Source organism: Methylobacterium sp. 092160098-2, assembly GCF_028920805.1.
Taxonomy (GTDB): domain Bacteria; phylum Pseudomonadota; class Alphaproteobacteria; order Rhizobiales; family Beijerinckiaceae; genus Methylobacterium; species Methylobacterium fujisawaense.
Window position 1 is genome coordinate 4,371,889 of the sequence record NZ_JAQPZJ010000001.1, and the last position, 55,551, is coordinate 4,427,439.

Genomic DNA, 55,551 nt, shown 5'->3' on the forward strand with positions numbered 1-55,551 from the left:
GGCACGGCATCGAGGAGGCGCAGCGCCAGGGGCGCCCGGAACGGCGCATCGGCCGCGAGGGACGCGGCGATCACCCGGGACTGGATCATCCGCTGGAGCGCCTGGGTCGCCCGGACCGGGAACATCCGCCGGGCCTGGACCCGGGCGAGATCGGCCTCCGAGAGCCGACCGGCCCGCAGGGGCTCGACCAGGAGGTTGGCCGCCGCCACCGCATCCTGGATCGCCAGGTTGATCCCGACGCCGCCCACGGGCGACATCGCGTGCGCGGCATCGCCGATACAGAGCAGCCCGGGTCGGTACCAGCGGTCGAGCCGGTCGACGGTGACGGTCAGGAGCTTGACGTCGTCCCAATCGGCGATGGCCGCGGTGCGGTCGGCCAGGAACGGCGCGATCGCCGCCACCGCCGCCCGGAAGGCCGGCAGGCCCTTCGCGCGGAGCTCCGCGTCGCCGCCCTTCGGCACCACGTAGGCGCATTGCCATAGGTCGCCCCGGTCGAGGGTGATCAGGATCCGCCCCGGACCGAACCGTCCGGCCGCCGCCTCCGGGTCGCCTTCCCGGCGCGGCAGGCGGAACCACAGCACGTCGATCGGCGCCCCGAAGGCCCGGGGCGTAAAGCCCGCGCGCGCGCGCATACGCGAGTGACGGCCATCCGCACAGAGCACGAGATCGGACCGGATCTCCACCGGCCTATCCGGTCCCTCGGCCCGCACGCCCGCGATCCGACCATCCGCCTCGATGAGATCGCGGGCCTCGGTCCGGCGGAGCAGCCGGAACCCCGAATACTGGGCCGCCGCGCCGGCCAGAAAATCCAAAAAGTCCCATTGCGGCATGAAGGACAGGAAGCGGTTCCGGGTCGGCAGCCGGCTGAAATCGGCGACCCGGTAGCTGCGTCCGTCGACGACGCCCGAAAAGGTCTCGACGCGCCGCTGGGGGAGGGCGCGGAAGCGCTCCGTGAAGCCCAGCTCGTCCATCAGGTCGAGGGTCGAGGGGTGGATCGTGTCGCCGCGGAAGTCGCGCAGGAAATCCGCGTGCTTCTCCAGGACGGTCACGTCGATCCCGGCGCGGGCGAAGAGCAGTCCGGCCATCATCCCGGCCGGGCCGCCGCCGACGATGCAGAGGCGCGTCGTCACCCTGTCCATGGACGTCCCTCCCGGGTTGCGGTCAGCCGCGAATGGCCTCCTCCAGAAGGCCGAGGGCGTCGGCGACCGCAGCGCAGCGGATGCCCGCGCGTCCGAGATCGCCGTAGCGACGCTCCAGAAGGCGGATGCCGCCCTCCCTCTGGGCGAGGCCGAAATGCACGAGTCCGACCGGTTTCTCGGCGCTGCCGCCGCCGGGTCCGGCAATGCCGGTGATCGCCACCGCGACGGAGGCCCGCGATGCGGCGAGTGCGCCCGCGGCCATCGCTCCCGCCACCGGCGCGCTCACGGCACCGTGCTGGCGGATCAGATCCATCGGCACGCCGATGGCTTCGGCCTTGGCCTCGTTCGAGTAGGTCACGAACCCGCGCTCCACGACGGCCGAGGAGCCCGGTACCGCGGTCAGCAGGCCCGCCACGAGCCCGCCCGTGCAGGATTCGGCCGTGGCGATCGTGCGCCGGGCCGCCGTGTAGGCCGCCACCAGCGCCTCGGCCCGCGCGAGAAGCTCTGCGTCTTCGATCATCGCGAACGGGCTCCCATCAGGCGGCTGCGCCCTATCTCGTGTTGTGACCCAAGGCCGAGCCCGGCTCAAGGACCGGCGGCCGCCATCGGAGACACCCATCCATGATCTTCCCCGCGACCACGGCCGTCTTTGCCGGGCTGCTCGCCCTCGTGTACCTCGGCCTCTCGGGCTGGGTGATGGCGAGCCGCGTCTCCGGCAACGTGCTGTTCGGGGACGGGGGCGACGAGACGATGCTCAAGCGCGTCCGCTCGCACGCCAATTTCGCGGAATACGTGCCCCTGGCGCTCATCGTCATCGGCCTGCTGGAGGCGGGCGGCGGCGGCCACACTCTGGTCCAGGCCCTGCTGATCGCCCTGCTGGTCGGCCGGATCCTGCACCCGATCGGGATGTTCGCGCCCCCAAACTCCCCGCGCCAGTTCGCCTGCCGGGGCGGCGGCATCCTGCTGACGATGGCGGCTTTGGCCATCGCGGCGATCGCACTGCTGCTGCGGGTGGCCTAGGGCCGGCGGTCGCGCGGCTCGGCAGCCTCGGGGGCCGCTTTCGACACGGCGCAGTCGGGATGCGGCACGACTTGCTTTCCCGCGCGCCGGCCTTCCACTGCCTCGATGCGCATCAACCGGACCGAGCTCGCCGATCTCGGAACCTTCCTCGCCATCGCGCGCCATCGCAACTTTCGGCATGCGGGCCTGGAGCTTGGCGTCAGCGCCTCCGCGTTGAGCCACGCGCTCAAATCGATGGAGGCGCGCCTCGGCGTGCGGCTGGTCAACCGCACCAGCCGCAGCGTCACCCTTACCGCGGCAGGGGAAGATCTGCTCGCGTCCCTGGATGCGCCTTTCGCAGCGATCGGCTGCGCACTCGACCTGCTCAATCAGCACCGCGAGCCGGCCAAAGCCACAGGCCGGATCCGCCTCAATGTGCTCGAACATGCGAGCACGCTGCTGCTCGCCCCTGTGCTGCCCCTCTTCCACGAACGCCATCCGCGGGTCGAGATCGACGTCCGGGTGTCCAACGACCTGCTCGACGTGGTGGACGCCGGAGCCGATGCGGGCATTCGGTATGGCGGAACGGTTCCCCAGGACATGGTGGCACAGCGCCTGTCGGCCGATCTGCGCTGGGTCGTGGTCGGTCGGCCGTCCTACCTTGAGCGCCACGGGACGCCCGATCATCCCCGCGACCTCGCGGCTCACCGATGCCTGCGCATCCGCCTCGGCGACGACCGCCTCTACCGATGGGAGTTCGAGAGGGAGGGCGAGACGATCGCGCTCGACGTTCCAGGGGCGGTCACGCTCGACAACACGCAATTCGCCCTGACCCTGGCGGCGGCGGGCGGCGGGCTTGCCTATCTTCCGGAACCCTGCGTCGGACCGTCAGTCGCCCGCGGCGAGCTACGCATCGTGCTGGCAGACTGGGTCGTCGCGGGGGCCGGCTTCCACCTCTACTATCCCGGACGTCGCCAGTTGCCGACGGGATTGCGGCTCCTCGTCGACCTGATCCGTGAGGTGAGACCGCTTGGCCTGTAAGGCCAATGCCATTCGGCGGTGAACTCCGCTCATCGCCTCATTGAAGGGGACACGGCTGACCCGAACGCTGCGCGATGTCTACGTCAGGCCCCTCATCGAGGTCAGCGAGGACATCAGGACATGCGCCGTTTCATAGGAAAGGTCGCTTTCGTCACGGGCGCCGCCAGCGGCATCGGCCGGGCTACCGCCATCGCCTTCGCGAGGGAGGGGGCTCAGGTCGCGATCACGGACCGCGCCGAGGCGCCGCTGGAAAAACTCAGGGCCGAGATCGAAGCGGACGGCGGCGCGGTGCTGGCGATCCGCTGCGACGTGTCGGTCCCGGCGGACGTGGAAGCAGCGGTGGCCAGCACCGTCGCGCAGTTCGGCCGCCTCGACTGCGCCTTCAACAATGCAGGCATCGAGAACAAGGCCGCTCCGGTCCACGAGATCGCTCTGGATGAGTGGGACCGGATCCTCGACGTCAACCTGCGCGGCACATTCCTGTGCATGAAGCAGGAGATCGCTCAGATGCTGCGCCAGGGCAGCGGCGTGGTGGTGAACACCGCGTCCGGTGCGGCCATCAGGGGCGTGGCGGGAGGGGCGAGCTATGCCGCCTCCAAGCACGCGCTCATCGGCCTCACCAAGTCCGCCGCCCTCGACTATGCGAAGTCGAACATCCGGGTGAACGCCGTCCTGCCGGGGAACATCGAGACGCCGATGATGGACCGCTTCACCGGCGGCGACATCCAGAAAGCCATCGCTCTTGAGCCGGTCGGGCGACTGGGCAAGCCCGAGGAGATCGCGGACGCCGTCCTATGGATGTGTTCGGACCTCGGTTCGTTCGTGACCGGCGCGTCGATCTCGGTCGATGGAGGCTGGTCGCTCTAGGCGACGTCCGGAACGCAGGAGAATTAATCGGATGGACATCAAGCGCAGCGGAAGCCAGCCGTCGGGTCAGGGACCGTCCGCGTGGTTCACCGGCACGGTCCGGATCGACCCACTTCACAGCGCCCCCGATCCGGCCCGGGTCGCCATGGCGAGCGTGACCTTCGAGCCGGGTGCGCGCACGGCGTGGCACACACACCCGCTCGGCCAGACGCTGATCGTCACGTTCGGGCGCGGGTGGGTCCAACGTGAAGGCGGCCCCATCGAGGAGATCGCACCGGGCGACGTCGTCTGGTTCGAGCCGAACGAGCGACACTGGCACGGAGCGACCGCGTCCGCGGCGATGACACATATCGCCATCCAGGAGCGCCTGGACGGCGAGGCGGTGACGTGGATGGAACAGGTCACGGACGGGGCGTACGACGGTCCCTGAGCCCGTGATGCGAAGTCCGCCTTTGACGTTCGGCCGCCGACGGCAGACCGTCGCAACGCCACCCAGGGCAGCGCCTCCGAGGGTCGCGCCGCCGATCCACACCCGAGGCTTCGGGCTCGATGGGCCGCCGGCGCGCCGACGACGTCAGCCCTGCCGCATCGCGGTCTCGGCCTGCGCATCGAGGGCGGGACCGTCCTCCTCGGGCAGCCGCACGGTCGCGGCGGCCTGGGCGGCGAGGCCTTCGGCCCGGCCGACGAAGCCGAGCTTCTCGGTGGTCGTCGCCTTGATGGAGACCGCCGAGAGCGGCACGCCCGCGATGGCGGCGATGCGCGCGCGGATCTCTTCGCGGTGCTTCCCGATGCGCGGCGCCTCGGCCAGCACGGTGATGTCGAGGTGGTCGATGCGGCCGCCGCGGGCACGGACCAGCCCGCAGGCATGGGCCAGGAACTGGTCCGAGGACGCCCCGCGCCAGCGCTCGTCGGAGGGCGGGAAATGGGTGCCGATGTCGCCGTCCGCGATGGCGCCGAGCAGCGCATCGGTCAGGGCGTGCAGCGCCACGTCGCCGTCGGAATGGGCGAGGACGCCCCGATCCGCGGGGATCTTCACGCCGCCCAGCCAGACATGGTCGCCGGTGGTGAAGGCGTGCACGTCGAAGCCGGTGCCGAGGCGGGTCACATAGGTGGTCATGGCGCGGGCTCCCGGCGCTGGCAATTCGGTGGTCTCGGTCGCGAAGGCGCGGTCCGCCTCGATCAGGTCGGCGGGCTGGGTGATCTTGCGGTTGGCGACGTCGCCCGCAAAGACCACCACCGGCAGGCCGGCCCATTCGGCGAGCGCGCCGTCGTCGGTGAAGCCGTCGAGGCCCTGCGCGGCGGCGTCCCGGTGGGCGGCGAGCAGCGGACCGAAGGTGAAGGCCTGGGGCGTCTGCACCGCGCGGAGGTGCTCCCGGGGCGGCGTCTCGTGCACCCGGCCGATGCCGGGCGCGATATCGACGACGCGCTTGACCGTGTCGGTCACCGGGACGCCGGGTACGGCCGCGCCGTGATCCCGCCCCGCCGCGATCGCCCGGGCGATGAGCGCGGCGTCCACGTAGGGGCGCGCCGCGTCGTGGACCAGAACGATCTCGGGCGCCGACCCGACCGCCAGGGCTTCGAGCCCGGCGCGCACGGAGAGCTGGCGGGTCGCCCCGCCCGCCACCGGCGCCGTGATCTTCGCGCGGATTGCGGGTGGAAGTTCGTCCAGGCAGTTCCGGAAGAAGTCCGCCGCGTCGGCGGCGATCACCGGCTGGATGCGCGCGATCCCGTCATCCGCGGCGAGGGCCGCCAGGGTGCGGGTGAGGACCGCCTGTCCGCCGACCCGGCGGTACTGCTTGGGCGTGCCGCCGCCGATGCGGATACCGCGGCCCGCGGCCACCACCACCGCGGCGACGCCGGCTCCCGCGCTGGCGGGTCCGATGGCTGGCGTGCCGGTGGCGGACATGGGCGACGAACTCGTGAGGGCCTGAGGAGCGGAGGGGCGGCCGGCGCGCGGGCCAGCGCTGCCGCCGGAAGCCTGCCGCAGAGGGTGCCCGTCGTTTAAGCGGGGGAGGGCCCGAAATCAACGCGCGGTCCCGCTTGCCAGCGGGCCGGGCTTGCCTCATTGTTGTGCAGAATGACGACTGACCATTATTTGAGCGCGCTGCGCCGCGAAGGTGCGAAGGCCGGAGCGGCAGACGCCGCCCCGCTCTGCCTGCTTGCCCCGCTTTCGGGTGTCACCGACCTGCACATGCGCCGCATCGCCCGCCGCTGCGGCGCCGACGCGGTCATCTCCGAGATGGTGGCGGCGCGGGAATTCACCCGCGGCTCCTGCGAGGCCACCCTGCGCGCGGAAGGCTCCGGCGTCGACCTGCACGTGGTCCAGCTCGCGGGCTGCGAGGCCGCCCCGATGGCGGAGGCGGCCCGGCTGGCGGAGGCCGGGGGCGCCCACGTGATCGACGTGAACATGGGCTGCCCGGCCAAGATCGTCACGGGGATCGCGTCAGGCTCGGCGCTGATGCGCGACCTCGACCACGCCGAGCGCCTACTCGCGGCCGTGCGGGGCGCGGTGTCGGTCCCGGTGACCGTGAAGATGCGCCTCGGCTGGGACGACGCGAGCCGCAACGCCGCCGATCTCGCCGCCCGCGCCGAGCGGCTGGGCCTCAACGCCGTGACCGTCCACGGGCGGACCCGGCAGCAATTCTACAAGGGCCGCGCCGACTGGGCGGCGATCCGCTCGGTGGTCGCGGCGGTGTCGATCCCGGTGATCGCCAACGGCGACGTGACCGACCTCGCCAGCGCCCGGGCCTGCCTCGCGGCGTCCGGGGCGGCGGGGGTGATGATCGGCCGGGCGGCGACCGGCCGGCCCTGGCTGGTCGGGCACATCGCGTCGGCCCTGGCCGGGCGGCCGATGCCGGAACCGGCACGGGCCGATCAGGCCTCCCTGGCCGCCGAGCACTATGCGGGGCTCCTGTCGCTCTACGGCCGGGACATGGGCGTGCGGCACGCGCGCAAGCACCTCGCCGCCTATGCCGAGGCCGGAGGGGCGCTGGACCCGGCCGAGCGCGCGGCGCTGCTCACCACCACCGATCCGTCGATGGCCCAGGCCCTGCTGGCCCGCGCCTTTGCAGGCTCGGCGGATCCTGTCCAGGAGGCCGCGTGAGCGACGATTCTCTCCCGCAGGCGACCGGCAGCCGGCGCGACACCGCCGCCGAGGCCGTGCTCAACGCCCTGCCGCTGCCGGTCCTGACCATCGGCGGCGACGAGCAGATCCTCCACTGCAACCACGCCGCGGAGGCCTTCTTCGATTACTCGGCGCGGCTGATGCAGCGCCGGCGGCTCCGCGACATCATTCCCTTCGCCTCGCCGATCATCGCCCTGGTGGCCGAGGTCCGGCGCCGGCGCGCCAGCGTCAGCGAGTACCGGGTCGAGCTGACCCAGCCCCGCCTCGGCGTGGAGCGCAGCGTCGACGTGTTCGCAACGCCGCTCGGCGACGACGGCGACGCCGTGGTGATGATGCTCCAGGAGCGGACCATCGCCGACAAGATGAACCGCCAGCTCACCCATCGCGGGGCGGCGCGCTCGATGGTGGCGCTGGGCGCGATGCTGGCCCACGAGATCAAGAACCCGCTCGCCGGCATCCGCGGCGCGGCGCAGCTCCTGGAGAGCACCGGCGCCGAGGAGGACCGGCTGCTCACCCGCCTGATCTGCGACGAATCCGACCGGATCGTCCGCATTGTCGAGCGCATGGAGCTGTTCGGCGACGAGCGCCCCTCGGATCGCGGTGCCGTCAACGTTCACGGGGTGCTCGATCAGGTGAAGCGCTCGGCGCAGTCGGGCTTCGCGCGGCATATCCGCTTCATCGAGACCTACGACCCGTCGCTGCCGCCGGTTCTCGGCAACCGCGACCAGCTGATCCAGGTGATCCTGAACCTCGTGAAGAACGCCGCGGAGGCGATCGGCCCGGACGCGGTCGAGGGCGAGATCACCCTGTCGACCGCCTTCCGCACCGGCCTGCGCCTGCAGGTGCCGGGCTCCCGCGAGCGGGTCAGCCTGCCGATCGAGGTGGCCGTGCGCGACAACGGCCCGGGCATCTCGGCCGACCTGCTGCCGGACCTGTTCGATCCGTTCGTCACCACCAAGGCACAAGGCTCCGGCCTCGGTCTTGCATTGGTGGCCAAGATCGTCGGCGATCACGGTGGGATCGTCGAATGCGATCCTGCCCCGCGCCGCACGGCGTTCCGCATCCTTCTGCCGATGTCGAGTGCCCGGGACGGGCGCGAATCGGCGGTCGATCCGTGATGTCGATCCCCGAATCCGGCCCCCCGTCGGAGGTCTGAGTAGAGAGTCATGCCGAACGGCCACATCATCGTCGCCGACGACGACGCCGCAATCCGCACCGTGCTCAACCAAGCGCTGTCACGGGCGGGCTACGAGGTTCGCTCGACGGGCAATTGCGCCACCCTCTGGCGCTGGGTCGCGCAGGGGGAGGGCGACCTCGTCATCACCGACGTGGTGATGCCCGACGAGAACGTGTTCGACCTCCTGCCGCGCATCAAGCGCGTGCGGCCGGAACTGCCGATCATCGTCATGAGCGCGCAGAACACCTTCATGACGGCGATCCGCGCCTCGGAGCGGGGTGCCTACGAGTACCTGCCCAAGCCCTTCGACCTGAAGGAGCTGATCGCCATCGTGGGCCGGGCGCTCTCGCGTCCCCGCGGCGCGGCGCCGGCCGGGGCGCCCCCCGAGAACGAGGACATCCCGCTGGTCGGGCGCTCGCCCGCCATGCAGGAGATCTACCGGGCGCTGGCCCGGCTGATGCCGACCGACCTCACCGTGATGATCACCGGCGAGTCCGGCACCGGCAAGGAGCTGGTCGCCCGGGCGCTGCACGATTACGGCCGCCGCCGCACCGGCCCGTTCGTGCCGGTCAACATGGCGGCGATCCCGCGCGACCTGATCGAATCCGAGCTGTTCGGCCACGAGAAGGGCGCCTTCACGGGGGCCCTGCAGCGCTCCGCGGGCCGGTTCGAGCAGGCCGAGGGCGGGACGCTGTTCCTCGACGAGATCGGCGACATGCCCATGGAGGCGCAGACCCGGCTGCTGCGCGTCCTCCAGCAGGGCGAGTACACGACCGTGGGCGGGCGCGTCCCGATCCGCACCAACGTCCGGATCATCGCGGCCACCAACAAGGACCTGCGGGTCTCGATCCAGCAGGGCATCTTCCGCGAGGACCTGTTCTTCCGCCTCAACGTCGTGCCCCTGCGGCTGCCGGCCCTGCGTGAGCGCTCCGAGGACGTGCCGGATCTCGTCCGCCACTTCTTCGTGCTGGTCGAGCGCGAGGGCCTGACCCGGAAGACCCTCGACGGGGACGCCATGGAGCGTCTCAAGCGCTACCGCTGGCCGGGCAACGTCCGCGAGTTGGAGAACCTCGTCCGCCGGCTGGCCGCCCTCTACCCGCAGGAGACGATCACCGGCCCGGTGATCGAGGCCGAGCTCGACACCCTTCCGCTGGCGACGCCCGCGGCCCCGGCCGCCAACGGCGCGGCCCGCAAGGCCAACGGGGAATCCGAGAGCCTGTCCAGCGCGGTGGAGCGCCACCTCTCGGATTATTTCTCCGGCTATCGGGACACCCTGCCACCCCCCGGGCTGTATCACCGGATCCTGCGGGAGATCGAAGGCCCGCTGATCGGCGCGGCGCTCGCCGCCACCCGCGGCAACCAGATCCGCGCGGCGGAACTGCTCGGCGTCAACCGCAACACCCTGCGCAAGAAGGTCCGCGACCTCGACCTGCAGGTGTTCCGCACGGCGCGTTAGCGGCGGCCGGCCGCAAGGCTGCTTCGCGGCCGCCGCCGCGCTCCGGCGCCTCGGGATGCGATCCGGGGCGGGACAGGCGTGACGGTGCTCAGCGGCCCGGCAGGATCGGGTCGCCGCGCATCAGCGCGTGGAGCCGCTCGGTGTCGAACCCGTTCGGGATGCTGGGCACGGCCGGCTTCGGCGCGGGCGCGGCCTTGACCGGAGCCGGGATCGACCCCGTCGCCGACGGCTCGGCCTGGGCGGCGCGGACCACGGGCGCCGGCGCCAGATGGGCGAGCCGATCGGCGCTGACGAGGGCGACGGTCGCCGTCGAGACGAGGACGAGGACGGCGCCGAGGAGGGAACGCAGGATACGCACGCAACGACCCGGGACGCGACTTGAGACGGCAACAGATTTACGGCGCGGCCGTTAACGAAGCCCCACCCTCAAGTCTTCGGGAGGCGATATTGACCAACGTCCAGGCCACCGCGAGCGACAGCCCGTTCATCCAGGGCCGCAACGCGCGCCTCTACGGAAAACCCGTGAGCGAATGCCCCTATCCGGAAGGCTCCCAGGAGCGCGCCGCCTGGATGGAGGCCTACGAGGAGGCCGCCGTCTCCGATTCGCCCGAGACCCCGTGAGCGCGGCAAACACGGCGTCTCAGGGCTGCGGAACGCCGCGTCCGGCTTGACCTCGCCGGATGCGGCGCGCTTCGTGCGGTGCACCGCAACGCGATCACCGAGCCTCGATGTCCCTGAAGCCTTCGCCCGACGCCCAGCAGACCTTCGCGCCCGCGACGCGCCTCGTGCATGCGGGCCGCGATCCGGGCGAGCAGCACGGCTTCGTGAACACGCCGATCTATCGGGGCTCCACGGTCCTCTATCCGACCTACGACGCGATCAAGAACCGGCGCGGGCGCTACAATTACGGCACCTCGGCGACGCCCACCATGGACGCGCTGACGACCGCCTGGACGGAGCTCGCCGGCGCCGCCGGCACCGTCGTGACGCCCTCGGGCCTCGCGGCGCTCACCGTCGCGCTGATGGCCGCGGTCTCGGCGGGCGACCATCTCCTCGTCACCGATTCCGCCTACCGGCCGACCCGCCAGTTCTGCGACGGCGTGCTGGCGCGCTACGGCGTCGAGGTCACCTATTACGACCCGATCATCGGGGCCGGCATCGCGGACCTGATGCGCCCGAACACCCGGGCCGTACTGGTTGAGGCCCCCGGCTCGCAGAGCTTCGAGATGCAGGACGTTCCCGCGATCGCCGAGGTCGCGCACGCCCGCGACGCCTGCGTGATCATGGACAACACCTGGGCGACGCCGCTGCTGTTCCCGCCGCATGAGCGCGGGGTCGACATCGCCGTGGAGGCCGGCACCAAGTACCTGAGCGGCGGCTCGGACCTGCTGATCGGCCTGACCTCCGCCAACGCGCGCTACTACCCGGCCGTGCGCCGCACCTTCGACCATTTCGCCATGTGCGCCGGCGCCGAGGACATCTTCCTGGCGCTGCGCGGCCTGCGCACCATGAACCTGCGCCTGCGCGAGCACGGCCGCGCCGGGCTGGAGATGGCCCGATGGTTCCAGGCGCGGCCCGAGGTGCTGCGGGTGCTCCATCCCGGCCTGCCCGAGGATCCCGGCCACGCGATCTGGACGCGCGACTTCGCGGGCGCCTCGGGCCTGTTCGGCGTGATCCTCAAGCCGGTGCCCGAGGTGGCTTTGGCCGCCATGCTGGACGGGCTGCAGCTGTTCGGGATGGGCTTCTCCTGGGGCGGCTTCGAGAGCCTCGTGATCCCGTTCGACTGTGCCGGCTACAGGACCGCCACGAAGTGGGCGCCCGGCGGACCGGCCCTGCGCTTCCATATCGGCCTCGAGGACACCGCCGACCTCAAGGCCGACCTCGATGCCGGCTTCGCGCGCCTGCGGGCCGCCACGTAGGGGGATCGGGGCGCCGACGGCGGGGGGCGACCGGCGACGACGCGGCTGCATTTGACCTTCCCGCCCGATCCTGATTGACCGGCCCGGCATGACCACGAGCCTCTCCGCCGACGGCGCTCCGCGCCTCGCCCCAGTCGACCGGATCGGCCGCGGACTCGACGCGCTGAGCCTCACCCATGGCCGGGCCGTCGCCGCCCTGCTGGCGCTGTGCCTGATCCTGTTCCTGCCGGGCCAGATCTCCCTGCAGCCGATGGATCGGGACGAGCCGCGCTTCGCCCAGGCCTCGAAGCAGATGCTGGAGAGCGGCGACCTCGTGGATATCCGCTTCCAGGGCGAAGCGCGGCACAAGAAGCCAGTGGGGATCTACTGGGCCCAGGCCGCCGCCGTGGCGGCCGGCGAGGCGCTGGGCGTGCCCGGGGCCCGCACCCAGATCGCCCTGTACCGCATCCCCTCGCTGATCGGCGCCATCGCCTCGGTGCTGCTCGCCTACTGGGCGGCGCTGGCCTTCCTGCCCCGCCGGCCCGCACTGCTGGCGGCCGCCCTCTACGGCGCCTGCCTGATGCTCTCGGCCGAGGCACACCTCGCCAAGACCGACGCCCTGCTCGCCGCCTGCGCCACCGCGAGCCTTGCCGCACTCGCCCGCGCGTGGCTGGCGCCGCGGGACGGCAGGCCGACCTCAGGGCCGACCTCCGGACCAACCTTTGCGGCATTCTGGCTCGGGATGGCGGTCGGGATCCTGGTGAAGGGGCCGATGGTGCCGCTCTTCGTCGCGCTGCCGGCGCTCGGCCTGTCGCTCCGGGCGCGATCCGCCCGCTGGCTGCTGCCCCTCCGGCCCTGGCCGGGCCTCGCCCTCACGCTCCTGCTGGTGGCGCCCTGGTTCGCGGCGATCACCTGGAAGAGCGGCGGCGCCTTCTACGCCGAGGCCGTCGGGCACGACATGCTCGGCAAGGTCGGCGGGGCGGCGGAGCGGCACTGGGGGCCACCTGGGGCCTACGCGCTCGTGTTCTTCGCCACCTTCTGGCCCGGGGCGGCCTTCGCGGCCATGAGCCTGCCCTTCGCGTGGCGGGCGCGGCGGGAGCCCGCCGTGGCCTTCCTCATCGCCGCGGTGCTGCCGGCATGGCTGATCTTCGAGGCGGTACCCACCAAGCTGCCCCACTACGTGCTGCCGCTGATGCCCTGGCTCGCGATCCTCACCGTGCTGGCGTTGTCCCGCGGAGCGCTGGATCCGCGCCTGCGGGGCGCGCGCCTGACGGCCCTGCTGGTGCCGGCGATCCCGGTCGCGCTCAGCCTCGGCCTCTGCCTCGCGGGCTGGCGCCTCGACGCCCACACGATCCCGTGGCCGGCTCTGCCCCTGCTCGCCGCCGCCTGCGCGGTCGCGATCCTGGCCTGGCTCGCCTTCGCGCAGGGATCCGCCGAGCGCGCCCTCGCGCTCGGGGTCCTGGCCTCGGCCCTGCTCGGTCCGGCGGTGCTCGGCGTGGCGCAGCGTTCGCTGCCGGCTTTGAAGGTCTCGCCCCGGCTCGCGGCCCTGCGCGACCGGGTGCCTTGCCCGAACCCGCAGGTGGCGAGCCTGGGCTACCGCGAGCCGAGCCTCGTGTTCCTGATCGGCACCGGCCTCGCCCTGCCGCCCGACGGCGCCGCGGCGCGATCCTTCCTGGAAGGCGGCGGCTGCCGCCTGCTCTTCGTGGAATCCCGGGACCGCGACGACTTCAACGCGGCCTGGCCAGTGGGGCGCGGCGCACCCGCCCCCCTGGCGGAGGTCGAGGGTTTCAACCTCAATACCGGCCGCCGGGTCTTCGTGACGGCCTACGCGGTGGCCCCGTGAACGCGAGTCCCCATCTCAGCGTCGTCGTGCCGGTCAAGAACGAGGCCGGCAACATCGCGCCCCTGGTGGCCGAGATCGAGGCCGCCTGCGCGGGGCTGGCTTTCGAACTGATCTACGTGGATGACGGCTCCACCGACGGCACCCCGGCGGCCCTGGCGGCGGCCCGGGCCGGGCGCCCTGGCTGCGGGCGCTGCGCCACGCCCGGAGCGGCGGCCAGTCGGCGGCGGTGCGCAGCGGCGTCCTCGCGGCCCGCGGCGCGATCGTCGCGACCCTCGATGGCGACGGCCAGAACGATCCGGCCTTCATCCCCGCCCTGCTGGAAGCCCTGGAGGCGGCGGGGCCCGGCGCCGGCCTCGCCCAGGGTCAGCGGCGCGGCCGCAAGGATGGCCCGTTCAAAATGCTCCAGTCTCGGATCGCCAACGGCGTCCGCGGACGGATCCTCAACGACGCCACCCGCGATACCGGCTGCGGCCTGAAGGTGTTCCGGCGCGCCGTATATCTCAGGCTGCCGTATTTCGACGCCCTCCACCGGTTCATGCCGGCCCTGGTGGCCCGGGAGGGCTTTTCGGTGGTCCACCGCGACGTGGTCGACCGGCCGCGGCTGACGGGGGTGTCCAATTACGGCCTGTTCGACCGCCTCTGGGTCGGGCTCCTCGATCTCGCCGGGGTCTGGTGGCTGATCCGGCGCAAGCGCGCCGATCCGCGGCCCGAGGAGATCGTCGACCCGGCCGGCCAACCCGCAGACCAGGACGTCGGATGCTGATCCAGCTCGCCCACGATCTGCCGGCCTATTTCTACGACGTGTTCGTCACCCGGCTCGATTTCTGGCTGGTCTTCGGCATCGTCGCACAGGTGGTGTTCGGCTCGCGCTTCATCCTGCAATGGATCGCCAGCGAGCGGGCCGGGCGGAGCGTGATGCCGCTGTCGTTCTGGTTCCTGTCGATCCTCGGCGGGCTGATGACCCTGGTCTACGGGTTCGTGCGCCGCGAGCCGGTGATCATCATCGGCCAGGGGCTCTCCACCGGGATCTACCTGCGCAACCTCGCGCTGATCTTCCGCGAGCGGCGGCGGAGGCGCGGCAGCCCGTGAGCCGCGCGCCGCTGCCCGCCTATTACGACGACCTGGACGCGACGTTCGCGGCGCTGTGGGGCCATCTGGCGGACGGCGCCGCGCACGGCCGCAGCGGGTTCCACCTGCCGGTGGTGGCGACGCTCGGCGCGGCGGGCGGCCCGCGGCTGCGCACGGTGGTGCTGCGCGCCGCCGACCGGGATGCCGGAACCCTCCGGTTCCACTGCGACCGCCGCTCCGACAAGGCCGCCGAGATCCTGGCGAACCCGGCCTGCGCGCTCACGGCCTACGACGAGGCGACGAAGATCCAGATCCGCATCGAGGGGCGCGCCGCGCTGCACGTCGACGACGCGGTGGCCGAGGCGGCCTGGGCCGGGTCCCGGGCGATGAGCCGGGTCTGTTACGGGAGTGAACCCGGCCCGGGCACGGCCCTGCCGGCGGGGGACGCCTACGCCCTGCCGGACGAGGCCGCGGCCGGGGCGCTGGGACGGCCGCATTTCGCCGCCGTGCTGGTCCGGGTGGAGCGCCTGGATTTCCTCTACCTCGACCGCCGCGGTCACCGGCGGGCCGCCTGGCACCGGTGCGGGTCGGCTTGGCAGGGCGGCTGGCTGGCCCCCTGAAAGAGTGCCGCCGCGCGGGGAAGATGTCGCGCGCGCGACGGCCCGCCGGGGCGCACTCGTCCGAACACGCGGAACGCCCAGCGATTCGACGCGCCGACGGTTGAACGCAAAATCAATTTACACGTCCCGGATGAAAGATTGCGCGACAATCCCATTCGATGTCCGATCCGTCCCAAGCCTCGCGTTCGCAATCGACTTCGCCATCCGCTGACACATAAGCAGCGGCAGCGCGGAGTTTTTCCCAGTGCGTCGCCACTTCAAGTTCCCCATTGCCGTCAAGATCGCCTTCGCGTTCGCCTTCATCGCGGTGAATGCGGTCGGCTTTCTATGGTACATCTCCAAACGGATGACCGCGGCCGATGCGGCCTACAGCGCCTATCTCGGCAACGACGCCACGGCGGCCACGATGGCGGCACGCCTGGGACGCGTGGTCTATCAGATGAGCTACGTGGCCTTCCGCACCCTCGGCGAGGCCGATCCGGACGCGTCGGACCGCATCGGCGCCGCGTTCGAGCCCCTTCCGGCCGAAGCCGCACGCCTCCTCGACGGCGTGCGCCGGAACGCCCCGACATTCGACGCTCGGACCGACCGGATCGCGACGCTCCTGGGCACCTACATCGCACTCACCGGCGAGATGTGCGCCATGGCCAAGAAGGGCATGAGCGCCCAGGCCCTGACGCTGGCGCACACGCAGGTGGATCCGCTCCAGAAGACGCTGTTTGCCGCCCTCGACGCCTTCGTGGACGATCTGAGCACGTCGATCCGCACGGGTTCCGCGGCCCTCAGCGCGGACACCCGCACGACCTTGTCCCGGGCGATCAGCCTGTCGGCGGGCGGCATCGCCGCCAGCATCCTGATCGGTGTTCTGGTGGTGCATGTCGGCGTCGCCCGCCCCCTCGGCCGGTTGACGGCCGCTCTGAAAGCCATGTCGGCCGGGCGGCTCGACGCGGAGGTCCCGGAAGCGCGGCGCAGCGACGAGATCGGTGCCATCGGCAGCGCCGTCGCGGGCATCAAGGCCCTCGTTGCGCGGAAGGCCGTCGAGCAGGCAGAGACCGCGCGGCGGCAGGCCGAGGACGCCGCCGCCGACCGCAGCCGGACCCTCCTGCGGCTCGCCGAGGGTTTCGAGCTGACGGTGGGACGCATCATCGGCTTGGTGTCGGAGTCGATCGCCGCCCTCCAGACCACCGCCCGGACCATGACCGTCACGGCGACGCGGACCGTCGGCGAATCCACGGCGGTCGCGGGTGCCGCCGAGACGGCCGCGCGCGACGTCGGCACGGTGGCGGCCGCCGCCGAGGAACTCGAAACCACCGTGGCGGAGATCGGCCGGCAGATCGGCGGCTCGGCCATCCTCGCTCAGAGCGCCGTCGTCGAAGCGGATCGGACCGCGACCCTCGTGCAGGATCTCAGCGCCGCCGCCGCCAAGGTCGGCGCGGTGGTGGAGCTGATCGGGGCCATCGCGCGTCAGACCAACCTGCTGGCGCTCAACGCCACCATCGAGGCGGCCCGCGCCGGAGCGGCGGGGCGGGGCTTCGCGATCGTGGCGAGCGAGGTGAAGGACCTCGCCGCGCAGGCGGCCCAGGCGACGGGCGACGTCTCGGGACAGATCGGCCGCATCCAGGGCGTGACCGATCAGGCGGTCGCGGTGATCGCCGCGATCACCGCACGGATCCGCGAGATCGACGGGGTCGCCGCCAGCGTCGCGGCCTCGGTGGCGCAGCAGGAGGCGGCCACCCGGGCGATCGCCCGCAACGTCGTGCAGGCCTCCACCGGCACCCGCGCGGTGACCACCACCATGGCGGCCGTTGCCGCGGCTGCCGGAGAGACCGGGACGGCCGCCGATCGGGTGCAGGCCTGCGCCGCCGCGCTGGCCCGCCAATCCGCGGACCTCGGCGGTGAGGTTCGGCGCTTCCTCGCCACGATCCGCGCGGCGTGAAGACCCGACCGCGACCGCCGGATGGCTGCCCTGCGCGGCACCCCCTGACAGGGACTGGCCCGGCACGCTAAAGCCCGCCGACCCGGCCGCCCATCCGGGTCGACCGGGAGGACGCCGTGGGCCTCGTCTACGCGCTCGCCGCCTATCTGAGCTGGGGCCTCCTGGTTCCGGTGCATTTCCGGATGCTCGGGGCCTACACCCCGTATCATATCCTGGCGGAGCGCATCGTCTGGTCGAGCCTATTCGCCGGCGCGTTGGCGCTGGTCCTCGCGGCGCGCCACCGCCTGAACCTGCCGTTCCCGCTGCGCAAGCGGCACGCACTCCTGCTGCTCTCGGCGGCCATGATCGGCGTGAACTGGCTGCTCTACCTCTACGCGGTCAGCAGCGGGCACCTGCTCGACGCGAGCCTCGGCTACTACATCAATCCCCTGGTCAGCGTGGCGTTCGGGCGGGTGGTGCTGGGCGAACGGCTGCGGCCGGCGCAGGCGCTGGCCATCGGCATCGCCGCGACGGGCGTCGCCGTCGCGGTGGTCTGGGCCGGTGAGCTGCCCCTGATGTCGCTGTCGCTGGCGGTGAGCTTCGCGCTCTACGGGCTCGCCCGGAAGATCGTCGCCGTCGACGCGCTGGTCGGATTCCTGGCCGAGACCCTCCTGCTCCTGCCGGCCGCCATCGTCTGGCTCGTCCTCTCGCCCGAGCCGTTCCTGCCGTCCGCGCCGGGCGACCGCGCGCTCCTGATGCTCACGGGCCTGACCACCGCGCTGCCGCTGATCTGGTTCGCCGCCGCGGCGGTGCGCCTGCGGCTCACCACCCTCGGCCTGCTGCAATACGTGGCGCCCACCTGCCTGCTTCTCCTCAGCGTCCTCGTCTACGGCGAGCACGTCGAGCCGCACCGGGCGCTCATGCTGGCGCTGATCTGGGTGGCGCTCGCGCTCTACACGGTGGACGCCCTGCGGTTTCGCCGCCTGCCGGCCGCGGCGTCGCCGCGGTCGGATCCGGACGCGATGCGTGTATAAGGAATACTGGTATAGGCCGCCGCTGGGGCGGATGACGGGACAGCGTCGGGTCGATGAGCGAGACTGAGAGCGGCCCAGGATCCGTCACGGATGCCGATTACCGCAACCTCGCCGAGACGCTGCCGCAGCTCGCCTGGATCGCCGAGGCTGACGGCACGATCATCTGGTACAATCAGCGCTGGTACGATTTCACCGGCACGTCCCTCGAGGACATGCGGGGATGGGGCTGGCGCACGGTCCATCACCCGGATCACGTCGAGGCGGTCACCGAGCGCTACCGGGCCGCGATCACCCTGGGCCGGTCCTGGGAGGACACGTTCCCCCTGCGCGGGCAGGACGGGACCTATCGCTGGTTCCTGTCGAAGGCGCTGCCGCATCGGGACGAATCCGGGCGGATCCTGCGCTGGTACGGGACCAACACCGACATCACCGGCCGCCGCGCCATCGAGGAGCGCCTGCGCCATTCCGAGCAGCGGTTCCGGGCGCTGGTCGACGCCTCGGCGGCGGTGATCTGGAACACCAACGCGGCGGGCGAGCTGATGCCGCCGCAGGTCCGCTGGAGCATCTATACCGGCCAGACCGAGGAGGCCTACCAGGGCTGGGGCTGGCTGGACGCCGTCCATCCCGAGGACCGGGGTCACGCGGCCGATGCCTGGGCCGCCTCCGTGGAGGCGCGGGCGCTCTACGAGGTCGAGTACCGGCTGCGCCGCCACGACGGGGCTTGGCGCACCATGGAGGTGCGCGGCGTGCCGGTCCTCGCGGAGGACGGTTCCCTCCGGGAATGGGTCGGCACCTGCGTCGACGTCACCGACCGGAAGGAGGCCGAGGAGGCGGTGGAGCGCGCCCGCCAGGCCGCCGAGGCGGCCAACCGGGCGAAAAGCCAGTTCATCGCCAACATGAGCCACGAGCTGCGCACGCCGCTCTCGGCGGTGATCGGCTATTCCGAGATGCTCGGCGAGGAGCTGGAGGATATCGGCCAGGCCGCCCTCCTGCCCGACCTGCGCAAGATCGAGGCGGCCGCGCGCCACCTGCTGTCGCTGATCAACGACGTCCTCGACATCTCGAAGATCGAGGCCGGCCGCATGACCGCCTCGGCCGAGACCTTCGCGGTGGCGGACCTGCTCCGCGATGTCGGCGATTCCACCGGTTCACTGATGGAGAAGAAGGGCAACCGCTTCGTCCTCGATGCCGGCGAAGGGGCGGGCGCCGATCTCGGGTCCATGCACCAGGATCAGACCAAGATCCGCCAGTGCCTCGTGAACCTGCTCGGCAACGCCGCCAAGTTCACCGAGAAGGGGACGATCACCCTGACGGTGCGGCGGCACCGGGAAGAGGGGGCGGACTGGCTGTCCTTCGCGGTCGCCGATACCGGGATCGGCATGACCGAGACCCAGATCGGGCGGCTGTTCGAGCGCTTCGTCCAGGCCGACGACTCGACCACCCGCCAGTTCGGCGGCACGGGTCTCGGGCTCGCCATCACCCGCGCCTTCTGCGAGGCGATGGGCGGCGACATCGGCGTCACCAGCGTTCCGGGGGCGGGGGCGACCTTCACGGTCCGCCTGCCCGCGATCCTGAGCCCCGAAGATGCGCCGACGGCCGAGGCCGAGGCTCTCACGCCGGTGGAGCCGCACGAGGAGCACGAGACGGTGCTGCTGGTCGACGACGATCCGGCCGCCCGGGAGCTGCTCCAGCGCTTCCTGGAGCGCGAGGGCTTCCACGTCCGCAGCGCCAATGACGGCCGCGCCGGCCTGACGCTCGCCCGGGCGCTCCGGCCGCGGGCGATCCTGCTCGACGTCGAGATGCCCCGCATGGACGGCTGGGCGGTGCTTCACGCCGTGCGCAACGATCCCGAACTGGCCGGGACCCCGGTGATCATGACCTCGGTGGTGGCCGAGCAGGGGCTCGGCCAGGCGCTCGGCGCCACCGACTATTTCGTCAAGCCGATCGACTGGGACCGGCTCAAGGGCCTGATGGAGCGCTACCGGCCCGAGGCGCCGAACGAGGCACGGGTCCTCGTGGTGGATGACGATGCGGATGCCCGGGAGCGCCTGCGCCGCTCCCTCGGCCGGGAGGGCTGGACCGTCGACGAGGCGGAGAACGGCCGGATCGCCCTGGAACGCTTCAGCCAGGCCCGGCCGAGCCTGATCCTGCTCGACCTGATGATGCCCGAGATGGACGGGTTCGGCTTCCTGCGGGCGCTCCGCTCGCGGCCCGATGGCGACGTGCCCGTGGTGGTGCTGACCGCCAAGGAGATCACCACCGCCGAGAAGGAGAGCCTGAACCGGCAGGCCGACCGGGTGATCGCCAAGGGCTCCATGAGCCTCGCGGAGATCGGCCGGCAACTGCGCGTCCTCTACGCGCGTTCGGCGAACGAGCCGGTTCCGGGTCAGCTTCAGGGCCTGCTCGCGCAGCTCGCGGAGCAGGAGGGGGGAGAGAGACCATGAGCGATTCCGGGATCGATGCGGACAAGGCGGTGTCCATCCGCCTGCGGGCACGGCTGGCGGTGGTGGAGCGGGCGGCGTGGTTCGGCCTCGTCCACGCCATGAAGACGCGGCCGGCCGAGACCGAAGCCTATTTCGCCTCCGAGCGGGCGCGCTGCACGGAGGGGTTCGGCAGCGGGGCCTGGGCCAAGGATCTCACCGACGCCGAGCGCCGGATGCTGGCCGCAGAGGTGGATGCCGGGCTGGCGCAGTTGCTGGAGGAGGCCCGCGCCGAGGTGTGAGACGCCGCCGCCCCCTCGCGGGCGCGGCGAAGTCCTCCGATTGCGCGACACCGGGAGGCCGCATTCGGTCGTGGTTCGCTTGGCCGCGCGAGGACGGCGCGGGCAGCATCGACCGGGATGCCGTGACACTGCCCGTGCGGGACGACCCGCAGGCGGAAGCAGCATCACGCCTGCGCCGGTCAGGCCCTGAGCACGGTGGGGACGGCGAAGATCTTTTGTAGATCCGGGCCAATCACACGCCATCGCGCATCGGCGCGATTGGCGTCCCGGCAAGGATCCGGCTCGCGCATCAACGTCGCCGTTCCAGCCGCCCGCGCGGCGATCACATCCACACGACGAATGCTCGACATTCAATACAACAACTAGGCTTTAATACTATAAGTTCGGCCAACAAATGCCTTATAGCGACAGGCAAAAGAGCCAGGCCGTCGCGACACTCCGTGGTCCGGCCAAACCTGCCGGATCCGGCGCGGCATTCGCTATGTCACAGGCGGCGCGATAGGCCTTCTCACGAAAATTGAGACCGATCATTTCTTCGAGAACAAGTCGAGACATCGCGAAGCGCGAAACCATTCTTCCGGCCTAGTACCGACGGTATGGGCGTCTGTCCGTATTCCTGAGTATTCCGGAGCAACGAATCGTCCGCGTTCACGCCCGGAGCTTCGACGTCGTGGAGGCTCGGAGCTCCGGCGGTCGAAACCGTCAGATTTTGGCGCCGTTCGGCAGGACATCCGAGCTTGCCCGACACCTTCAATTTTTGGTTGTTACACCCGGCTGTCTATGGGGGCACGCCCAGAGAATTCTTCACGATGATGATTTAGTTTGCGCACATCTTTGTGGTGCATGATGATCCTATGGATCTCTTCGTCGCAGCCCTTCTGGACAGTCAGGCGGCCGGTTTCGCCCTGGCGGCGATGGTCATCTGCTTTTTCAGTGCGTGGCTGCTCGTCCACTTCATCCGGCAAGCGGAGAGCGCTTCGGCGCGTGTCAGGAGGCGCTGGCAACTCGGAACGGCCGTGGTTGCCGGGACCGGCGTTTGGACCACCCACTTCGTCGCGATGCTCGGGTACCGGACCGACCTCCTTCTGAATTACGAGGCGGCGACGACCCTGGGCTCAGCGGCCGTGGCCATTGTCGCGGTCGGCGGGCCGCTGGCCCTGTCGACGCAATGCGCGCGGACATGGACGCGCGCAGCAGCCGGCGCGGCGGCGGGCTTGGGGATCGGCGGCATGCACCTCATCGGCATGGCCGCGTTGAGGGGCTGCAGCCAAACGCAATCGCCCGACCTCGACATCCTGGCCAGCCTGATCGGCGGCATCTGTATGGCGTTGGCTCGGACCGTGGCGCGACATGCCCGTCCACCGCTCGTCACCCTGTTTCTCATCGTGTCCGCGGTCTGCGGCACGCACTTCATCTCCATCGCCGGCACCACGCTGGTCGGAGCGCGGTCCGATCAGCTCCTGCCGATCATGCAGGTCCAACTCGCTGCTCTCGCCGCGACGGGCGCCGCCATCCTCCTGCTCGGCACATTGCTCGCCCTGCTGGTTGCCAAGCGCTTCGAGGGGCAGGAGGCCACGCACGCGCGAATCCTGGCGACGACATTGCAGAACATGTCGAACGGGATCCTGAAGGTTTCCGGCGCCGAAGTCGTCGAGTTGTACAACGAGAAACTGTGCACGATGCTCAACCTGCCGCCGGGAAGCATGGCCCGAGGCATGAGCTTATCGACGTTTCTGGATGTGACCGGCCGCGCCAATGCCTGGGACGAAACCCGCATCGCGCGGGTGCTGTCGAATCATCGGACCTGGATGGCCCGGAGCGAGGAGACGCTCGTCGAGCATACGTTCGACGACGGCCGGATCCTGTCCATCGCCTGTCAGCCCATCGACGATGGCGCGGTGCTGACCTTCGACGATGTTTCGCGGGAGAAGCAGGCGCAGCGAGAGATCCTGCACCTCGCCTACCGTGATCCCCTCACGGGTCTGGCAAATCGCCGCTCGCTCATCGAACACATGGCGCTCGTTCATGAGACCGGACAGGCCTTCACGCTCCTGCTGATCGATCTCGATCGGTTCAAGGCGGTCAACGACACGTTCGGTCACGGCGTCGGCGATCGCCTGCTCGTCACCGTTGCCACGCGCCTGCGCGCCCTAGCGGGCGCGTCAGGGTTCGTGGCGCGCCTGGGCGGCGACGAGATGGCCGTGGTCACACAGGCGGATGCCGATGCAGCGAGCCGCCTGGCCGAAGACATCATCGTGGACGTCGAGAAGCCCTACGCCTTCAACGACCTCACGGTCATGGTCGGTTGCAGCATCGGCTTGAGCGACAACGCGGATCGGTCGAGTCCGGAAGAGCTGCTGCAGCGCGCCGACATCGCTCTGTACGAGGCGAAGCGTCACGGACGAGGACGCGCGGCGCATTACGCGTCGGGCATGATGGAGGCCGTCGCCGAGCGCCACACCCTGGAGAACGACATCCGGATCGCCTTGACGGAGGGGCAGTTTCATCTCGCCTACCAGCCCATCATGGCGCTCGCCGATGACGCTGTCGTCGGCTTCGAGGCGCTGATCCGGTGGCAGCATCCGACGCGGGGTCTCGTCGCGCCGGCAAGCTTCATCCCGGTGGCGGAGGAGACGGGGCTGATTGTGCCGATCGGGACCTGGGTGCTGGGCGAGGCGTGCCGCCAAGCCACCCGCTGGCAGCCGCATCAGCATGTCGCCGTGAACGTGTCGGCCGTCCAGTTCCGCTCGCCGATGCTTCTCGCCCACATCACCGCAGCTCTGGCCGAGAGCGGGTTGCCGCCGCACCGATTGGAGATCGAGTTGACGGAGACGGCGCTGGTCGAGGACGGGCGTCAGATCGCCCACACCCTCTCCGCCCTGCGCCAGCTCGGTCTCAAAATCGCGATGGATGATTTCGGGACCGGCTACTCGTCCCTCGCTCACCTGCGCGATCTGCCTCTGGACCGGATCAAGATCGATCGCAGCTTCGTAGCGGCCGCACTGACGGACAACCACTCGATGGCGGTGATCAAGGCGATCACCCAGATGGGCCGCGACATGAACATCCTCACCCTTGCCGAAGGGGTCGAGGATGCGGATCAACTGGCGCTTCTCAGGCGACTGGGCTGCGATGCCGTCCAGGGTTACCTGATCGGGCGCCCGGAACGACCATCGTCATCGCCGCCGCCCGCAAGGGCGAGCGGCGCTCTCTGAAGTCGGTCGGACCGTCGGTCCCGCTCGGCTCCTCAGAAGGCGGGCCACCGATCCGCAGAAGACGCCCGAGCCGGCCTCCACGCAGACGCGCCGCCTCGAGACCGAAACGACCGGCCTGAGCGCGGGGACCGGCACCGCCGCCGACATGGCACGCGGGCCGCAAGACACCGGTCCCGCAGTAAGCCCCGGGCTCGGGGCCGCGTCCGAGCCGCCACGCGGGTCCGAGCCTCCCGGCGTCTCGCAGCGTGCGGTTCCGTTCCGCTCGCCCCGGGGGCACTCCAGTCGGACCCGACGCCGTCGTGCGTCGGCGCCGCCCCGGCGGGCGGCACCGACGCCATCGCTCAGCGGTGGCAGAAGCCCCGCGGGCCGCGGTAGAGGCCGGGCGGGCAGCCGCGGGGCGCGCCGGTCATGGCGCGGCGCATCGCACCACGCGGACCGCGGTTCAGGCGGCAGCCGCCATACGGCCCGCTATGCGCGCCGAACCCGCACCCGCCGCGCACGAGGGTGACCGAGGCGTCGCCGCCGGACAGCGGCGCCACGGGCATCGCCTGGGCGCCGCCGGCGAACAGTGCGACGGACGCGGCGATGATCAGGCCGGTCATTTTCATGAGGACTCCTCCCGTTTGGCACAGGTCGCGGCCCGGCGCGATCCGAGCCACGACACGGCCTTCGGCCGCGCCCTGTAACCCCGGTCCTGCCGCTTCGTTCCGGAGCGGGCATGGCGGATCAGGCGCCGTAGAGGTCGCGCCAGGCCGGCGGAAGCCCCGCACCCGCCAGGGGCGGCGACGGCGCGAGCCCCGGCAGGCTCGTCGCGGCGAACACCCCGCGCGCCACGGTCCGGGCCAGGACCCGCGCGGCGACATCTCCGAGGCGAGCGAGGTCCACCACCGGGTCGGCGAGGGGCACGGCGCCGGTCGCCACGGCGAAGACCAGATCGCCGTCGAGCGGCGTATGGGCCGGCACGAGGGCGCGGGCGAGGCCGTCCTGCGCCGCCACCGCGAGGCGCCGGCACTGCGCCTTGGTCAGCGCCGCGTCGGTCGCCACCACGGCGAGCGTCGTGGCGGCGCCGGGCAGCGCGCGCATCGGGAAGGCGTGGGCTTCGGCGGGAACATGGGCCGGCGCGCCCAGGCCGCCGAACTCGTCACCCTCCTCAAAGGGCGCGGCCCAGAAATGCGGGCCGTCGCCGACGGTCGCGTTGCCGAAGGCGTTCACGGCAGCGAGGGCCCCGACCCGGAAGTCCGTGCCCGGTACCCGCGCCGAGGCAGATCCGATCCCGCCCTTGAGCCGACCCGTGCGCGCGCCGGTCCCGGCCCCGACGGAGCCGAGGGCGAAGTCCGCGGCCGCAGCCGCGGCGGCCGCGAAGCCCAGCTCGCGGTAGGGCGGGTAGCGCCCCCAGGCCTTGTCGCCGCCGTTGGGCAAATCGAACAGGATCGCGCCGGGAACGATCGGCACCCGCATGCCGCCGACCGGGAAGCCGCGCCCGGCTTCGGCGAGCCACGCCGTCACCCCGGCCGCCGCGTCGAGACCGAAGGCCGAGCCCCCGGACAGGACGAGGGCGTCGATCCGTTCCACGGTACGTTCGGGATCGAGCAGGTCGGTCTCGCGGGTGCCCGGCCCGCCGCCGCGCACGTCGACGGAGGCGACCACCGGATCGTCGAACAGGATCGCCGTGACGCCGCTCGCAAGCCGCAGATCGGTGGCGTGACCGACCCGCAGGCCGGGGATGTCGGTGATGCGATTCTGCAGCATGGGTCGAGCTTGCCACGGCCGGCGATCGGCGCAAATCCGGCCGGGCGCCGTTGACCGCCGCGCGGGGGCACCCAGGTTGGCAGGCGGCAGAGCGCGTCGAGGAGCAAGGCATGGACGTTGGATTCATCGGACTGGGGCGGATGGGTCGCGCCATGGCCGCCAACCTCGCGCGGGCGGGTCACACGGTCCGCGCCTGGAACCGCTCGCCCGAGGCCGCGCGCGGCATCGACGGCGTCACCCCGGTGGCGAGCGCCGCCGAGGCCTTCGCCGGCGACGCGGTCATCACCATGCTGGCCGACGACGCGGCGCTCGAAGCCGTGATCATGGCCGGCGGCCTGCTCGACCGGCCGGAGCGCCCGGGCCTGCACATCGGCATGAGCACGATCTCGGTGGCGCTCGCCCGGCAGCTCGCTGCCGTGCACGAGCGGGCGGGCGTCCCCTACATCGCGGCGCCGGTCTTCGGGCGGCCGGACGTGGCGGAGGCCGGCAAGCTCAACATCGTGACGGCGGGGGCGGCGGCCCTGATCGACCGCGCGGGCCCGCTCCTCGACGCCATGGGTGCCAGGACCTGGCGTTTCGGCGACGACCCGGCGCGGGCGAACGCCGTCAAGCTCGCCGGCAACTTCATGCTGATCTCGGCGATCGAGGCCATGGCGGAGGCCTGTGCGCTCACAGAGGGCCACGGCGTCCCGGGCGCCGACTTCCTCGACCTGATGACCAACACGCTGTTCGCCGCGCCGGTCTACAAGGGCTACGGCGCCTCGATCGCGCAGAACCGCTACGAGCCGCCGGGCTTCCTCCTCAAGCTCGGGGCCAAGGACATGCGGCTCGCCCTCCAGGCTGCCGAGGGCGCGGGGGTGCCGATGCCCTTCGCGAGCGTGCTGCGCGACGGCCTCATCGAGGCGATCAGCCACGGCGACGGCGAGAAGGATCTCGCGGCGCTCGCCCGCGTCTCCGCACGGCGTGCCGGGCGGTAGCGGATCTCCGAAGGGCACCGAAGCGCGAAGCCCTCCGGCCCCGTCTCAGAGCCCGTAACGGGCGAAGGCTGCGCGCTCCGCGACGGCGGCCATCGCCCCCTCGGCGAGTTCGATCCCGCCCGGCGCGCCGCCCCGGCGCAGCAGGCGGGAGACGAGGCCGCCCCGGGCCTCGGCCACGAGGCGCAGGTCGACCGTCTCGCCGAAGCGGGCGCGCATCGCGGTGCGCAGGTCGCCGAGCGCATCGACGAGACCGAGGGGCAGCGCCTGCCGCCCGGTCCAGACCGCGCCGGTGAACAGGTTCTCGGTGCGGGCCAGGGTCGGGCGCCGGGCGGTGACGAGGCCGGTGAACAGGTCCTGCACGTCGGCCTGGATGCGCTTCAGGCGCTCCACGTCGGCGGGATCCTCCGGGCGGAACGGGTCGAGCATCGACTTCGCCTCGCCCTGCGTATGAACGCGACGCTCGACACCGAGCTTCTCCAGCAGGCCATGGAAGCCGAACCCCGACGAGACGACGCCGATGGAGCCGACGATCGAGGTCGGATCGGCGATGATCTCGTCGGCCGCGCAGGCGATCATGTAGCCGCCGGAGGCCGCGACATCCTCCACGAAGGCGATGACCGGCAGACGCTTCTCCTCGGCGAGGGCCCGGATGCGGCGGTGGATCAGGTGCGACTGCGCCGGTGAACCGCCCGGCGAGTTGATCAGCAGCGCCACAGCCTTGACCCCCGGCATCCCGAAGGCCCGCTCGAGGCTGCCCGCCACGCCGCCGATCGAGAGGCCCGGACGGATCGGAGACACCGCCCCGATGGTGCCGGAGAGCCGGACCACGGCGACCCGCGGACGGCGATCCCTGAAGCGGCGCGGCAGGAGGGCGCGGACGGAGTCGGGGAACGCGAACGCCATGGGAGTCTTACGCGGCTCGTCGAAGGACCGGGCGGGGGACGGCCCGGATGCGCCTGTCCGGAAACTGGGCGCTTTGCCGCCGCACGCAAGGGCGGCGCATCTGCGCAGTCAGAACGGATCGAACCGTTTGCCGACCTTGGCCGTTTCCGGCGACGGCGCGAGCCTCGTGCCGGCCCGGATCCGCTGGACTCGGACGGGTGCTCACACGGGAGAGAAACGATGCGACCCTGGCCAATCCTGGTCCTCCTCGCCGCCCTGCTCGGCGGGCTGGCGAGTGCGCCTGCGCGCGCGGCGCCCCTGCCGGTCCCGGCGAGCGCCGAGGCCGCAGCGCCCGCCCCCGCCGTGCAGCAGGCCCGCTGGCACTACCGGCGCCACTGGCACCGGCACCATCATTGGCGCCGCCACTGGCATCATCGCCGCCACCATTGGCACCGCCGTCACCATTGGCACCGGCACCACCATTTCCGCCGTCACTGGCACCGCCACCACGTCTGGCACGGCCGCCGTTTCGGTCCCCGGCACGTGACGTTCTACTGAGCGAAGCCCTCCGCGTCCCGGCCCGATCCGGCCGGGACGCGGCCTCGCGGGCGACCTTGCGGGCGGCCTCGGAAAACCTTATTTAACCGTCTGATATCACTGCTCTTCCGTAAGGCCGTTGCGGCGCATCGCGCGCCGCCTGGCCGCCGCGAGCACCGCCCGTCCGGGCCTCAGAACGGAAATCGACTTGGCCGAGAACGATCCGACTGGCGCCGCCCCGCCCGCCAGCGACATCCGCCCCGTCTCCATCACCGACGAGATGCGCCGCTCCTACCTCGATTACGCGATGAGCGTGATCGTGAGCCGGGCGCTTCCCGACGCCCGGGACGGTCTCAAGCCGGTCCACCGGCGCATCCTCTACTCCGCCTTCGAATCCGGGCACCTGCCCGAGCGGAAATACGTCAAGTCGGCGCGCATCGTCGGCGACGTGATCGGTCTCTACCACCCGCACGGCGACCAATCGATCTACGACGCCCTCGTGCGGATGGCGCAGGACTTCTCCATGCGCCTCATGCTCATCGACGGGCAGGGCAATTTCGGCTCGGTGGACGGCGATCCGCCGGCCGCCATGCGCTACACCGAATCGCGGCTGGCCAAGCCCGCCACCGCACTGCTTACCGACATCGACAAGAACACCGTCGATTTCGGACCGAACTACGACGAGTCGCGCGAGGAGCCGACCGTCCTCCCGGCCCGCTTCCCGAATCTCCTCGTCAACGGCGCCGGCGGCATCGCGGTCGGCATGGCCACCAACATCCCGCCGCACAATCTCGGCGAGCTGATCGACGCCTGCGTGGCCCTGATCGACGATCCGGGCCTGACCATCGAGCAGCTCACCGAGATAGTGCCCGGCCCGGACTTCCCCACCGGCGGCATGATCCTCGGCCGCGCCGGCACGCGCCAGGCCTACGCGACGGGGCGCGGCTCGGTGATCATGCGCGCCAAGTCGCATGTCGAGGAGCTGCGCAAGGAGCGCGAGGCGCTGATCTTCACCGAGATCCCCTATCAGGTGAACAAGGCGACGCTGGTCGAGAAGATCGCCGAGCTGGTGAAGGACAAGCGCGTCGAGGGCATCTCGGACCTGCGCGACGAATCCGACCGGACGGGCATGCGCATCGTCGTCGAGATCAAGCGCGACGCCATGGCCGACGTGGTGCTGAACCAGCTCTACCGGTTCACGCCGCTGCAATCCTCCTTCGGCTGCAACATGGTGGCGCTGAACGGCGGCCGCCCCGAGCTGATGAACCTGAAGGACCTGCTCGAGGCCTTCGTGGATTTCCGCGAGGAGGTCGTCTCCCGCCGGACCAAGTTCCTCCTCGGCAAGGCCCGCGAGCGGGCGCACGTCTTGTGCGGCCTCGCCATCGCGGTGGCCAACATCGACGAGGTGATCCGCCTGATCCGGACCTCGCCGGACCCGAACACGGCCCGCGAGGCCCTGATGGGCCGCGACTGGCCGGCCCACGACATCGCGCCGCTGATCGCCCTGGTGGACGACCCGCGCCACCGGGTCGCCGAGGACGGCACCTACCGCCTGTCCGAGACCCAGGCCCGCGCCATCCTCGACCTGCGCCTGCAGCGCCTCACGGCTCTGGGCCGCGACGAGGTCGGCGACGAGTTGAAGACGCTCGCCGACGAGATCGCCGACTATCTCGACATCCTGCGCTCGCGGGTGCGCATCCAGACCATCGTGAAGCAGGAGCTGATCGAGGTCCGCGAGCAGTTCGCCACCCCGCGCCGGACCGAGATCGTCGACTTCGACGGCAGCGTCGAGGACGAGGACCTGATCGCCCGCGAGGACATGGTGGTGACCGTGTCGCATGCCGGTTACGTCAAGCGCGTGCCGCTCTCGACCTACCGGGCCCAGCGCCGCGGCGGCAAGGGCCGCTCCGGCATGGCGACCCGCGACGAGGATTTCGTCACCCGCCTGTTCGTGGCCAACACCCACACGCCGGTGCTGTTCTTCTCCAGCCAGGGCCAGGCCTACAAGGAGAAGGTCTGGCGCCTGCCGATGGCCGCCCCGAACGCCCGCGGCAAGGCGCTGGTGAACATCCTGCAGCTGCAGGACACCTCCGAGCGCATCACCACGATCATGCCGCTGCCCGAGGACGAGGCGTCCTGGGAGACGCTGGACGTGATGTTCGCGACCGCGAGCGGAAACGTCCGGCGCAACAAGCTGTCGGACTTCACCACGGTGAACCGCAACGGCAAGATCGCCATGAAGCTCGATCCGGGCGACCACATCGTCCATGTCGAGATCTGCCGTCCGGACCAGAACGTGCTGCTGACCACGGCCCTCGGCCAGTGCATCCGCTTCCCCGTCGAGGACGTGCGCGTCTTCAAGGGCCGCGATTCGACCGGCGTGCGCGGCATCCAGCTCGCCAAGGACGACCGGGTCATCTCGATGACGATCCTGAACGCCTTCGACGCCACCGCGGAGGAGCGCGCCGGCTACCTGAAGATGCGTCGCGCCGTGACCGGCGAGGCGGAGGAGAACGGCGAGGCGGAGGCCGAGGACGGCGCCGAGGCCGCGGCGATCTCGCTGGACCGCTACAACGAGATGGGGGCGGCCGAGCAATACGTGCTCACCCTGTCGGAGCGGGGCTACGGCAAGCGCTCCTCGTCGTTCGAGTACCGGACCTCGGGACGCGGCGGAAAGGGCATCACGGCGATGCGGGTCAATGCCCGCAACGGCAGCCTCGTGGCGTCCTTCCCGGTGGAGGCCTCGGACCAGATCATGCTGGTCACCGATGGCGGCCAGCTGATCCGCGTGCCGGTCGACGACATCCGCATCGTCGGCCGCGCCTCGCAGGGCGTGACGGTGTTCAACACCGCCAAGGACGAGAAGGTCGTCTCGGTGGAGCACATCGAGGGCGAGGACGAGAGCAACGGCGATGCCGGGCAGGAGCCCGGCATCGAGGGCAGCATCGAGGGCGGTCCCGAGGAGGCATGAGGCTCCGGCCGTCCCGCCCCGAGGTTCCGTCCCGCGCAAAAATGCTCTAGGTCGGGTCGCGATGACCCGCACTGCCCTCTATGCCGGCTCGTTCGACCCAGTCACGAACGGCCATCTCGACGTGGTCCGCCAAGCCTGCCGGCTGGTGGACCGCCTCGTGATCGCCATCGGCGTGCATCCCGGCAAGGCGCCGCTGTTCTCCGCCGAGGAGCGGGCGGCGCTCCTGACCGAGACCTGCGGGCCGGTGGCGCAGGAGGAGGGCGCGACGCTGGAGATCGTGACCTTCAACGATCTCGCCGTCTCGGCCGCCCGGCGCTGCGGTGCCGCGCTGTTCATCCGCGGCCTGCGCGACGGCACCGACCTCGACTACGAGATGCAGCTTGCCGGCATGAACGGCGCCATGGCGCCGGAGGTGCAGACCGTGTTCCTGCCGGCCTCGATCCAGGTGCGCCCGATCACCGCGACGCTGGTGCGCCAGATCGCCGGCATGGGGGGCGACGTCTCGCCCTTCGTGCCCGCCGCCGTGGCCGCGCGCCTCCGGCAGCGCTTCGCCGCCCATTCCTGAGACTGGAAGGACTTCGATGAACCGACGCCACGCCCTCCTCGCGCTCGCCCTCACGCTCGGCACGGCCCCGGCGGCCTGGGCTGCCGACGCCAACACCGTCTACCTCCAGACCAAGGACGGGCGGATCACCATCGAGCTGCGGCCGGACCTGGCGCCCAAGCACGTCAAGCAGATCAAGACGCTGGTCTCGCAGGGCTTCTACAACGGCCTCAAGTTCCACCGGGTGATCGACGGCTTCATGGCCCAGACCGGCGATCCGAAGGGCAACGGCACCGGCGGCTCCAGCCTGCCGAACATCCCGGCGGAATTCACGCAATCGGCCCAGTTCCGCCGCGGCACCGTGGGCATGGCCCGCTCGCAGGATCCGAACTCGGCGAACTCGCAGTTCTTCATCTGCCTCGGCGACGCGCCGTTCCTGAACGGTCAGTACACGATCGTCGGCAACGTCACGGACGGGCTCGACGTGCTCGACAAGATCAAGAAGGCCGCCCCCGGCGCGCCCGGCGGCGCCGTGCAGGACCCCGACAAGATCGTCAGCATGACCCTCGCCGAGAAGGCCAAGTAGCGGCCGCATGCCGGGTCGGCGCGCCGCCTCGCTCCTCTTGGTGAGCCTGATCCCGGCGGCCGCCGCGGCCTATGACGGCGCCCCCTTCTACGGCTACGCCGACGAGCCGGGGGGCGGCTATCCGCTGAGCCTGCCCCAGACCCTGCGCGCGACGATCGCGGTGCCGGTGTCGCGGATGGCGACGCGGCCCGCCGACACCCTGGCCGAGCTCTATCCGGCGCTCGCCGCCTGCTGGCAGGCGCCGGGCGGCCTCGCCCGCCCGGGCGACGGGGCCGGCGATATCGAGATCACCGTGCGGCTCGCGCTGCGGCGCGACGGGAGCCTGATCGGCCCGCCGCGCGTCACATACGCGGCGGGCACCGCGGGCGATCAGCGGACCGCTCTGGTGCGCGGCACCCTCGACGCCCTGGCGCGCTGCACCCCGGTCCACATCACAGCGGGCCTGGGCCGGGCCATCGCGGGCCGGCCGGTGGCGCTCCGCTTCGTCTACCGCCCGCCGGCCTGAGGGCCGTCGCACCCGTTACGGGCGCTGGCCGGATCCGGCGCGCGCCGATACAGTTCCCCCAACCGGAAGGAAAGACTATGGCCGACAACGAGACCATCGTACTGGAGACCACCAAGGGCCGCGTCGTCATCGCGCTGCGTCCCGACCTCGCCCCGGGCCATGTCGAGCGGATCAAGACGCTCGCCGCCCAGGGCTTCTACGACGGCGTGCCGTTCCACCGGGTGATCGACGGGTTCATGGCCCAGACGGGCGACCCGACGGGCACCGGCTCAGGCGGTTCGGACCTGCCGGACCTGAAGGCCGAGTTCAACGCCGAGCCGCACGTGCGCGGCACCTGCTCCATGGCGCGGACCAACTTCCCGCACTCGGCGAACTCGCAGTTCTTCATCTGCTTCGACGACGCCCGCTTCCTCGACAAGCAGTACACGGTGTGGGGCAAGGTCGTGGAAGGCATGGACGTCGTCGACACGATCAACAAGGGCGAGCCGCCGCGCTCGCCGGACAAGATCGTGAAGGCGACCGTCGGCGCCGCCTGATCGTCCCTCACCCGCGCGCCCCGCAAGGCGCGCGGGTGAGCCCCGCGCAAGACCCGGATGCCAGCCTCGCGCGGTGTCCGAGTCCGATACCGGAATGCGCACCTTCAAGCCGGCCTGGTTTGCCAAGGCGGCACGAAAGGCCGGCATTGCCGACCGGGATTTGTGCGCGGCAATCAAAGACGTCGTGAAGGGCCAAGCCGACAACCGGGGCGGCGGTGTCTTCAAGAAGCGCCTGAACCGGAACCGACACCGGAGCATCATCCTGACCAAGGTCGGCTCCTATTGGCTGTATCAGTACCTCTTCGCCAAGAAAGATCGTGCCAACATCGATGACGATGAGCTGGGAGCCTTCCGTCAGCTAGCCAAGGCACTTGAGAAGACTTCGGAGGCGGATATCGCCCGCCTCGTCTCGACCGGGCACATCACGGAGATCTGCGATGGTGGGGAAGCGGACATTTAAAAGTGACGCCCTCGAGTCGATTCACGCGACCGCCGCAGCCCTCCATGAGGCTGGTGTGACCGACATGGCGACGATGCGCTGGTTCGACGAAGCATGCCTCACCGCGCCGCCCGCGATCGAGCCAGCTCAGATCAAGCGGCTTCGCGAAAGCCTCAACGTGAGTCAGCCGGTCTTCGCCCGCTATCTCAACACGAGCGAGAGCACGGTCGAGAAGTGGGAGACGGGCGCCAAGAAGCCCAGCGGCATGGCACTCAAGCTCCTGACGATCGTCCAGAAACATGGCCTTCAGATCCTGACCTGAGTCCGAGCGCTTCCGCCGCGGCCAGATCCTCTGGCGTGTTGACGTTGAGGAACGGGTCCACCGGCTCGACCGGCCAGGACGCCACCGCTGCGCCATGGCGGTCGATGAAGGCGCCGACGCGGCGCTCGCCGCGCCCCAGATAGTCCCGCAGGTCGTCGCGCAGAATCGTCGGCCAGAGGGCGATCGTGAAGTGCCGCCGCGCGCCCGAGGCAGCCAGGGCAATGCCCGATTCAGGGCCGGCCGCGCATAGCCGCGCCACCAGATCCTCCGGCAGGAAGGGCGCGTCGCCCGACACGCTCACCACCCGCGCCATCCCATGTCCTGCGGCGTGTTCCAGCCCGGCGAGGATGCCGGCGAGCGGGCCCGGCTGATCCGGCAGCGGATCCGGCAGGACCGGCCCGGGAAACCCGGAAAACCGGGCCGGGTCGCCGTTGGCGCTGAGGGCGAGCCCCGCCCCGCATTGCGGCCCGAGCCGTTCGACCACCCGCTCCAGCAGGGTCCGCCCGTCGAGGCGCAGCAGCGGCTTGTCGCCCCCGCCCATCCGCCGCGCCTGCCCGCCGGCCAGGATCAGGCCCAGGACCGGAGGGGCGGGCACGGTCTCACTCGAAGACGATCTTCGGCGCCGTCCGCCCGGCCGGCGCACCGGACAGGTTCGCCCAGAGCTGGGCGGCGATCTCCCGATAGACCTTCGCGTGCGGCCCGTCCGGGTCGGTGGCCACCACCGGCCGGCCGGAATCCGAGGTCTCCCGGATGGTCATGTCGAGGGGCACCTCGCCGAGGAACGGCACGCCGAGACGCTGCGCCTCGATGCGCGCGCCGCCATGTCCGAAGATGTGCGAGGCGTGGCCGCAATTCGGGCAGACGAAGGTCGCCATGTTCTCGATCACGCCGAGGATCGGCACCGCGACCTTCTTGAACATGGTGACGCCGCGCCGGGCATCGATCAGCGCGAGGTCCTGGGGTGTGGAGACGATCACGGCGCCCGAGAGCGGCGTCGCCTGCGCCATGGTGAGCTGCGCGTCACCGGTACCGGGCGGCATGTCGACGAGGAGCACGTCGAGCTCGCCCCAGAGCACGTCCCGCAGCATCTGGGTGATGGCCGACTGGACCATCGGGCCGCGCCAGATCATGGCCGTCTCGGGCTCGATCAGGAAGCCGATCGACATGACCTTGAGCCCGTAGCCGACCATCGGCTCCATGGCCTTGTTGTCCACGACGGTGGGCTTGCCCGAGAGGCCGAACAGCTTGGGCACCGACGGGCCGTAGATGTCGGCGTCGAGGAGGCCGACCTTCAGCCCCTGGGCCTGGAGCGCCAGGGCGAGGTTGCAGGCGGTGGTGGACTTGCCGACGCCGCCCTTGCCGGAGGCCACCGCCACGATGTGGCGCACGCCCGCGATCTGCGGACCCTGGTTCGGCGGCGCGCCGGGCCGCGGCGGGGCGACCGGCGGCGGCGTCACGGGACGCGGGGCGGCGCTGCTCTGCGCCGGATGGCTCTGGCTCCGCTCGGAGGTGAGGCTCGCGAACACGCCCGAGACGCCCGGCATTTGCAGGACGCGCCCTTCCGCCTGCCGCCGCACCGGCTCGAACCGCTCGGCCTCGCTGGGATCGACCAGGATCGAGAACATCACCCGGTTGTTCGGATCGACCACGACCTGGGAGAGCCGGCCGGAGCCCGGCAGGGTGGTGCCGGCGGCATCGACGGTGACGCTGGCGAGCGCCTTCAGCACGTCGTCGCGGGTAATCGCCAAGATGTCCTCCAGCGGGCAAACAAGTATGCCCGTGCATGTAACCGAGCGGGCCGAGAACACCAGACCCCGCGTCCTCAATCGACGACCGGCCCGATCGCCTGCGCCCCGACGCCCGTCCCGGCCGGATCGGCCCCGCGCCGCTCCGCGGTCGTCTTCGGTCGTCTTCGGTCATCGCGGTCGAGCGATGAGGTTACAGTCTTCCATGGGTCCGCGCACCACGGTCCCGTCGCCGCGCCGGTAGACGCCGTGACGCAGGCGGCGGCAGCCGAGGGGGCCACGCAGGCGCTTCACGCGCTCGATATGGACGCTGCCATAGCGCCGGTGCGAGAAGTCATGCCCGCCGATGCGCACGCCCGGGCCGAAGCGCACCTCGGCCGCGGCCGGCCGCAGGCTGAGGCCGAGGGTGACCAGCACCAGCGGCACCGCCGCACGGACGATCATCCGAACGCGTCTCATCCGAACCTCCGTCACCGCACGGGCAAGCTGAACCAACGGGAGATTGATCCGTTGTCGGGGCAGCCTTCGGCGGCCCCCCTCTCGGTGAGGCCCGCCGGGACCGACACGACGCGTAGGAGACCATTTTCATGCATCAGGGCAACCACCGCGACCACGAAGGCGCGAAGAAGCTGTTCGAGCTCATCAAGGACGTGAAGATCGCCATGATGACCACCGTCGATTCCGACGGCACGCTCAACAGCCGCCCGATGTGGAACAACGATGCCGACGAGAACGGCGACCTGTGGTTCTTCACCAAGCTGCACTCGCCCAAGACGACGGAGATCAGCCGCGACAACCAGATCAACCTCGCCTATTCCGACCCGTCGAGCCAGAACTACGTCTCGGTGGCCGGCAAGGCCGAGATCGTCCGCGATCAGGCCATCATCGACGCCAAGTGGAATGAGAGCCTGAAGACGTGGTTCCCCAACGGCAAGAATGATCCCGAGGTGGCGCTGATCCGCGTCCATCCGGAGAAGGGCGAGTACTGGGACAGCCCCAACAGCACGATGCTGCACCTCTACGGCTACGTGAAGGCCTCCCTCACCGGCGAGAGCCCCAAGACCGAGACCAAGAAGGTCGACCTCGCCTGAGGATCGGCCTTCAGGACAGGCGTTCGCACGGGCGGTTTCCGAGAAGAGGCCGCCCGTCTTCTTGACGGGCGCGGGCTCGGCATGCGCTCTGCGCCATCGAAGCGCGGCAGAGTGCGAAAAGAATGCTCGATCTGGCGAAGCGGGTCTACGATCACAGTTTCCGCATCGACCCGATCGTGCGGTCGCTGCTCGACACCGATTTCTACAAGCTGCTGATGGCGCAGACGATCCTGCGCCGGCACCCCGCGATCGAGACCACCTTCGGCATCACCAACCGCACGCGGCGCATCCGCATCGCCGACGAGGTCGATGCCGGCCTGCTGCGCGAACAGCTCGATCATGCCCGGACGTTGCGGCTGAGCAAGAGCGAGATCACCTGGCTGCGCGGCAACGTGTTCCGCGGCCAGGGGCGCATCCTCGGGCCGGAATTCGTGGCGTGGTTCGAGACCTTCCGGCTCCCCGACTACGAGCTCGCCGTCCATGACGGCCAGTACGAGCTGACCTTCCACGGTCCCTGGATCGAGACCACGATGTGGGAGGTCCCGGCGCTCGCGATCCTCAACGAGCTGCGGGCGCGCGCCGTGCTGCGGGGCCTCGGCAAGCTCGACCTTCAGGTGCTCTACGCCCGGGCCATGACCCGGGTCTGGGAGAAGATCGAGCGGCTTCAGAAGCTGCCGGACCTGTCGGTGGCGGATTTCGGCACGCGCCGCCGCCACGGCTTCCTCTGGCAGGACTGGTGCGTGCAGGCCATGGCCGAGGGCTTGGGCGGCGCGTTCCTCGGCACCTCGAACTGCCTGATCGCCGCGCGGCAGGAGGTCGAGCCGGTGGGCACCAACGCCCACGAGTTGCCGATGGTCTACGCCGCCCTCGCCGAGGACGACGGGGCGCTCGCCGCCGCGCCCTACGCGGTGCTGGCCGACTGGCAGGAGGATTACGGCGGCAACCTGCTGGTGATCCTGCCCGACACCTACGGGACCACCGGATTCCTGGCCAATGCTCCCGACTGGGTCAGCGACTGGACCGGCATCCGCATCGATTCGAAGGATCCGATCGAGGGCGGCGAGGAGGTGATCCGGTTCTGGCAGGCGCGCGGGCACGATCCGCGGGACAAGCTCGCGATCTTCTCCGACGGGCTCGACATCGACGAGATCGAGCGCATCCACGCCCGGTTCCACGGGCGCATGCGCATCGGCTACGGCTGGGGCACGCTGCTCACCAACGATTTCCGCGGCCTCCTGCCGGACGGCAAGCTCGATCCGGTGTCCATCGTCTGCAAGGTCACGGAGGCGAAGGGCCGACCCACCGTGAAACTCTCCGACAATCCCACCAAGGCGCAGGGCCCGGCCGACGAGGTCGCCCGCTACCGGCGGGTCTTCGGCGTGGGCGAGCAGGAGGCGCTGCCGGTCCTGGTCTGACAGCGGTGTCAGACCGGGCGCGATGAAACGCCCCGGCTGACCGGACACAATCGAATTCATTATCATGTCGACCAACCGGAGCCGCCGGGAGCGGCCCTGCCTGGGAGAACGCCATGTCGATGAATCGCCGCTCGCTCATCGGGGCCGCGGGGCTCGCCCTCGCGACGCCCGCGCTGCAGGCCGGAGAGGCCGCCGAGGCGGCAAAGCCCGCCGCCAAGACGCCGCCGCCGCACGTCACGAAGATCCTCGCCCAATGGATCCTGGGGTCGTCCTACGACACGCTGCCCGATCCGGTCCGCCGCGAGAGCGTGCGCAGCGTCCTCAACTGGGTGGGGGTGGCGATCGGCGGCTCGCACCATGAGACCGTGGACGTGGCGGTCTCGGCGCTGCAGCCCTTCTCGGGTCCGCCCCAGGCCGGGCTGTTCGGCCGGACCGAGCGGTTCGACATCCTGAACGCCGCCTTCCTCAACGGCGTGTCGAGCCACATCTTCGACTTCGACGACACCCACCTGAAGACGATCATCCACCCCGCCGGCCCGGTCGCCTCGGCGATCCTGGCCTATGCGGAGATGAAGCCGGTCACCGGCAAGGCCTTCCTCGACGCCCTCGTGGTCGGGATCGAGACCGAGTGCCGGATCGGCAATGCCGTCTACCCGAACCATTACGATGCGGGCTGGCACATCACCGGCACCTGCGGGCCGTTCGGCGCCGCGGCGGCCGCCGGCAAGCTGATGGGCCTCACCGAGCAGCAGATGGTCTACGCGCTGGGGCTCGCCGCCTCGCAGCCCGTGGGCCTGCGCGAATCGTTCGGCTCGATGAACAAGAGCTTCAACCCGGGCCGGGCAGCCTCCAACGGCCTGTTCGCCGCGATCCTGGCGGCGAAGGGCTTCACCTCGTCGGACGGGATGATCGAGGCCAAGCGCGGCTGGGCGAACACGATCTCCACCAAGCAGGACTGGTCGGAGATCACCGACGGCCTCGGCAGCCGCTACGAGGCGCAGCTGAACACCTACAAGCCCTTCGCCTGCGGCATCGTCATGCACCCGACGATCGACGCGGCGATCCAGATCCGCGACGCCGACCACGTCCGGCCGGAGGACATCAAGCGCGTCGACCTGAAGGTCCATCCGCTGGTGCTGGAGCTGACCGGCAAGACCGCGCCGAAGACAGGCCTGGAGGGCAAGTTCAGCATCTACCACGCGGCGGCGGTGGCCTTCGTGGAGGGCGCGGGCGGCGAGAAGCAGTTCAGCGACCGGGCGGTGAACGATCCGCGCGTGGTGGCGCTGCGCCAGAAGGTGGTCCCGGTGATCACCCCCGGCATCGAGCCCGCGCAGGTCGACATGACCGTGACGCTGAACGACGGGCGGACCGTCCACCGGTACATCGAGCATGCCATCGGCAGCGTCGAGAAGCCGATGTCCGATGCGCAGCTGGACGCGAAGTTCGCCGATCTCGCCGCCGGAATCCTCCCGGAGGCGCAGGCCAAGCGGGTGATGCAGCTGTGCCGGTCGCTGCCCGAACTGAAGGATGCGGGCGACGTGGCGCGGGCCGGCGTGTCGGGGGCGTAGACGGCCGGCGCAGCCCGCGGGATCATTTTCAGCCCCCGTGCCGTTCCCCGTGCGCGTGGCTTCCGTTGCTCCCGGCGGAGGCCCGCACGTCGCGTACGGGATGCGGATCAGCGTATGGGTACCAAAACCCCGGTCGGGGTCGAACCGGCAGCCCGGTCCAGGGCGCCTCTGCTTCCGCCGCGGCCGACCCGCGTCGCCGCGGCCGAGACGCCGCGGGCCGCCATGGCGTCGCCCGTGGTTGTCGGGGCGACCATCATCGCGGCCCTGTATTTCGGTCGCGAGATCTTCATCCCCATCGCGATCGCGTTGCTCCTGTCGTTCGTGCTCACCCCGCTGGTGAACCGCCTGCGGCGGCTGCGGCTGCCCCGGCTGGTGGCGGTCGGCGTCAGCGTCGGTCTGACCCTGGGCATCGTGGCCGCCCTGGCGACCCTGATCGGCATCCAGGCGGCGGATCTCGCGGGCGACGTCCCGCGCTACCGGGCCACCATCGAGCGGAAGATCAACGGGCTGCGCGACTCGCCCGTCGGACACGCCACGGAATACGTCGCCAATATCGGGCGGGCGCTCCATGGCGGCGCCAAGGAGGTGAACAACCCGGAGGCGCAGCCGCCCGCGCCGCCGACACCGCCGCCGACGCCGCCGGGTCCCGAGCAGCCCCAGGCCGCGCCGAAACCCGTTCTGGTCGAGGTCGCCGCGAGCCCGCCGGGTCCGATCGAGATGCTGTCCACCGTGCTCTCGCCGGTGATGCATCCGCTGGCGACGGTCGGCATCGTCTTCGTGGTGCTGCTGTTCGTGCTGATGCAGCGCGAGGATCTGCGCGACCGCATGATCCGGCTGGCGGGATCGAGCGACCTGCACCGGACCACCGTGGCGATCGACGACGCCGCCAAGCGGCTCAGCCGCTACTTCGTGGTGCAGCTCGCCCTCAACGCCGCCTTCGGGATCGTGATCGGCATCGGCCTCTACGTGATCGGCGTGCCGAATCCGGTGCTCTGGGCGATCTTCGCGGCCCTGATGCGCTTCGTGCCGTATCTGGGGGCCGTCCTGTCGGCCCTCCTGCCGATGGCGCTCGCCGCCGCGGTCGATCCCGGCTGGAACATGATGATCGCCGTGGCGATCCTGTTCGTCGTGCTGGAGCCGCTCACCGGCCAGGTCTTCGAGCCGATCGTCTACGGGCAATCCACCGGGCTCTCACCCTTCGCGGTCCTGGTCTCGGCGCTGTTCTGGACCTGGCTGTGGGGACCGGTCGGCCTGCTGCTCTCGACGCCGCTCACCGTCTGCCTCGTCGTGCTCGGCCGCTACGTGGAGCGTCTGGAATTCCTGGACGTGCTGTTCGGCGACCGGCCGGCCCTGACCCCCGTCCAGAATTTCTATCAGCGGGTCCTGGCGGGCGATGCCGAGGAGGTGCTGGGCCATGCCGAGCTGATCCTGCAGCAATGCTCGCTCTCGTCCTATTACGACGACGTGGTGCTCAAGGCCCTCGAACTCGCCGCCCAGGACGCGGCCCGGGGGGTGCTGACCGCCCGGCAGAAGGCGGCGATGCGCGCGGCCCTCGCCGAGCTGATCGCCGACCTCTCCGACCGGAGCGACGCCGTCGCGGCCGCGTCCGGCGACGGGGAGGAGGGCGCCTGCAGCGCGCTGCCGATGGGTCCGACCCCGGAGGCGCTCTCCGAGGACTGGACCCGCGCGGGCGCGGTCCTGTGCGTCGCGGGCCGCGGCTTCCTGGACGAGGCCGCGGCTGCGATCCTCGCACAGATCCTGGAGAAGCGCGGCCTCGGCGTCCGCACGATCCCCTTCGCCGAGACGGCTTCCGCGCGGATCGGGCGATTCGATCCGGGGACGGCGCGCATGGTCTGCGTGGTCTCCCTGGCGCTCGACGGCGAGCCGACCCATCTGCGCCGGCTGATCCGCCGGCTGAAGGGTCGGTTGCCCGGGGTGCCGATCCTGCTCGGCCTGTGGCTCGCCCAGGATGACGGGGCGAGCCGCCTCGCCGGCGGACCGGGGGGCGCCGCGGAGGCCGATGGGCAGGTGGGGTCGCTGCGCGAGGCCGTCGAGGCGGTCCTGGCGCAGGCGGACGCCACCGGTGCAGCCGGAACCGGCGCGGCGCCGGACGGCGCCCCGGACCCGGAACGCGGGGCGCCGCGTCTGCCGGCCTCGGCCGACGCATGAGCTCGGGGGGCTTGACGGGTGGGGGGGCGCCCCGGTTTCGTCGGGATCGGGCGGTCGGTCGGGCAGTCGGTCGGGCGGCCTTCGGGCACAGCAGGGAACGGAACGGATGAGCGTCGTCGAACTCGGACGGTTCATGGACGACCTCGCGGACGCGTCCGGCAAGGCGATCCTGCCGTTCTTCCGCGCCCAGTTCGGCCTCGACGACAAGGCCCGCGGCGGAGCGCCGTTCGACCCGGTCACCGAGGCCGACCGGGCCGCCGAGGTCGTGCTCCGGGCGATGATCGGCCAGACCTTTCCGGGCCACGGCATCCTCGGCGAGGAATTCGGCTCGGAGCGCACCGACGCCGAATGCGTCTGGGTCCTCGACCCGATCGACGGCACCCGGGCCTTCATCGGAGGCCTGCCGACCTGGGGCACGCTGATCGGGCTGAGCCGCAACGGCGTCCCGGTGCGCGGAATGATGCACCAACCCTATCTGGCGGAGCGCTTCACCGGGGACGGGCGCAGCGCGCGCCTGCGTGCGCCGTCGGGCGAGCGGACACTGCGGACACGGCGCTGCGCGGACCTCGCCCAGGCGATCCTGGCCACCACGGATCCGCGCCTGTTCGCGGCGGGCGCGGAGGCCGAGCGCTTCCGGTCGCTGGAGGGGCAGGTGCGGATGTCCCGCTACGGCGCCGATTGCTACGCCTACTGCATGCTGGCCGCCGGCCAGATCGACCTCGTCGTCGAGGCCGGGCTGAAGCCCTACGACATCGTCGCCCTCATCCCGATCGTCGAGGGGGCCGGGGGGCGTGTCACGGCCTGGGACGGCGGTCCCGCCGCGGGCGGCGGGCGCGTGATCGCGGCGGGCGACCCGCGGCTGCACGAGGCGGCGCTCAAGGTGCTGAACCCGTGAGGCGGTGGCGGCGCACGGCCATGTCTTTGAGCGGGGGAACGGACGGGCGCGCCGCGGTCGGAGGCACGCGCTCTCCCGCGCCCCTGTGCAGGGGGCGGGAGCGCGTCGGGACTCCGATCCGCCGACAGGATCCATCCGCGTGCTGCTGAACGCGCTGATCCTGTTCACGGCGCTGGTCCCCCGAGCCGAGGCCGGCGCGGCAGCCCTCGCGCACGCCCTGCCGCCCCTCGCCGCGGCCTCCGCCCCGGCTGAAAGCCCGCCCCCGCGCTTCGATCCCGCCACCCGCTCGGTCTCAAACTGGCACGCCCAGACCGGCGCGCAGCTGATGCCGCGGGCGCTGGCGGTCACGGCCTCGCTGGCGGAGGATCCGCCCTACGTCGCCCGCTGCGTGCGGCTCAACAACGGCTGGTGCATCAAGTCCGCCCGCTGGTCCGGCGAGATCGGCGCCGACGGGGAGGGCCACACCGCCTTCGCCACCCTCGAGGACGGCGCCGATGCCGCCGCGAGCCTGCTGCGGCGCTACTACCGCGATTACGGCCGGCGTACGGCGCTGGCCATCGTGCGCCGCTGGGCGCCGGCGGAGTGCCGCGTCGCGTCCGCACCCGCGCGGCCGGGGCGCTCGGCCGTGACCCCGCTGTCTCGGCGGCCCTCGCGCCGCGGGCCTCGGGCGGACCCTCCGGGCCCGCTATCTCGCCGCGCACCGCCCCGGCGGGGCGCCACGGGGCCGGGCGGCCCTGCGGGTGCAGCCCTGGTCACCCTCGCCCGGATGGCCGGCCGTCCCGCCCGCCGCCCGGCTGCCGTGCCGCGCGTGGCGATGCTTCAGCCGGTGCCCGACATCGCGGCCGGGATCGCCTCGTCGGCCGAGCCGGCGCGGCCGGCCCGGAGCGTCGCCGATCCGACGGCGCTCCTCGAGCGGAAGACGGCGAGCCGGGTTCCGAGTGCCGAGCGGATGGTGGCCGAATCCGCGCTGCTGCCGGCGATCGCCGCCGGCCTGCCGGTCCTCGACCTGCGCCTGCCGGCCCCGCTCTGCACCGGCGACGAGGTCCGGATCCAGGCCTATGCCGGTCGGATCAGCGCCAGCGTCGGCCTGAAGCCCGGCGACGACCTCGACCTGTTCGGGCCGGACGGCACGCCGCGCGCCAATCTGGCCCCGGTGATGCAGGTGATGTCGGCGGTGGAACTCGGCACGCTCCGGGCCGGCCCGGACCTCGTCGCCGGAGCGATCGCACGGCTGAGGCCGCTCACGCCCGCCGCCATCGGTGCAACGCCTTAGCGTCAAGCCTTGCGGTTCGGCCCCCGCCGCGCCACCTCTGCCCGGCCTGTTCCCCTCACGACGAGCCCGCCCGTGCCCCTGATCGACCTTGCCGCGCGCGCCGGCTCGGCCGTCAAAGCCTTCGCCGAAGCCTCGCACGACCTGCTGGTCCAGCCGACCCTGCGGCTGGGCGTGACCGGGCTCGCGCGCTCGGGCAAGACCGTCTTCACCACGGCCCTGATCCACCACCTCGTGGAGACGCACGCGCTCCCGGCCTTCGCCCCCGCGCAGGAGGGCCGCCTGCGCCGCGCCAAGCTGGTGCCCCAACCCGACGACGACGTGCCGCGCTTCCCCTTCGAGGAGCATTTCGCCACGCTCACCGAGGCGCGGTGCTGGCCGCGCTCCACCGACCGGATCAGCCAGTTCCGCCTGGAGATCGCCTACGAGCGCGCCGCCGGCTGGCGCACCGGCCCGGCCACCCTGATGCTCGACGTGGTCGACTACCCGGGCGAATGGCTCCTCGACCTCGCCCTGATCGAGACCAGCTACACGGCGTGGTCCCGGGCCACGATCGGCGGCACCCGCCGCCCCGGCCGCGCCGCCGTGGCGGCGCCCTGGCTCGCGGCGCTGAAGGGCTTCGATCCGAACGGGCCCCTCGACGAGGTCGCGGCCGAGCGGGCGAGCGACGCCTTCAAGACCTACCTCGCGGGCCTGCGCGCCGGCCCGGAAGCGGTGGCGACGACGCCGCCCGGCCGCTTCCTGATGCCCGGCGACCTCGCGGGCTCCCCGGCGCTGACCTTCGCGCCCCTCGACCGGCTCCCCGAGGCGATCGCGCCCGACAGCCTCGCGGGGCTGATGGAGCGGCGCTTCGAGGCCTACAAGACCAAGGTCGTGACGCCGTTCTTCCGCGACCATTTCCAGCGGGTCGACCGGCAGATCGTGCTGGTGGACGTGCTCTCGGCGGTCGATGCCGGCCCCACCGCCCTGGCCGAGCTGGAGGAGGCGCTGGATGCGGTGCTGCTCAGCCTCAACATCGGCCGCAACACGGTGCTGTCGCGGCTGTTCGCGCCGCGGGCCGACCGCGTGCTGTTCGCCGCCACCAAGGCCGACCACCTCCACCAGACGAGCCACGACCGGCTCGACGCCCTCCTGCGGCTTCTCGTATCCCGGGCGATGCGGCGGACAGAGGCGGCGGGCGCCCGGGTGGGCACGGTGGCGCTGGCCTCCGTGCGCGCCACCCGCGAGACCACTGTCCATGACGGGTCGGACACGCTGCGGGCGGTGGCCGGCACCCCGGAAGCCGGCGAGGTGGTGGGCGACGAGGTGTTCGACGGCAACAGCGAGGCCGCGATCTTCCCGGGCGAGCTGCCGGCCCGCGCCGAGGCGGTGCTGGAGGGCGCGGTTGAGCCGGGCTCGCTGCGCTTCCCGCGCTTCCGGCCGCCGCTGGTCAGGCCCGACGGGCTCGGCCGCCCCGGCCACCTGCCGCAGATCCGCCTGGACCGGGCGATGCAGTTCCTGATCGGCGACCGTCTGGCGTGACGATGTGTGCGACTCCGCGGAGCCTTCGAGCATGACCTCCGGCCAGAAACCCCGCGCCTTCCGGATCACGCCCGAGCCGGCCGCCGAGCCGAGCGTCATCACGACGCCGCTCGCCGCCCGGCCGCCCCAGGCCCGGATCGTGGACGAGCCCTTCGAGATCGTCGATGCCGCCGACGGCGTCGCCGTGCCGGTGGCGCCGCGGTCGCGCTCGCCCTGGGGCACCCTGTTCCTCTCGGCGGTGGGCGGCCTCGTCTCCCTCGGCGTCGGCCTGTCGGTCGAGCGGATGATCGCCGACCTGTTCCAGGCCGCCCCCTGGCTCGGCTGGGTGGCCCTCGCGCTTCTGGGACTTGCCGCGCTGGCGCTGCTCGCGATCGTGGTTCGGGAACTCGCCGGCCTGCGGCGCGAACGGAAGATCGAGCGCCTGCGCCAGTCGGCGCTGGACGCCCTCGCCACCCGCGACCACACCGGCGCGCAGGCGGTGGTGCAGGCGCTCTCGACCTTCTACGCCGACCGCGACACGCTGTCGGCGGGCCGCGCCCGGATCGACGCCGCCGCCGACGCGATCCTCGACGTGGACGACCGGATCGGGCTCGCCGAGCACGAGCTGCTGGCCGGGCTGGACCGGCAGGCGCGCAACGCCATCGCGACGACGGCCAAGCAGGTCTCGGCGGTGACCGCGCTCAGCCCGCGGGCGATCGTCGACGTGGCCTTCGTGGTGTTCGCGGCGGTGCGGCTGCTGCGCCGGATCGCGGCGATCTACGGCGGCCGGCCGGGCTTCCTGGGCTTCCTGCGGCTGGGGCGCGCGGCGCTCGCGCATCTCACCGTCACCGGCGGGATGGCGGTGGGCGAGAGCGTCATGCAGCAGGTTCTAGGGCTCGGGATCGCCGCCCGGGTCTCGGCCAAGCTGGGCGAGGGCGTGCTCAACGGGCTGATGACCGCCCGGTTCGGGCTCGCGGCCCTGAATGTCTGCCGTCCGCTGCCCTTCGTGCGGGAGGCCCCGCCGCGGCTCGCCGACGTCGCCGGCGAGCTGCTGCGCTCGGCCGAGGCCGAGCCGAAATCGTAGCGGGCTACTTGGCGCCCGCGGCGGCGCGGCGGTTGGCGATGCGGGAGAACATGTTGCCGGTATAGTCGGCGGTCTTCGGCTTCTCGGGCTCGCCGAGCTTGGCCTCGAAGGCCTCGATCCGCTTGAGCAGCGTCACGTCGTTGAACAGCGAGCTGTTGAAGTTGCTCTGGGCCCGGGGGCCGAGGGCGGTCTGCACCGCTTCGAGTCGTTCCAGAAGCTCTTTGCGCGTCACGGTGCTCTCCAGGGGCGGCTTCGGGACGAAGGACCGCCCGTACCGCCACTGAAGGGGCCGGTGGTAAACAGCGCGTTAATGCGGTGACCGCGTCGGGGATCGGAGCCTGGTCGTCGGCGGGTTCCGTGCAGTCCTGTCATCCAGGTCCGTCACACGGACAGACCCTTCAGGAAACCGGCGAGCCGCATCAACCCTTCGGGCCACGGTCCGTGCCCGCTCGCCACGTTGATATGGCCGGATTCGCCGGCATCGACCGTCAGCGAGCCCCAGGCATGGGCGAAGTCGTCGGCCCGGTCGTAGCGGCAATAGGGATCCGTCCGGCTGGCGACCAGAAGCGACGGGAAGGGCAGGGGGTCCCGCGGCACCGGCGCGAAGACGCGCGCCGCCGCGGGAACGTCGGGGTTTTCCTCCACGTCCGGGACGGAGACCAGCAGGGCGCCGCGCACCACCCCCGCGGGGAAGTGCGGCACCGCCTCGACGCAGGCCACGACGCCGAGGCTGTGGGCGATCAGGATGACCGGCCGGGTCGCCGCCGCGACCGCCTCGGCGATGCGCCCGCACCACGCCTCCGGTGTCGGGGCGTGCCACTGGTCCTGCTCCACCACCCGCGCCGTGGCGAGGCGGCCCGCCCAGCGGGCCTGCCAATGGTCTTCCTCGGAACCTCCGAGCCCCGGGACGATGAGGATGTCGCAATCGGCGGTCTTCATGTCGGATTGCCTAGAGCGGACCGGCGGAGACGTCGAGACCGCCCCGTCATTCGGCCGCGATCGGCGCGGCCTGCTCCAGCGCCTGGATGTGACGGGCGATCTGCATGGAGGCGCGGTTCTTCGCCTTGGCCTCGATCTCGAAATCCGCCCAGGCGAGATGGCGGGCGACGAGATCGTTCACCGCCCGGTTCCACATCATGTCGGAATGGGCCGCGAGATCCCGGACCGCGTGACCGGCCCCGCGCAGGGCGGGGAAGTCGGGCAGGGCGTCCGGATCGCAGTCGAACGAGACCGCCTCGCGCGACACGCTGATATGGGCCACGGGCCGCACGCCGCGCCAGGACTCCGTCACCCGGGCGATCCGGGGATCGTCCGGTTCGAGGTATGCGCCGCCGCTCTCGACCCAGTGGTGGTGCAGGTCGAGCACCACCGGCACGATGTCGGCGAGTTGCAGCACCGCGTCGAGGCCGAAGACGTTCTCGTCGTTCTCCACGGTGACGAGGTCGCGCGCCACCCGGCTCGCCCGGGGCAGGGTCTCGCGGAAGCCCGCGACCCCGGGGTCGCCGGCGCCGACATGGATGTTGATGTGGGCGCCGTGCGGGTGCCAGCCGCCGCCGTAGCCCATCCGGTCGAAGATCTCGGCGTGGTAGTCGAGTTCCGACAGGCCGTTCGCGATGGCCGCCGGGTTGCGGCTCGCCAGCAGGCAGAACGGCCCCGGATGGAAGCTCAGGCGCACGCCGAGCCGGCGTCCGAGGGCTCCGGCCTCCGCGAGGCCGCGCTCGACCAGCGCCGCCATCTCGGGCTCGGCGTAGATCGCCTGCGCGATGGGGTGAGTGTAGCCCGGCAGGACGTTGCTCGCCATGCGCAGGAGGCGCTCCAGGGGCGGCCGGGCCCCGACCCAGGCGATCTGGCGGGCCAGCGCAGCGAGGTTGTGGGCGACGAGGCCGGCGAGCTTGGCCCGCCGGGCGGCGGGCTCCAGCTTGGTGAGATGGGCCATGGTCACGCTGGTGAGGTTCATGTGCAGCGTGGCCTCCCGCTCCGCCTTGAGGGTGGCGTGGGTGCCGGGAGGCTCGTCCAGGACAAACTTGCAGCAGAATCCGAGGCGGGGCTGAGCGTGCATAACGGGCACAACGCGCGGAGGGCCGCAGCGTCCCCGCCAAATGCGCGGAACGGCCACGGCACGACGACGTTGGGAGTCCCGAGCGCGGCAGTTCCGCGCACTGGCCCCGATACATGCCTCCGTCACCGTCGCGTTCGACCGGACCATCCGAGACCGGCTCGATCCTGTGGATCCTGATGCTCGGCTCGGCTTTGGTCGCCCTCGCGGCGGCGCCGGCGCGGCGCGGCGTGTCGGCGGCTCCCCCCGCGAGCGAACCGCCCAGCGACCGCGAGCCGCCCGCCGGCGATCGGGGTTTGCAGAAGGGCGTGGCCGCGGGCGCGCGCTCGATCTCGGGGCGCGCCGCGCAGCTCACCGCCGCGACGCAGGCCGAGCGGGGCCGCGCCGCCGACAGCCCCACCGAGATGACGCGGTCCGGCTGGAAGGACATCGCCGTCCGGGTCTATCTGGAGTTCAACAAGGACCGGGTGCTGGCGGTCGCCGCCGGGGTGACCTTCTATTCGCTGCTGTCGCTGTTTCCCGCCATCGCCGCGCTGGTCTCCTGCTACGGCCTGTTCGCCGACGTGACCGTCATCAACGATCACCTCGCGCAGCTTCACGCGGTCCTGCCGTCCGGCGCGGTCGAACTCATCGGCGATCAGGTCAAGCGCATCGCCGCCAAGGGCAGCGGATCTCTCAGCATCACGTTCTTCTCCAGCCTGCTGCTGTCGCTCTGGAGCGCCAACGCGGCCATGAAGGCGATGTTCGATGCGTTGAACGTGGTCTACGAGGAGGAGGAGAAGCGCAATTTCTTCTGGCTGAACCTCCGGTCCCTCACCTTCACGGTGGGGGCTCTGCTGTTCATCATCATCGCGCTCAACGTGATCGTGGTCGTGCCGGTGGTGCTGAACTTCCTGGGCCTCGGCTCGACGGCGTGGCTGCTCGCGGCCCTGCGCTGGCCGGCGATCCTGATCGTCCTGCTCGGCGGCCTGTCGGTGCTCTACCGCTTCGGGCCGAGCCGGGAACATGCCCGCTGGCGCTGGGTCGGGGTCGGCAGCGTGGTCGCGGGCCTGCTCTGGCTCATCGCCTCGCTCCTGTTCTCCTGGTACGTCGCCAGCTTCGGCACCTACAACGAGACCTACGGCTCGCTGGGCGCGGTGATCGGCTTCATGACCTGGATCTGGATCTCCTCGACGATCGTGCTGCTCGGCGGCGAGATCAACGCCGAGCTGGAGCACCAGACCGCCCGCGACACCACCACGGGCGCGCCGCTGCCGATGGGCTTGCGCCGGGCGCGGATGGCCGACACCGTCGGCGCGGCCGCCTGACCGCGGCCTCGCCGGCGCCGGACGCGGCATTGCGATACGCTCCGGGACTGCCGAAAACCGTGCGCAATCCCTATATAGCTTCGCGAAAAGGGAGATCGCCATGGCCGACACGCCGACCACCAGCCCGGACACCCGCAGCGACGCGGAATGGCGCTCGACGCTGACGCCGGAGCAGTACCGGGTCCTGCGCGAGCACGGGACCGAGCGGGCCGGCACGAGCTGCCTGCTCGCCGAGAAGCGCGCCGGCACCTTCACCTGCGCCGGCTGCGGGCAGCCGCTGTTCGAGCAGGGCACCAAGTTCGAATCCGGGACCGGCTGGCCGAGCTTCTTCGAGCCCCTGCCGGGCGCCGTCGAGACCACGGTGGACCGCAGCCACTGGATGGTCCGCACCGAGGTCCACTGCGCCCGCTGCCAGGGCCATCTCGGCCACGTCTTCGACGACGGCCCGGCTCCGACCGGCCTCCGCTACTGCATGAACGGCGCGGCGATGAATTTCGAGCCCGCGGAATGAGGCGCGTTCCGGCCTAACCTGGGTTCGGAATTCGGGCTCAAAAGCCGGGATATCGGGGATAGAAGGCGCCGCGGCCGGAGCCTCGACCCGATCCGGTCTTGATTTCGTCGCGTTTTTGCTTAGCGCTCTATAGTCTCAGGTTGTCGCTGTCCGGTGATTGGCGACGGAAGCGGTCAGGCTCTGACGAATACGGTGTGGCAGTCCAGCTTATACGCCGTGCGGGTCGGTTCCACTTGCACCCTTCCGTGCGGCCCGGCGGCGCTGAGGGCTGTCCGCCGGATCGGCGCACTGCCGACCAAGCGGGAGGGGTTTTGAGTTCATGAGCACCGTTCGCCGATTTCTGGTCGCACCGTCCCTGGTCCGCCTGATCCGCAAGGAGCGGGGTGGCGCCCGGATCACCGAGGGGCACTTCGCCCCGCAGGGTGGCCGCGCGTCCTATGTGCGTGTCGACGGCCAAGTCTGCCAGCTGGTCTTGGTGAACAAGGGGGCGGACGGCATCCCGGTCGAGGAGCGCACCGACGTGCCGCGCGCCCACGGCGACGCCCTGCTGGACGTCTGCCCCGGGAAGGCCGCCTACGACCGCACCACCCTGAATGCCGGCGGCCGCGAGATCGCCATCGACCGCTACGTCACACCCGGCAGCCTTGACCTGATCAGCATCACCTTCGACAATGACGGCGATGCCGCGGCCTTCCATGCCCCGAGCTGGTTCGGCCGGGAGGTCAGCAACGAGCCGGCCTTCGAGCGGCAGGCCCTCGCGATCCAGGGCGTGCCGGCCGCCGAGGAGGTGGCGCTGAGCAACGCCGCGCTCGACGCGGTGCTGGACCTGATCGAGCCCCGGTTCGGCTTCGGCCGCTACGGCAGCAGCAGCCGGAACGCCGAGTCCGACGAGGGTGCGACGAGCGCCATGCGCCGGGCCGTGACGCCGGCCGCCGCAGCTGCCCCGGCCGCCGCGCCGGTCGTTCCGGCGCCCCCGGCCCCGGAGCCGGCTGCGGCCGCGCGCCCGCCCGAACCCGCCCCCGAGCATCACCCCGAGCCGGAGCCTCAGCCGGAGCCCGCGCCGGAGGCGGCCGCGCCCGCCGAGACGCCCGCCGCCCAGACCGGCCCGGGCGACCCCTTGCACGGGGATGCCCGCATCGACGACGTCATCGAGAGCCTGTCCCAGGCGCTCGGCGCTGCGATCCACCAGCAGCCCGATCACGCGGCGGAGAACAAGGACGCGAAGAGCGAGGATCCCGCCTCGATGTTCGAGCGCTGGACCGTCCGGCCCCGCCGGACCCAGCAGCAGACCTGAGCCCACGATAAGGCGCCATGCAGACGGGCCGCAGCGCAGATCGCGCTGCGGCCCGTCTGCGTTTCGGGACCCGGCCCTCCTCGGGCGGTCCCGGGGGATCCGGGCCTCTGTGCCGGGTGTCGACGGCTTGCGACGCAAGCGCATCTCCGCTCAGGCCTGGGGCAGGGGTGGGGCGGCCCGATCCCTCAATCGCGGATCACCACCGTCGCTCCGCCGTGGCTGCGGGCGAGGCCGAACAGGGCGGCGGCATGGCCGGGCGACAGGCGGATGCAGCCGTGGCTCGCCCGGCGCCCGAGGGCCCCGGTGGCATAGGTGCCGTGGATCGCGTAGCCGCCGCGGAAGAACATCGCGTGCGGCATCGGAGAGCCGTGATACTTGCGGGAGCGCCACATCGGCGCCATCAGCCCGACGCGGAACCGTCCGCTGGGCGTGACGTAGCCGCGACGGGCCGTGGACACGGGCCATTCATAGGCCGGATAACCGTCGACATAGACGCGCATGCGCTGCCGCGACTGGTCGATCCGCGCGACGACGCCGGCCGAGGCGGGCTCGATCAGGATGCCGGTGAGCAGCACGCCCAGGAACGCCGTTCGGGCCCGGTGGAATCCAGCCACGGACACTCTCCAGAGATCACCGGATGCCGTCGATCGGCCGGCTCAGTCCGCCGGAGACCAGAAACAGCCGCGCTTCTCAGCCTGCGCGCACTTGTCAGACGAGAGAAGTGACTTCGGCCGGGATCGACAGATTTTTGTCACGGATGGTTCCCGGCCCATAACCGTGCAGGCGTTGAGGCGCCGGATGATAATCGCTAGCGTGCCGGCACAATGGGAGGGTGCGCGGTCGTCGCACGGGATGGACATGGCACAGGCAATCCACGCGCCGGCTCCCGCCGCAGCGCCCCGCGAGCCTTGGTACAAGGTGCTCTATATCCAGGTCCTGATCGCCATCGCGCTCGGCGTGCTGCTCGGCTGGTACGACCCGGCCACCGGCAAATCGATGAAGTGGCTCGGCGACGCCTTCATCGGCCTGATCAAGATGATGATCGCGCCGATCATCTTCTGCACCATCGTGCACGGCATCGCGTCGATCGGCGACCTGAAGAAGGTCGGCCGGGTCGGGCTGAAGGCGCTGGTCTATTTCGAGGTGGTCTCCACCATCGCGCTCCTGATCGGCGTCATCGTCGGCGAGGTGATCAGGCCCGGCGCCGGGTTCAACGCCGACCCGTCGAAGCTCGACGCCAGCAAGGTCGCGACCTACGCCAGCAAGGCGGCCGCCGATTCCACCGTCGCCCACATCCTGGCGATCATCCCCAAGAGCTTCCTCGATCCCTTCGCCACCGGCGACCTGCTTCAGGTGCTGCTGATCTCGATCCTCACCGGCGTCGTGGTGACGAACCTCGGAGAGCGGGCGGCCGGCGTAAACCGGGCGATCGACACCGCCGGCCAGATCTTCTTCCGGATCATCGGCATCATCGTGAAGCTCGCCCCCGTCGGCGCCTTCGGCGCCATGGCCTTCACGATCGGCGAGTACGGCATCCAGAAGGTCTACGACCTCGCGTGGCTGGTCGGCACCTTCTACATCACGGCGCTGCTGTTCGTGCTCGTGGTGCTCGGGACGATCGCCCGGATCGCGGGCTTCTCGATCCTGCGCTTCCTCGCCTACATCAAGGACGAGTTGCTGATCGTGGTCGGCACCTCGTCCTCCGAGACGGTGCTGCCGCAGCTCATGACCAAGATGCGCCGGCTCGGCGCCTCGGACTCGGTGGTCGGCCTCGTCGTTCCGACCGGCTACTCGTTCAACCTCGATGGCACCAACATCTACATGACGCTGGCCACGCTGTTCCTGGCGCAGGCCGTGGGTGTGGACCTGTCGATCAGCCAGTACGCGACCATCATCCTGGTGGCGATGCTGACCTCGAAGGGCGCGTCGGGCGTCACCGGCGCGGGCTTCATCACCCTGGCGGCGACCCTCTCGGCGATCCCCAACAGCCCGGTCCCGGTGGCCGCCATGACCCTCGTGCTCGGGATCGACAAGTTCATGTCCGAGTGCCGCGCGCTCACCAACCTCGTGGGCAACGGCGTCGCCTGCGTGGTGGTCAGCCGCTGGGAAGGCGAGCTCGACGTGGCCAAGCTCAACGAGGTGATGGCCCATCCGCTCGCCATCGGCACCCACATCGCCGACGAGGCGCCGCAGCCGATGGGAACCGACAGCAAGGTCGCTGCCGCCGAGTGATGGGGTCGCCCGCGGCAGGATCCGGAGGGCGCCCGCGCCTCGGCATCGATCTCGGCGGCACGAAGATCGCCGGGATCGTCCTGGGCCGGGACGGCTCGACCCTGGCCGAAGCCCGGGTGGCCGCCCCGCGCGGCGCCTATGGGGAAACCGTCGAGGCCGTGGCCGATCTGGTCCTGCGTCTCGAAGCCGAAGCCGGTATGCCCTGCAGCGTCGGAATCGGCATGCCGGGGAGCCTGTCCCCGGCGACGGGCCTCGTGCGCAACGCCAACTCGCACTGGCTCAACGGACACCCGTTCGCGGCCGATCTCGAGCAGCGGCTGGAGCGGCCTCTGCGGATCGAGAACGACGCCAATTGCCTGGCTGTGTCGGAGGCGATCGACGGTGCCGGCGCCGGGGCCCGTGTGGTCTGGGCCGTGATCCTGGGCACCGGCGTCGGCTCCGGCATCGCCCTCGACGGGCGGGTGCTCACGGGCCGCAACGGCATCGCGGGCGAATGGGGCCACGGTCCCCTGCCGGCCCCCCGCGACGACGAGCGACCGGGTCCCGCCTGCTATTGCGGCCGCCGGGGCTGCGTCGAGACTTGGCTGTCCGGGCCCGGGATGGCGGCGGACCACGCCCGGCGGCACGGCGGCAGCCTCACCGCGGAGGCCGTCGTCGCCGAGGGCCGGACCGGCAGTCCGGCGGCGCAGGAGACGCTGGCCGCGCATCTCGAGCGGCTCGGGCGCGCGGCCGCCCAGGTGGTGAACCTGCTGGACCCGGATGTGATCGTGATCGGCGGCGGCCTGTCGCGGATCCCGGAGCTGATCGCCGGCCTGCCGGCCGCGATCGCCCCCCATGTCTTCTCGGACACCTTCGACACCCCCGTGCGGGCGAGCCTGCACGGCGACGCATCGGGCGTGCGCGGCGCGGCATGGCTGTGGGAGGCAGAGGGCGCCTGATCCCGGCCAGGGCCCCCTTGCATGATCGGCCGCCCCTTGCACGATCGACCGCCCGCGGCCCGCGCGACGGGTCTCGGATGCGCCGTCAGCCGGGCCAGCTCGCACGGTCCGCCCCGCCGGGCTGGGCGGCCGGCGCCCCTTTTCACCAACACGTTCCTTGCCGGCGCGCGGGGGGCAGGGCAGGGCTAGGAAGCCCCCCAGACCCGAAGCCCCGATGATCGTCCGCACCCGGCCCAACCTGCTGACCCTGCTGTTCACCCTGCGCGGCTCGATCCTGCCGCGGGTGGCGCCGAAGCTCGCAGGGATCGTC

At 71.3% G+C, this 55,551-nt stretch carries 54 protein-coding genes and 1 pseudogene (2 of these 55 cut by a window edge); 41 read left to right on the forward strand and 14 right to left on the reverse strand.

The window, feature by feature from the left end; translation table 11 throughout:
- Nucleotides 1–1,139 carry the 5' portion of an FAD-dependent oxidoreductase gene (locus PQI07_RS20660; protein ID WP_274927297.1) on the reverse strand. 79 nt of this gene lie to the left of the window's left edge, so the window shows 1,139 of its 1,218 coding nt (coding positions 1–1,139); its start codon is at nt 1,137–1,139; its stop codon lies beyond the left edge, outside the window.
- A 22-nt stretch (nt 1,140–1,161) separates the two neighbouring features.
- The gene (locus PQI07_RS20665; RefSeq protein WP_274927298.1) at nt 1,162–1,659 is read right to left on the reverse strand and encodes a CinA family protein; all 498 of its coding nucleotides are present in this window, start codon (nt 1,657–1,659) and stop codon (nt 1,162–1,164) included.
- Nucleotides 1,660–1,760: 101 nt separating this feature from the next.
- On the opposite strand from PQI07_RS20665, the gene PQI07_RS20670 reads away from it, so the two are divergent.
- From PQI07_RS20670 to PQI07_RS20685, 4 genes are all read left to right on the forward strand, one after another.
- Nucleotides 1,761–2,159 carry an MAPEG family protein gene (locus tag PQI07_RS20670; RefSeq protein ID WP_043757423.1) on the forward strand — a complete coding sequence of 133 codons (399 nt, stop codon included), beginning with the start codon at nt 1,761–1,763 and terminating at the stop codon, nt 2,157–2,159.
- 105 nt (nt 2,160–2,264) lie between these two features.
- Nucleotides 2,265–3,179, forward strand: a complete 915-nt coding sequence (locus PQI07_RS20675; RefSeq protein ID WP_274927299.1) for a LysR family transcriptional regulator — start codon at nt 2,265–2,267, stop codon at nt 3,177–3,179.
- A 120-nt stretch (nt 3,180–3,299) separates the two neighbouring features.
- Nucleotides 3,300–4,046: an SDR family NAD(P)-dependent oxidoreductase gene (locus tag PQI07_RS20680; RefSeq protein WP_274927300.1), complete on the forward strand. Its 747-nt coding sequence runs from the start codon at nt 3,300–3,302 to the stop codon at nt 4,044–4,046.
- A gap of 31 nt (nt 4,047–4,077) precedes the next feature.
- Complete coding sequence (locus PQI07_RS20685) at nt 4,078–4,476, forward strand: (R)-mandelonitrile lyase (RefSeq protein WP_274927301.1); 399 nt, start codon at nt 4,078–4,080, stop codon at nt 4,474–4,476.
- A gap of 144 nt (nt 4,477–4,620) precedes the next feature.
- Here the strand turns inward: PQI07_RS20685 and PQI07_RS20690 are convergent, their stop codons facing one another.
- A complete protein-coding gene (locus PQI07_RS20690; protein ID WP_043757413.1) occupies nt 4,621–5,952 on the reverse strand; it encodes a bifunctional 2-C-methyl-D-erythritol 4-phosphate cytidylyltransferase/2-C-methyl-D-erythritol 2,4-cyclodiphosphate synthase in 1,332 nt (443 codons plus the stop codon).
- A gap of 171 nt (nt 5,953–6,123) precedes the next feature.
- Here PQI07_RS20690 and dusB point away from each other — a divergent pair, with 171 nt between their 5' ends.
- Genes dusB through ntrC form a run of 3 tightly spaced genes read left to right on the forward strand, consistent with a single transcriptional unit; the run spans nt 6,124 to nt 9,803 of the window.
- Nucleotides 6,124–7,149, forward strand: a complete 1,026-nt coding sequence (gene dusB, locus PQI07_RS20695) for a tRNA dihydrouridine synthase DusB (RefSeq protein ID WP_274927302.1) — start codon at nt 6,124–6,126, stop codon at nt 7,147–7,149.
- Nucleotides 7,146–8,288 carry a two-component system sensor histidine kinase NtrB gene (locus PQI07_RS20700; protein ID WP_274927303.1) on the forward strand — a complete coding sequence of 381 codons (1,143 nt, stop codon included), beginning with the start codon at nt 7,146–7,148 and terminating at the stop codon, nt 8,286–8,288. The genes dusB and PQI07_RS20700 overlap by 4 nt, the downstream gene beginning before the upstream one ends.
- Before the next feature lie 48 nt (nt 8,289–8,336).
- Entirely contained in the window at nt 8,337–9,803 is a 1,467-nt protein-coding gene (ntrC, locus tag PQI07_RS20705; protein ID WP_043384440.1) for a nitrogen regulation protein NR(I), read from the forward strand.
- Between the two features lie 88 nt (nt 9,804–9,891).
- On the opposite strand, the gene PQI07_RS20710 is transcribed toward ntrC, so the two are convergent.
- On the reverse strand, nt 9,892–10,161 hold the full coding sequence (locus PQI07_RS20710) for a hypothetical protein (RefSeq protein ID WP_043384437.1): 270 nt from the start codon (nt 10,159–10,161) through the stop codon (nt 9,892–9,894).
- An 89-nt stretch (nt 10,162–10,250) separates the two neighbouring features.
- Here PQI07_RS20710 and PQI07_RS20715 point away from each other — a divergent pair, with 89 nt between their 5' ends.
- From PQI07_RS20715 to PQI07_RS20765, 11 genes and pseudogenes are all read left to right on the forward strand, one after another.
- Nucleotides 10,251–10,424 (forward strand): ribosome modulation factor, encoded by a 174-nt coding sequence (locus tag PQI07_RS20715; protein ID WP_164706383.1) that lies wholly within the window; start codon nt 10,251–10,253, stop codon nt 10,422–10,424.
- Nucleotides 10,425–10,531: 107 nt separating this feature from the next.
- Nucleotides 10,532–11,722 carry a cystathionine beta-lyase gene (metC, locus tag PQI07_RS20720; RefSeq protein ID WP_043757405.1) on the forward strand — a complete coding sequence of 397 codons (1,191 nt, stop codon included), beginning with the start codon at nt 10,532–10,534 and terminating at the stop codon, nt 11,720–11,722.
- 88 nt (nt 11,723–11,810) lie between these two features.
- Nucleotides 11,811–13,544, forward strand: a complete 1,734-nt coding sequence (locus tag PQI07_RS20725) for an ArnT family glycosyltransferase (RefSeq protein WP_274927304.1) — start codon at nt 11,811–11,813, stop codon at nt 13,542–13,544.
- Nucleotides 13,541–14,307 (forward strand): annotated as a pseudogene (locus PQI07_RS20730) (glycosyltransferase). Before PQI07_RS20725 ends, PQI07_RS20730 begins: the two are co-directional and overlap by 4 nt.
- The gene (locus PQI07_RS20735) at nt 14,301–14,633 is read left to right on the forward strand and encodes a lipid-A-disaccharide synthase N-terminal domain-containing protein (RefSeq protein ID WP_043349371.1); all 333 of its coding nucleotides are present in this window, start codon (nt 14,301–14,303) and stop codon (nt 14,631–14,633) included. The pseudogene PQI07_RS20730 and the gene PQI07_RS20735 overlap by 7 nt, the downstream one beginning before the upstream one ends.
- The gene (locus tag PQI07_RS20740; protein WP_043349369.1) at nt 14,630–15,232 is read left to right on the forward strand and encodes a pyridoxamine 5'-phosphate oxidase family protein; all 603 of its coding nucleotides are present in this window, start codon (nt 14,630–14,632) and stop codon (nt 15,230–15,232) included. Before PQI07_RS20735 ends, PQI07_RS20740 begins: the two co-directional genes overlap by 4 nt.
- 244 nt (nt 15,233–15,476) lie before the next feature.
- Nucleotides 15,477–17,168 (forward strand): methyl-accepting chemotaxis protein, encoded by a 1,692-nt coding sequence (locus PQI07_RS20745; RefSeq protein WP_274927305.1) that lies wholly within the window; start codon nt 15,477–15,479, stop codon nt 17,166–17,168.
- Nucleotides 17,169–17,284: 116 nt separating this feature from the next.
- Complete coding sequence (rarD, locus tag PQI07_RS20750) at nt 17,285–18,181, forward strand: EamA family transporter RarD (protein ID WP_043352599.1); 897 nt, start codon at nt 17,285–17,287, stop codon at nt 18,179–18,181.
- Between the two features lie 53 nt (nt 18,182–18,234).
- Nucleotides 18,235–20,625: a PAS domain-containing hybrid sensor histidine kinase/response regulator gene (locus PQI07_RS20755; RefSeq protein ID WP_274927306.1), complete on the forward strand. Its 2,391-nt coding sequence runs from the start codon at nt 18,235–18,237 to the stop codon at nt 20,623–20,625.
- Nucleotides 20,622–20,903 (forward strand): hypothetical protein, encoded by a 282-nt coding sequence (locus PQI07_RS20760; RefSeq protein ID WP_043757390.1) that lies wholly within the window; start codon nt 20,622–20,624, stop codon nt 20,901–20,903. Before PQI07_RS20755 ends, PQI07_RS20760 begins: the two co-directional genes overlap by 4 nt.
- Nucleotides 20,904–21,757: 854 nt before the next feature.
- Nucleotides 21,758–24,118 (forward strand): bifunctional diguanylate cyclase/phosphodiesterase, encoded by a 2,361-nt coding sequence (locus PQI07_RS20765; RefSeq protein ID WP_274927307.1) that lies wholly within the window; start codon nt 21,758–21,760, stop codon nt 24,116–24,118.
- Nucleotides 24,119–24,459: 341 nt separating this feature from the next.
- Here the strand turns inward: PQI07_RS20765 and PQI07_RS20770 are convergent, their stop codons facing one another.
- On the reverse strand, nt 24,460–24,726 hold the full coding sequence (locus tag PQI07_RS20770) for a GCG_CRPN prefix-to-repeats domain-containing protein (protein WP_274927308.1): 267 nt from the start codon (nt 24,724–24,726) through the stop codon (nt 24,460–24,462).
- A gap of 118 nt (nt 24,727–24,844) precedes the next feature.
- A complete protein-coding gene (locus PQI07_RS20775) occupies nt 24,845–25,867 on the reverse strand; it encodes a P1 family peptidase (protein WP_043352274.1) in 1,023 nt (340 codons plus the stop codon).
- Between the two features lie 50 nt (nt 25,868–25,917).
- Between PQI07_RS20775 and PQI07_RS20780 the strand changes: the two genes are divergently transcribed.
- The gene (locus tag PQI07_RS20780; protein WP_342462542.1) at nt 25,918–26,844 is read left to right on the forward strand and encodes an NAD(P)-dependent oxidoreductase; all 927 of its coding nucleotides are present in this window, start codon (nt 25,918–25,920) and stop codon (nt 26,842–26,844) included.
- Between the two features lie 45 nt (nt 26,845–26,889).
- Here the strand turns inward: PQI07_RS20780 and PQI07_RS20785 are convergent, their stop codons facing one another.
- Nucleotides 26,890–27,747, reverse strand: a complete 858-nt coding sequence (locus PQI07_RS20785; protein WP_053609794.1) for a S49 family peptidase — start codon at nt 27,745–27,747, stop codon at nt 26,890–26,892.
- Between the two features lie 219 nt (nt 27,748–27,966).
- Here PQI07_RS20785 and PQI07_RS20790 point away from each other — a divergent pair, with 219 nt between their 5' ends.
- The 8 genes from PQI07_RS20790 (at nt 27,967) to PQI07_RS20825 (ending at nt 34,166) form a co-directional block, all read left to right on the forward strand.
- Entirely contained in the window at nt 27,967–28,284 is a 318-nt protein-coding gene (locus PQI07_RS20790; RefSeq protein ID WP_078947154.1) for a hypothetical protein, read from the forward strand.
- A 187-nt stretch (nt 28,285–28,471) separates the two neighbouring features.
- Nucleotides 28,472–31,234, forward strand: coding sequence for a DNA gyrase subunit A (gyrA, locus tag PQI07_RS20795; protein ID WP_274927310.1), 2,763 nt, complete (start codon nt 28,472–28,474; stop codon nt 31,232–31,234).
- Between the two features lie 61 nt (nt 31,235–31,295).
- Nucleotides 31,296–31,799, forward strand: a complete 504-nt coding sequence (gene coaD / locus PQI07_RS20800; protein ID WP_043352282.1) for a pantetheine-phosphate adenylyltransferase — start codon at nt 31,296–31,298, stop codon at nt 31,797–31,799.
- A gap of 16 nt (nt 31,800–31,815) precedes the next feature.
- Nucleotides 31,816–32,364, forward strand: a complete 549-nt coding sequence (locus tag PQI07_RS20805; RefSeq protein ID WP_043352284.1) for a peptidylprolyl isomerase — start codon at nt 31,816–31,818, stop codon at nt 32,362–32,364.
- A gap of 7 nt (nt 32,365–32,371) precedes the next feature.
- Nucleotides 32,372–32,869, forward strand: a complete 498-nt coding sequence (locus PQI07_RS20810) for a UCP034077 family protein (RefSeq protein WP_043757380.1) — start codon at nt 32,372–32,374, stop codon at nt 32,867–32,869.
- Between the two features lie 77 nt (nt 32,870–32,946).
- A complete protein-coding gene (locus tag PQI07_RS20815; RefSeq protein WP_043352288.1) occupies nt 32,947–33,405 on the forward strand; it encodes a peptidylprolyl isomerase in 459 nt (152 codons plus the stop codon).
- A gap of 94 nt (nt 33,406–33,499) precedes the next feature.
- The gene (locus PQI07_RS20820; protein ID WP_274927311.1) at nt 33,500–33,865 is read left to right on the forward strand and encodes a type II toxin-antitoxin system RelE/ParE family toxin; all 366 of its coding nucleotides are present in this window, start codon (nt 33,500–33,502) and stop codon (nt 33,863–33,865) included.
- Nucleotides 33,843–34,166 (forward strand): helix-turn-helix domain-containing protein, encoded by a 324-nt coding sequence (locus tag PQI07_RS20825; protein ID WP_274927312.1) that lies wholly within the window; start codon nt 33,843–33,845, stop codon nt 34,164–34,166. Before PQI07_RS20820 ends, PQI07_RS20825 begins: the two co-directional genes overlap by 23 nt.
- Here PQI07_RS20825 and mobA read toward each other — a convergent pair.
- The 3 genes from mobA to PQI07_RS20840 all read right to left on the reverse strand — a co-directional run bounded on the left by mobA (nt 34,117) and on the right by PQI07_RS20840 (nt 36,355).
- A complete protein-coding gene (gene mobA, locus PQI07_RS20830; protein ID WP_081948698.1) occupies nt 34,117–34,761 on the reverse strand; it encodes a molybdenum cofactor guanylyltransferase MobA in 645 nt (214 codons plus the stop codon). The genes PQI07_RS20825 and mobA overlap by 50 nt on opposite strands.
- Before the next feature lie 4 nt (nt 34,762–34,765).
- Nucleotides 34,766–35,914, reverse strand: coding sequence for an iron-sulfur cluster carrier protein ApbC (gene apbC / locus PQI07_RS20835; RefSeq protein WP_043352298.1), 1,149 nt, complete (start codon nt 35,912–35,914; stop codon nt 34,766–34,768).
- Between the two features lie 168 nt (nt 35,915–36,082).
- Nucleotides 36,083–36,355, reverse strand: coding sequence for a hypothetical protein (locus tag PQI07_RS20840; protein ID WP_043352300.1), 273 nt, complete (start codon nt 36,353–36,355; stop codon nt 36,083–36,085).
- Between the two features lie 143 nt (nt 36,356–36,498).
- On the opposite strand from PQI07_RS20840, the gene PQI07_RS20845 reads away from it, so the two are divergent.
- From PQI07_RS20845 to PQI07_RS20880, 8 genes are all read left to right on the forward strand, one after another.
- Complete coding sequence (locus PQI07_RS20845) at nt 36,499–37,002, forward strand: pyridoxamine 5'-phosphate oxidase family protein (RefSeq protein ID WP_043352302.1); 504 nt, start codon at nt 36,499–36,501, stop codon at nt 37,000–37,002.
- A 122-nt stretch (nt 37,003–37,124) separates the two neighbouring features.
- Nucleotides 37,125–38,417, forward strand: a complete 1,293-nt coding sequence (gene pncB, locus PQI07_RS20850; protein ID WP_043352305.1) for a nicotinate phosphoribosyltransferase — start codon at nt 37,125–37,127, stop codon at nt 38,415–38,417.
- 113 nt (nt 38,418–38,530) lie between these two features.
- Complete coding sequence (locus PQI07_RS20855; RefSeq protein WP_182592317.1) at nt 38,531–39,985, forward strand: MmgE/PrpD family protein; 1,455 nt, start codon at nt 38,531–38,533, stop codon at nt 39,983–39,985.
- Nucleotides 39,986–40,099: 114 nt separating this feature from the next.
- The gene (locus PQI07_RS20860; protein ID WP_274927313.1) at nt 40,100–42,154 is read left to right on the forward strand and encodes an AI-2E family transporter; all 2,055 of its coding nucleotides are present in this window, start codon (nt 40,100–40,102) and stop codon (nt 42,152–42,154) included.
- A 106-nt stretch (nt 42,155–42,260) separates the two neighbouring features.
- Entirely contained in the window at nt 42,261–43,049 is a 789-nt protein-coding gene (gene hisN / locus PQI07_RS20865; protein ID WP_043384389.1) for a histidinol-phosphatase, read from the forward strand.
- Nucleotides 43,050–43,188: 139 nt separating this feature from the next.
- Nucleotides 43,189–44,322: a hypothetical protein gene (locus PQI07_RS20870; protein WP_274927314.1), complete on the forward strand. Its 1,134-nt coding sequence runs from the start codon at nt 43,189–43,191 to the stop codon at nt 44,320–44,322.
- A gap of 72 nt (nt 44,323–44,394) precedes the next feature.
- Complete coding sequence (locus PQI07_RS20875; protein ID WP_043354447.1) at nt 44,395–45,840, forward strand: YcjX family GTP-binding protein; 1,446 nt, start codon at nt 44,395–44,397, stop codon at nt 45,838–45,840.
- Nucleotides 45,841–45,871: 31 nt separating this feature from the next.
- On the forward strand, nt 45,872–46,903 hold the full coding sequence (locus PQI07_RS20880) for a YcjF family protein (protein WP_043384384.1): 1,032 nt from the start codon (nt 45,872–45,874) through the stop codon (nt 46,901–46,903).
- Between the two features lie 4 nt (nt 46,904–46,907).
- Here PQI07_RS20880 and PQI07_RS20885 read toward each other — a convergent pair whose 3' ends face one another.
- The 3 genes from PQI07_RS20885 to PQI07_RS20895 form a co-directional block, all read right to left on the reverse strand.
- On the reverse strand, nt 46,908–47,135 hold the full coding sequence (locus tag PQI07_RS20885; RefSeq protein ID WP_012319110.1) for a hypothetical protein: 228 nt from the start codon (nt 47,133–47,135) through the stop codon (nt 46,908–46,910).
- 149 nt (nt 47,136–47,284) lie between these two features.
- Nucleotides 47,285–47,842: an RBBP9/YdeN family alpha/beta hydrolase gene (locus PQI07_RS20890; protein WP_043384382.1), complete on the reverse strand. Its 558-nt coding sequence runs from the start codon at nt 47,840–47,842 to the stop codon at nt 47,285–47,287.
- Nucleotides 47,843–47,888: 46 nt separating this feature from the next.
- Complete coding sequence (locus PQI07_RS20895) at nt 47,889–48,962, reverse strand: apurinic/apyrimidinic endonuclease family protein (RefSeq protein WP_274927315.1); 1,074 nt, start codon at nt 48,960–48,962, stop codon at nt 47,889–47,891.
- Nucleotides 48,963–49,075: 113 nt separating this feature from the next.
- On the opposite strand from PQI07_RS20895, the gene PQI07_RS20900 reads away from it, so the two are divergent.
- The 3 genes from PQI07_RS20900 (at nt 49,076) to PQI07_RS20910 (ending at nt 52,071) form a co-directional block, all read left to right on the forward strand.
- Nucleotides 49,076–50,266 carry a YihY/virulence factor BrkB family protein gene (locus tag PQI07_RS20900; protein ID WP_043384377.1) on the forward strand — a complete coding sequence of 397 codons (1,191 nt, stop codon included), beginning with the start codon at nt 49,076–49,078 and terminating at the stop codon, nt 50,264–50,266.
- A 100-nt stretch (nt 50,267–50,366) separates the two neighbouring features.
- Nucleotides 50,367–50,777, forward strand: coding sequence for a peptide-methionine (R)-S-oxide reductase MsrB (gene msrB / locus PQI07_RS20905; RefSeq protein ID WP_043354431.1), 411 nt, complete (start codon nt 50,367–50,369; stop codon nt 50,775–50,777).
- A gap of 319 nt (nt 50,778–51,096) precedes the next feature.
- Nucleotides 51,097–52,071: a CYTH domain-containing protein gene (locus PQI07_RS20910; RefSeq protein ID WP_043384373.1), complete on the forward strand. Its 975-nt coding sequence runs from the start codon at nt 51,097–51,099 to the stop codon at nt 52,069–52,071.
- A gap of 185 nt (nt 52,072–52,256) precedes the next feature.
- Here PQI07_RS20910 and PQI07_RS20915 read toward each other — a convergent pair whose 3' ends face one another.
- Nucleotides 52,257–52,685, reverse strand: a complete 429-nt coding sequence (locus PQI07_RS20915) for a L,D-transpeptidase (RefSeq protein WP_274927316.1) — start codon at nt 52,683–52,685, stop codon at nt 52,257–52,259.
- Between the two features lie 244 nt (nt 52,686–52,929).
- On the opposite strand from PQI07_RS20915, the gene PQI07_RS20920 reads away from it, so the two are divergent.
- From PQI07_RS20920 to PQI07_RS20930, 3 genes are all read left to right on the forward strand, one after another.
- A complete protein-coding gene (locus PQI07_RS20920) occupies nt 52,930–54,303 on the forward strand; it encodes a dicarboxylate/amino acid:cation symporter (protein ID WP_043354440.1) in 1,374 nt (457 codons plus the stop codon).
- Nucleotides 54,303–55,241 carry an ROK family protein gene (locus tag PQI07_RS20925; RefSeq protein WP_274927317.1) on the forward strand — a complete coding sequence of 313 codons (939 nt, stop codon included), beginning with the start codon at nt 54,303–54,305 and terminating at the stop codon, nt 55,239–55,241. Before PQI07_RS20920 ends, PQI07_RS20925 begins: the two co-directional genes overlap by 1 nt.
- A 214-nt stretch (nt 55,242–55,455) precedes the next feature.
- A protein-coding gene (locus PQI07_RS20930; RefSeq protein ID WP_043384367.1) for a bestrophin family protein crosses the window boundary here: on the forward strand, nt 55,456–55,551 show its beginning. The gene runs 801 nt beyond the window's last position; the window shows 96 of its 897 coding nt (coding positions 1–96); its start codon is at nt 55,456–55,458; its stop codon lies beyond the right edge, outside the window.

Excerpts from the sequence above, each read along its gene's own strand:
- PQI07_RS20665 (WP_274927298.1), bottom strand. The coding sequence starts at position 1,659 with ATGATCGAAGACGCAGAGCTTCTCGCGCGGGCCGAGGCGCTGGTGGCG.
- PQI07_RS20670 (WP_043757423.1), top strand. The coding sequence starts at position 1,761 with ATGATCTTCCCCGCGACCACGGCCGTCTTTGCCGGGCTGCTCGCCCTC.
- PQI07_RS20675 (WP_274927299.1), top strand. The coding sequence starts at position 2,265 with ATGCGCATCAACCGGACCGAGCTCGCCGATCTCGGAACCTTCCTCGCC.
- PQI07_RS20680 (WP_274927300.1), top strand. The coding sequence starts at position 3,300 with ATGCGCCGTTTCATAGGAAAGGTCGCTTTCGTCACGGGCGCCGCCAGC.
- PQI07_RS20685 (WP_274927301.1), top strand. The coding sequence starts at position 4,078 with ATGGACATCAAGCGCAGCGGAAGCCAGCCGTCGGGTCAGGGACCGTCC.
- PQI07_RS20690 (WP_043757413.1), bottom strand. The coding sequence starts at position 5,952 with ATGTCCGCCACCGGCACGCCAGCCATCGGACCCGCCAGCGCGGGAGCC.
- dusB (WP_274927302.1), top strand. The coding sequence starts at position 6,124 with ATGACGACTGACCATTATTTGAGCGCGCTGCGCCGCGAAGGTGCGAAG.
- ntrC (WP_043384440.1), top strand. The coding sequence starts at position 8,337 with ATGCCGAACGGCCACATCATCGTCGCCGACGACGACGCCGCAATCCGC.
- metC (WP_043757405.1), top strand. The coding sequence starts at position 10,532 with ATGTCCCTGAAGCCTTCGCCCGACGCCCAGCAGACCTTCGCGCCCGCG.
- PQI07_RS20725 (WP_274927304.1), top strand. The coding sequence starts at position 11,811 with ATGACCACGAGCCTCTCCGCCGACGGCGCTCCGCGCCTCGCCCCAGTC.
- PQI07_RS20735 (WP_043349371.1), top strand. The coding sequence starts at position 14,301 with ATGCTGATCCAGCTCGCCCACGATCTGCCGGCCTATTTCTACGACGTG.
- PQI07_RS20755 (WP_274927306.1), top strand. The coding sequence starts at position 18,235 with ATGAGCGAGACTGAGAGCGGCCCAGGATCCGTCACGGATGCCGATTAC.
- PQI07_RS20760 (WP_043757390.1), top strand. The coding sequence starts at position 20,622 with ATGAGCGATTCCGGGATCGATGCGGACAAGGCGGTGTCCATCCGCCTG.
- PQI07_RS20765 (WP_274927307.1), top strand. The coding sequence starts at position 21,758 with ATGGATCTCTTCGTCGCAGCCCTTCTGGACAGTCAGGCGGCCGGTTTC.
- PQI07_RS20770 (WP_274927308.1), bottom strand. The coding sequence starts at position 24,726 with ATGAAAATGACCGGCCTGATCATCGCCGCGTCCGTCGCACTGTTCGCC.
- PQI07_RS20775 (WP_043352274.1), bottom strand. The coding sequence starts at position 25,867 with ATGCTGCAGAATCGCATCACCGACATCCCCGGCCTGCGGGTCGGTCAC.
- PQI07_RS20785 (WP_053609794.1), bottom strand. The coding sequence starts at position 27,747 with ATGGCGTTCGCGTTCCCCGACTCCGTCCGCGCCCTCCTGCCGCGCCGC.
- PQI07_RS20790 (WP_078947154.1), top strand. The coding sequence starts at position 27,967 with ATGCGACCCTGGCCAATCCTGGTCCTCCTCGCCGCCCTGCTCGGCGGG.
- coaD (WP_043352282.1), top strand. The coding sequence starts at position 31,296 with ATGACCCGCACTGCCCTCTATGCCGGCTCGTTCGACCCAGTCACGAAC.
- PQI07_RS20805 (WP_043352284.1), top strand. The coding sequence starts at position 31,816 with ATGAACCGACGCCACGCCCTCCTCGCGCTCGCCCTCACGCTCGGCACG.
- PQI07_RS20810 (WP_043757380.1), top strand. The coding sequence starts at position 32,372 with ATGCCGGGTCGGCGCGCCGCCTCGCTCCTCTTGGTGAGCCTGATCCCG.
- PQI07_RS20815 (WP_043352288.1), top strand. The coding sequence starts at position 32,947 with ATGGCCGACAACGAGACCATCGTACTGGAGACCACCAAGGGCCGCGTC.
- PQI07_RS20820 (WP_274927311.1), top strand. The coding sequence starts at position 33,500 with ATGCGCACCTTCAAGCCGGCCTGGTTTGCCAAGGCGGCACGAAAGGCC.
- PQI07_RS20825 (WP_274927312.1), top strand. The coding sequence starts at position 33,843 with ATGGTGGGGAAGCGGACATTTAAAAGTGACGCCCTCGAGTCGATTCAC.
- PQI07_RS20840 (WP_043352300.1), bottom strand. The coding sequence starts at position 36,355 with ATGATCGTCCGTGCGGCGGTGCCGCTGGTGCTGGTCACCCTCGGCCTC.
- PQI07_RS20845 (WP_043352302.1), top strand. The coding sequence starts at position 36,499 with ATGCATCAGGGCAACCACCGCGACCACGAAGGCGCGAAGAAGCTGTTC.
- pncB (WP_043352305.1), top strand. The coding sequence starts at position 37,125 with ATGCTCGATCTGGCGAAGCGGGTCTACGATCACAGTTTCCGCATCGAC.
- PQI07_RS20855 (WP_182592317.1), top strand. The coding sequence starts at position 38,531 with ATGTCGATGAATCGCCGCTCGCTCATCGGGGCCGCGGGGCTCGCCCTC.
- PQI07_RS20860 (WP_274927313.1), top strand. The coding sequence starts at position 40,100 with ATGGGTACCAAAACCCCGGTCGGGGTCGAACCGGCAGCCCGGTCCAGG.
- hisN (WP_043384389.1), top strand. The coding sequence starts at position 42,261 with ATGAGCGTCGTCGAACTCGGACGGTTCATGGACGACCTCGCGGACGCG.
- PQI07_RS20880 (WP_043384384.1), top strand. The coding sequence starts at position 45,872 with ATGACCTCCGGCCAGAAACCCCGCGCCTTCCGGATCACGCCCGAGCCG.
- PQI07_RS20890 (WP_043384382.1), bottom strand. The coding sequence starts at position 47,842 with ATGAAGACCGCCGATTGCGACATCCTCATCGTCCCGGGGCTCGGAGGT.
- PQI07_RS20895 (WP_274927315.1), bottom strand. The coding sequence starts at position 48,962 with ATGCACGCTCAGCCCCGCCTCGGATTCTGCTGCAAGTTTGTCCTGGAC.
- PQI07_RS20900 (WP_043384377.1), top strand. The coding sequence starts at position 49,076 with ATGCCTCCGTCACCGTCGCGTTCGACCGGACCATCCGAGACCGGCTCG.
- msrB (WP_043354431.1), top strand. The coding sequence starts at position 50,367 with ATGGCCGACACGCCGACCACCAGCCCGGACACCCGCAGCGACGCGGAA.
- PQI07_RS20910 (WP_043384373.1), top strand. The coding sequence starts at position 51,097 with ATGAGCACCGTTCGCCGATTTCTGGTCGCACCGTCCCTGGTCCGCCTG.
- PQI07_RS20920 (WP_043354440.1), top strand. The coding sequence starts at position 52,930 with ATGGCACAGGCAATCCACGCGCCGGCTCCCGCCGCAGCGCCCCGCGAG.
- PQI07_RS20925 (WP_274927317.1), top strand. The coding sequence starts at position 54,303 with ATGGGGTCGCCCGCGGCAGGATCCGGAGGGCGCCCGCGCCTCGGCATC.